General features: G+C 71.0%; 59 protein-coding genes (2 of these 59 running past the window's edge). 30 read left to right on the top strand and 29 right to left on the bottom strand.

Translation table 11 applies throughout. From position 1 onward, the window contains the following. The 16 genes from cobU to ACG04Q_RS15765 form a co-directional block, all read left to right on the top strand. On the top strand, positions 1–179 hold the 3' portion of the coding sequence (gene cobU / locus ACG04Q_RS15840) for a bifunctional adenosylcobinamide kinase/adenosylcobinamide-phosphate guanylyltransferase (protein WP_394511918.1). It extends 382 nt beyond the left edge of the window; the window shows 179 of its 561 coding nt (coding positions 383–561); its start codon lies beyond the left edge, outside the window; its stop codon occupies positions 177–179. Continuing rightward, positions 176–1,096 (top strand): ABC transporter substrate-binding protein, encoded by a 921-nt coding sequence (locus tag ACG04Q_RS15835; protein WP_394511917.1) that lies wholly within the window; start codon positions 176–178, stop codon positions 1,094–1,096. The genes cobU and ACG04Q_RS15835 overlap by 4 nt, the downstream gene beginning before the upstream one ends. Positions 1,097–1,265: 169 nt before the next feature. Further along, positions 1,266–2,258: a FecCD family ABC transporter permease gene (locus ACG04Q_RS15830; protein ID WP_394511916.1), complete on the top strand. Its 993-nt coding sequence runs from the start codon at positions 1,266–1,268 to the stop codon at positions 2,256–2,258. After that, on the top strand, positions 2,255–3,022 hold the full coding sequence (locus tag ACG04Q_RS15825; protein ID WP_394511915.1) for an ABC transporter ATP-binding protein: 768 nt from the start codon (positions 2,255–2,257) through the stop codon (positions 3,020–3,022). The genes ACG04Q_RS15830 and ACG04Q_RS15825 overlap by 4 nt, the downstream gene beginning before the upstream one ends. Beyond that, complete coding sequence (locus ACG04Q_RS15820; RefSeq protein WP_394511914.1) at positions 3,019–4,326, top strand: cobyrinic acid a,c-diamide synthase CobB; 1,308 nt, start codon at positions 3,019–3,021, stop codon at positions 4,324–4,326. Before ACG04Q_RS15825 ends, ACG04Q_RS15820 begins: the two co-directional genes overlap by 4 nt. Positions 4,327–4,331: 5 nt before the next feature. Further along, positions 4,332–4,790 (top strand): hypothetical protein, encoded by a 459-nt coding sequence (locus ACG04Q_RS15815; RefSeq protein ID WP_394511913.1) that lies wholly within the window; start codon positions 4,332–4,334, stop codon positions 4,788–4,790. Positions 4,791–4,869: 79 nt separating this feature from the next. Next, on the top strand, positions 4,870–5,205 hold the full coding sequence (locus ACG04Q_RS15810; protein WP_394511912.1) for a DUF2149 domain-containing protein: 336 nt from the start codon (positions 4,870–4,872) through the stop codon (positions 5,203–5,205). Beyond that, positions 5,202–9,152: a cobaltochelatase subunit CobN gene (gene cobN, locus ACG04Q_RS15805; RefSeq protein WP_394511911.1), complete on the top strand. Its 3,951-nt coding sequence runs from the start codon at positions 5,202–5,204 to the stop codon at positions 9,150–9,152. Before ACG04Q_RS15810 ends, cobN begins: the two co-directional genes overlap by 4 nt. Further along, positions 9,149–9,811 (top strand): 5,6-dimethylbenzimidazole synthase, encoded by a 663-nt coding sequence (gene bluB / locus ACG04Q_RS15800; protein WP_394511910.1) that lies wholly within the window; start codon positions 9,149–9,151, stop codon positions 9,809–9,811. Before cobN ends, bluB begins: the two co-directional genes overlap by 4 nt. A 6-nt stretch (positions 9,812–9,817) precedes the next feature. Further along, entirely contained in the window at positions 9,818–10,387 is a 570-nt protein-coding gene (cobO, locus tag ACG04Q_RS15795) for a cob(I)yrinic acid a,c-diamide adenosyltransferase (protein ID WP_394511909.1), read from the top strand. 2 nt (positions 10,388–10,389) lie between these two features. Further along, positions 10,390–10,716 carry a DUF1636 family protein gene (locus tag ACG04Q_RS15790; RefSeq protein WP_394511908.1) on the top strand — a complete coding sequence of 109 codons (327 nt, stop codon included), beginning with the start codon at positions 10,390–10,392 and terminating at the stop codon, positions 10,714–10,716. Between the two features lie 2 nt (positions 10,717–10,718). Beyond that, positions 10,719–11,627 carry an adenosylcobinamide-phosphate synthase CbiB gene (cbiB, locus tag ACG04Q_RS15785; RefSeq protein WP_394511907.1) on the top strand — a complete coding sequence of 303 codons (909 nt, stop codon included), beginning with the start codon at positions 10,719–10,721 and terminating at the stop codon, positions 11,625–11,627. After that, positions 11,624–12,601, top strand: a complete 978-nt coding sequence (locus ACG04Q_RS15780; RefSeq protein WP_394511906.1) for an aminotransferase class I/II-fold pyridoxal phosphate-dependent enzyme — start codon at positions 11,624–11,626, stop codon at positions 12,599–12,601. Before cbiB ends, ACG04Q_RS15780 begins: the two co-directional genes overlap by 4 nt. A 73-nt stretch (positions 12,602–12,674) precedes the next feature. Further along, positions 12,675–14,123, top strand: coding sequence for a cobyric acid synthase (locus ACG04Q_RS15775; RefSeq protein WP_394511905.1), 1,449 nt, complete (start codon positions 12,675–12,677; stop codon positions 14,121–14,123). 11 nt (positions 14,124–14,134) lie between these two features. Next, positions 14,135–15,214 carry a S1/P1 nuclease gene (locus ACG04Q_RS15770; protein WP_394511904.1) on the top strand — a complete coding sequence of 360 codons (1,080 nt, stop codon included), beginning with the start codon at positions 14,135–14,137 and terminating at the stop codon, positions 15,212–15,214. 79 nt (positions 15,215–15,293) lie between these two features. Then, positions 15,294–16,337: a hypothetical protein gene (locus ACG04Q_RS15765; RefSeq protein ID WP_394511902.1), complete on the top strand. Its 1,044-nt coding sequence runs from the start codon at positions 15,294–15,296 to the stop codon at positions 16,335–16,337. Positions 16,338–16,347: 10 nt separating this feature from the next. Here the strand turns inward: ACG04Q_RS15765 and ACG04Q_RS15760 are convergent, their stop codons facing one another. The 3 genes from ACG04Q_RS15760 to ACG04Q_RS15750 form a co-directional block, all read right to left on the bottom strand. Next, entirely contained in the window at positions 16,348–17,673 is a 1,326-nt protein-coding gene (locus tag ACG04Q_RS15760) for a DUF1501 domain-containing protein (RefSeq protein ID WP_394511900.1), read from the bottom strand. Beyond that, complete coding sequence (locus tag ACG04Q_RS15755) at positions 17,670–19,415, bottom strand: DUF1800 domain-containing protein (protein ID WP_394511898.1); 1,746 nt, start codon at positions 19,413–19,415, stop codon at positions 17,670–17,672. The genes ACG04Q_RS15760 and ACG04Q_RS15755 overlap by 4 nt, the downstream gene beginning before the upstream one ends. Before the next feature lie 84 nt (positions 19,416–19,499). Then, a complete protein-coding gene (locus ACG04Q_RS15750; protein WP_394511897.1) occupies positions 19,500–19,907 on the bottom strand; it encodes a RidA family protein in 408 nt (135 codons plus the stop codon). 120 nt (positions 19,908–20,027) lie between these two features. On the opposite strand from ACG04Q_RS15750, the gene ACG04Q_RS15745 reads away from it, so the two are divergent. After that, positions 20,028–20,945 (top strand): LysR family transcriptional regulator, encoded by a 918-nt coding sequence (locus tag ACG04Q_RS15745; RefSeq protein ID WP_394511895.1) that lies wholly within the window; start codon positions 20,028–20,030, stop codon positions 20,943–20,945. A gap of 24 nt (positions 20,946–20,969) precedes the next feature. Here the strand turns inward: ACG04Q_RS15745 and ACG04Q_RS15740 are convergent, their stop codons facing one another. The 12 genes from ACG04Q_RS15740 to ACG04Q_RS15685 form a co-directional block, all read right to left on the bottom strand. Next, positions 20,970–21,221, bottom strand: coding sequence for a YfhL family 4Fe-4S dicluster ferredoxin (locus ACG04Q_RS15740; protein ID WP_394511894.1), 252 nt, complete (start codon positions 21,219–21,221; stop codon positions 20,970–20,972). Positions 21,222–21,223: 2 nt separating this feature from the next. Then, on the bottom strand, positions 21,224–21,721 hold the full coding sequence (gene coaD / locus ACG04Q_RS15735) for a pantetheine-phosphate adenylyltransferase (protein WP_394511892.1): 498 nt from the start codon (positions 21,719–21,721) through the stop codon (positions 21,224–21,226). Next, entirely contained in the window at positions 21,718–22,269 is a 552-nt protein-coding gene (gene rsmD, locus ACG04Q_RS15730; RefSeq protein ID WP_394511890.1) for a 16S rRNA (guanine(966)-N(2))-methyltransferase RsmD, read from the bottom strand. Before rsmD ends, coaD begins: the two co-directional genes overlap by 4 nt. A 27-nt stretch (positions 22,270–22,296) precedes the next feature. Beyond that, the gene (hisF, locus tag ACG04Q_RS15725; RefSeq protein ID WP_268168776.1) at positions 22,297–23,076 is read right to left on the bottom strand and encodes an imidazole glycerol phosphate synthase subunit HisF; all 780 of its coding nucleotides are present in this window, start codon (positions 23,074–23,076) and stop codon (positions 22,297–22,299) included. Between the two features lie 80 nt (positions 23,077–23,156). Then, the gene (hisA, locus tag ACG04Q_RS15720; protein WP_394511888.1) at positions 23,157–23,906 is read right to left on the bottom strand and encodes a 1-(5-phosphoribosyl)-5-[(5-phosphoribosylamino)methylideneamino]imidazole-4-carboxamide isomerase; all 750 of its coding nucleotides are present in this window, start codon (positions 23,904–23,906) and stop codon (positions 23,157–23,159) included. Positions 23,907–24,110: 204 nt separating this feature from the next. After that, positions 24,111–24,758 (bottom strand): imidazole glycerol phosphate synthase subunit HisH, encoded by a 648-nt coding sequence (gene hisH / locus ACG04Q_RS15715; RefSeq protein ID WP_394511886.1) that lies wholly within the window; start codon positions 24,756–24,758, stop codon positions 24,111–24,113. Beyond that, complete coding sequence (locus tag ACG04Q_RS15710) at positions 24,755–25,357, bottom strand: hypothetical protein (RefSeq protein WP_394511884.1); 603 nt, start codon at positions 25,355–25,357, stop codon at positions 24,755–24,757. Before ACG04Q_RS15710 ends, hisH begins: the two co-directional genes overlap by 4 nt. After that, positions 25,354–25,950, bottom strand: coding sequence for an imidazoleglycerol-phosphate dehydratase HisB (gene hisB / locus ACG04Q_RS15705; RefSeq protein WP_394511882.1), 597 nt, complete (start codon positions 25,948–25,950; stop codon positions 25,354–25,356). The genes ACG04Q_RS15710 and hisB overlap by 4 nt, the downstream gene beginning before the upstream one ends. Further along, the gene (gene hisC, locus ACG04Q_RS15700) at positions 25,947–27,029 is read right to left on the bottom strand and encodes a histidinol-phosphate transaminase (RefSeq protein WP_394511880.1); all 1,083 of its coding nucleotides are present in this window, start codon (positions 27,027–27,029) and stop codon (positions 25,947–25,949) included. Before hisC ends, hisB begins: the two co-directional genes overlap by 4 nt. After that, positions 27,026–27,460, bottom strand: coding sequence for a PIN domain-containing protein (locus ACG04Q_RS15695; RefSeq protein ID WP_394511878.1), 435 nt, complete (start codon positions 27,458–27,460; stop codon positions 27,026–27,028). Before ACG04Q_RS15695 ends, hisC begins: the two co-directional genes overlap by 4 nt. A gap of 133 nt (positions 27,461–27,593) precedes the next feature. Continuing rightward, a complete protein-coding gene (locus ACG04Q_RS15690) occupies positions 27,594–27,806 on the bottom strand; it encodes a CopG family transcriptional regulator (protein ID WP_394511877.1) in 213 nt (70 codons plus the stop codon). 47 nt (positions 27,807–27,853) lie between these two features. Further along, positions 27,854–28,699, bottom strand: coding sequence for a substrate-binding periplasmic protein (locus tag ACG04Q_RS15685; RefSeq protein ID WP_394511876.1), 846 nt, complete (start codon positions 28,697–28,699; stop codon positions 27,854–27,856). 74 nt (positions 28,700–28,773) lie between these two features. On the opposite strand from ACG04Q_RS15685, the gene ACG04Q_RS15680 reads away from it, so the two are divergent. After that, positions 28,774–30,084 (top strand): GNAT family N-acetyltransferase, encoded by a 1,311-nt coding sequence (locus ACG04Q_RS15680; RefSeq protein ID WP_394511874.1) that lies wholly within the window; start codon positions 28,774–28,776, stop codon positions 30,082–30,084. A 3-nt stretch (positions 30,085–30,087) separates the two neighbouring features. Here the strand turns inward: ACG04Q_RS15680 and hisD are convergent, their stop codons facing one another. The 5 genes from hisD to ACG04Q_RS15655 are packed head-to-tail and all read right to left on the bottom strand — an operon-like array spanning position 30,088 to position 33,991. Continuing rightward, positions 30,088–31,395 (bottom strand): histidinol dehydrogenase, encoded by a 1,308-nt coding sequence (gene hisD / locus ACG04Q_RS15675; RefSeq protein ID WP_394511872.1) that lies wholly within the window; start codon positions 31,393–31,395, stop codon positions 30,088–30,090. Continuing rightward, positions 31,392–32,051 (bottom strand): ATP phosphoribosyltransferase, encoded by a 660-nt coding sequence (gene hisG, locus ACG04Q_RS15670; RefSeq protein ID WP_394511871.1) that lies wholly within the window; start codon positions 32,049–32,051, stop codon positions 31,392–31,394. Before hisG ends, hisD begins: the two co-directional genes overlap by 4 nt. After that, positions 32,048–32,287 (bottom strand): BolA family protein, encoded by a 240-nt coding sequence (locus ACG04Q_RS15665; protein WP_394511869.1) that lies wholly within the window; start codon positions 32,285–32,287, stop codon positions 32,048–32,050. The genes hisG and ACG04Q_RS15665 overlap by 4 nt, the downstream gene beginning before the upstream one ends. A 28-nt stretch (positions 32,288–32,315) precedes the next feature. Continuing rightward, complete coding sequence (locus ACG04Q_RS15660) at positions 32,316–33,071, bottom strand: ABC transporter permease (RefSeq protein ID WP_394511868.1); 756 nt, start codon at positions 33,069–33,071, stop codon at positions 32,316–32,318. Beyond that, the gene (locus ACG04Q_RS15655) at positions 33,068–33,991 is read right to left on the bottom strand and encodes an ABC transporter ATP-binding protein (RefSeq protein ID WP_394511867.1); all 924 of its coding nucleotides are present in this window, start codon (positions 33,989–33,991) and stop codon (positions 33,068–33,070) included. The genes ACG04Q_RS15660 and ACG04Q_RS15655 overlap by 4 nt, the downstream gene beginning before the upstream one ends. Before the next feature lie 144 nt (positions 33,992–34,135). On the opposite strand from ACG04Q_RS15655, the gene ACG04Q_RS15650 reads away from it, so the two are divergent. The 5 genes from ACG04Q_RS15650 to ACG04Q_RS15630 all read left to right on the top strand — a co-directional run bounded on the left by ACG04Q_RS15650 (position 34,136) and on the right by ACG04Q_RS15630 (position 37,017). Then, positions 34,136–34,798, top strand: a complete 663-nt coding sequence (locus tag ACG04Q_RS15650; RefSeq protein ID WP_394511866.1) for a TetR/AcrR family transcriptional regulator — start codon at positions 34,136–34,138, stop codon at positions 34,796–34,798. A 13-nt stretch (positions 34,799–34,811) separates the two neighbouring features. Continuing rightward, complete coding sequence (locus tag ACG04Q_RS15645) at positions 34,812–35,585, top strand: tetratricopeptide repeat protein (protein ID WP_394511864.1); 774 nt, start codon at positions 34,812–34,814, stop codon at positions 35,583–35,585. Between the two features lie 176 nt (positions 35,586–35,761). After that, the gene (locus tag ACG04Q_RS15640; protein ID WP_394511863.1) at positions 35,762–36,103 is read left to right on the top strand and encodes a hypothetical protein; all 342 of its coding nucleotides are present in this window, start codon (positions 35,762–35,764) and stop codon (positions 36,101–36,103) included. A 107-nt stretch (positions 36,104–36,210) separates the two neighbouring features. Beyond that, a complete protein-coding gene (locus tag ACG04Q_RS15635) occupies positions 36,211–36,549 on the top strand; it encodes a hypothetical protein (protein ID WP_394511861.1) in 339 nt (112 codons plus the stop codon). Positions 36,550–36,666: 117 nt separating this feature from the next. Further along, a complete protein-coding gene (locus ACG04Q_RS15630) occupies positions 36,667–37,017 on the top strand; it encodes a hypothetical protein (RefSeq protein WP_394511860.1) in 351 nt (116 codons plus the stop codon). 18 nt (positions 37,018–37,035) lie between these two features. On the opposite strand, the gene ACG04Q_RS15625 is transcribed toward ACG04Q_RS15630, so the two are convergent. Then, on the bottom strand, positions 37,036–38,454 hold the full coding sequence (locus ACG04Q_RS15625) for a wax ester/triacylglycerol synthase family O-acyltransferase (RefSeq protein WP_394511858.1): 1,419 nt from the start codon (positions 38,452–38,454) through the stop codon (positions 37,036–37,038). Between the two features lie 117 nt (positions 38,455–38,571). On the opposite strand from ACG04Q_RS15625, the gene ACG04Q_RS15620 reads away from it, so the two are divergent. After that, positions 38,572–38,823 (top strand): acyl-CoA-binding protein, encoded by a 252-nt coding sequence (locus ACG04Q_RS15620; RefSeq protein WP_394511856.1) that lies wholly within the window; start codon positions 38,572–38,574, stop codon positions 38,821–38,823. Between the two features lie 31 nt (positions 38,824–38,854). On the opposite strand, the gene ACG04Q_RS15615 is transcribed toward ACG04Q_RS15620, so the two are convergent. Continuing rightward, positions 38,855–39,181, bottom strand: a complete 327-nt coding sequence (locus ACG04Q_RS15615) for a polyhydroxyalkanoic acid system family protein (protein ID WP_394511852.1) — start codon at positions 39,179–39,181, stop codon at positions 38,855–38,857. Between the two features lie 156 nt (positions 39,182–39,337). Here ACG04Q_RS15615 and ACG04Q_RS15610 point away from each other — a divergent pair, with 156 nt between their 5' ends. From ACG04Q_RS15610 to ACG04Q_RS15600, 3 genes are read left to right on the top strand one after another with little or no spacing between them, the layout of a single operon-like run. Next, positions 39,338–40,117, top strand: coding sequence for a tetratricopeptide repeat protein (locus tag ACG04Q_RS15610; protein ID WP_394511850.1), 780 nt, complete (start codon positions 39,338–39,340; stop codon positions 40,115–40,117). A gap of 2 nt (positions 40,118–40,119) precedes the next feature. Next, a complete protein-coding gene (locus tag ACG04Q_RS15605; RefSeq protein WP_394511849.1) occupies positions 40,120–41,079 on the top strand; it encodes an aldo/keto reductase in 960 nt (319 codons plus the stop codon). A 53-nt stretch (positions 41,080–41,132) separates the two neighbouring features. After that, on the top strand, positions 41,133–41,696 hold the full coding sequence (locus ACG04Q_RS15600; RefSeq protein WP_394511847.1) for a hypothetical protein: 564 nt from the start codon (positions 41,133–41,135) through the stop codon (positions 41,694–41,696). 18 nt (positions 41,697–41,714) lie between these two features. Here ACG04Q_RS15600 and ACG04Q_RS15595 read toward each other — a convergent pair whose 3' ends face one another. From ACG04Q_RS15595 to ACG04Q_RS15580, 4 genes are read right to left on the bottom strand one after another with little or no spacing between them, the layout of a single operon-like run. Further along, positions 41,715–42,254 carry a GNAT family N-acetyltransferase gene (locus ACG04Q_RS15595; protein WP_394511846.1) on the bottom strand — a complete coding sequence of 180 codons (540 nt, stop codon included), beginning with the start codon at positions 42,252–42,254 and terminating at the stop codon, positions 41,715–41,717. Further along, positions 42,220–43,263 (bottom strand): aminopeptidase, encoded by a 1,044-nt coding sequence (locus ACG04Q_RS15590; protein WP_394511845.1) that lies wholly within the window; start codon positions 43,261–43,263, stop codon positions 42,220–42,222. The genes ACG04Q_RS15595 and ACG04Q_RS15590 overlap by 35 nt, the downstream gene beginning before the upstream one ends. Next, positions 43,260–45,257: a molybdopterin-containing oxidoreductase family protein gene (locus tag ACG04Q_RS15585; RefSeq protein WP_394511844.1), complete on the bottom strand. Its 1,998-nt coding sequence runs from the start codon at positions 45,255–45,257 to the stop codon at positions 43,260–43,262. Before ACG04Q_RS15585 ends, ACG04Q_RS15590 begins: the two co-directional genes overlap by 4 nt. A 54-nt stretch (positions 45,258–45,311) precedes the next feature. Beyond that, positions 45,312–46,046 (bottom strand): SDR family oxidoreductase, encoded by a 735-nt coding sequence (locus ACG04Q_RS15580; RefSeq protein ID WP_394511843.1) that lies wholly within the window; start codon positions 46,044–46,046, stop codon positions 45,312–45,314. Positions 46,047–46,162: 116 nt separating this feature from the next. On the opposite strand from ACG04Q_RS15580, the gene ACG04Q_RS15575 reads away from it, so the two are divergent. Further along, entirely contained in the window at positions 46,163–47,092 is a 930-nt protein-coding gene (locus tag ACG04Q_RS15575) for a LysR family transcriptional regulator (RefSeq protein WP_394511841.1), read from the top strand. Here the strand turns inward: ACG04Q_RS15575 and ACG04Q_RS15570 are convergent. From ACG04Q_RS15570 to ACG04Q_RS15560, 3 genes are all read right to left on the bottom strand, one after another. Further along, on the bottom strand, positions 47,070–49,109 hold the full coding sequence (locus tag ACG04Q_RS15570) for a methyl-accepting chemotaxis protein (protein ID WP_394511839.1): 2,040 nt from the start codon (positions 49,107–49,109) through the stop codon (positions 47,070–47,072). The two genes, ACG04Q_RS15575 and ACG04Q_RS15570, sit on opposite strands and share 23 nt — an antisense overlap. 161 nt (positions 49,110–49,270) lie before the next feature. Beyond that, the gene (locus ACG04Q_RS15565; protein ID WP_394511837.1) at positions 49,271–50,668 is read right to left on the bottom strand and encodes a sensor histidine kinase; all 1,398 of its coding nucleotides are present in this window, start codon (positions 50,666–50,668) and stop codon (positions 49,271–49,273) included. Then, entirely contained in the window at positions 50,665–51,333 is a 669-nt protein-coding gene (locus ACG04Q_RS15560; RefSeq protein ID WP_394511835.1) for a response regulator transcription factor, read from the bottom strand. Before ACG04Q_RS15560 ends, ACG04Q_RS15565 begins: the two co-directional genes overlap by 4 nt. A 78-nt stretch (positions 51,334–51,411) precedes the next feature. On the opposite strand from ACG04Q_RS15560, the gene ACG04Q_RS15555 reads away from it, so the two are divergent. Then, a complete protein-coding gene (locus ACG04Q_RS15555; RefSeq protein WP_394511833.1) occupies positions 51,412–52,641 on the top strand; it encodes an ABC transporter substrate-binding protein in 1,230 nt (409 codons plus the stop codon). Then, positions 52,638–53,224: the 5' portion of an ABC transporter ATP-binding protein gene (locus tag ACG04Q_RS15550; protein WP_394511832.1), read on the top strand. Its footprint extends 475 nt past the window's final position; 587 of the gene's 1,062 nt are visible here — the first part of the coding sequence; its start codon is at positions 52,638–52,640; its stop codon lies off the right edge, out of view. The genes ACG04Q_RS15555 and ACG04Q_RS15550 overlap by 4 nt, the downstream gene beginning before the upstream one ends.

The following is a 53,224-nucleotide window of genomic DNA, read 5'->3' as shown; positions in this document are numbered from 1 at the left end:
CGGTGCTGTTCGTGTCCAACGAGGTCGGCTGGGGCGTGAGCCCGATGTCGCGCGAAGCGCGCTTCTATGTCGACGAGCTGGGACGGCTCAACCAGGCCGTGGCGCAGCGCTGCGGCCAGCTGACGTTGATGGTGGCCGGCCAGCCCTGGACCCGTGCCGTGCAGAAGGAAGACGAATGACCCTGCCCCAGCTCCTCGCCACCGGCCTGCTCGCACTGGCCGGCCTGGCCTCGGCCGCGCCGATCACGATCAAGGACGACCGCGGTGCCAGCGTCACGCTGCCCGACACCCCCCGGCGCATCGTCAGCCTGCTGCCGTCGCTGACCGAGACCGTCTGCGAGCTCGGCGACTGCGCCAAGCTGGTGGGCGTGGACCGCTTCTCCGACTTCCCCGCCAGCGTGCGCGCGCTGCCCAAGCTGGGCGGGCTGGACGACACCGGCGTCGAGGCCCTCGTCGCGCTGAAGCCCGACGTCGTGCTGCTGGGCGTGTCGGCGCGCGTCATCGACCGGCTGGAGGCGCTGGGCGTCAAGGTCATCGCGCTGGAGCCCAGGAGCATGGCCGACGTGCAGCGCGTGTTGGGCAAGGTGGCGCAGGTGCTGGGCAAGCCGGACGACGCGCGCCGCATCTGGAACCGCATCGACGGCGCCATCTCGTTCAGCGCCCAGCAGCTGCCGCCGGCGGCACGCACGCTGAGCGTGTACTACGAAGTGGACGCCGCGCCCTACGCGGCCGGCCGGGCCAGCTTCATCGGCGAGATCCTGGACCGGCTGGGCGCGAAGAACATCGTGCCGCCCGAGCTGGGCCCGTTCCCCAAGCTGAATCCCGAGTTCGTCGTGCGCGCCGACCCGCAGCTCATCATGGTGGGCCAGCGCAGCGCCGGCGGCCTGCCGCAGCGCCCCGGCTGGGCCGGCATCCGCGCGGTCAAGGACAAGAAGATCTGCGTCTGGGTGCCCGCCGAGTCGGACGTGCTGGTGCGCCCCGGCCCGCGCATGGGCGAGGCCGCCGCGCTGATGGCGCGCTGCCTGCGCCAGGCCGCTGCGGGACCGGTGCCCTTACCGACAACGCCGTTCAACGCGCCTGCCGGAGGCATGCGCTGATGACTGTCAGCCCCTCGCCCGGTCTCGCCCCGCTGAACGCGGGCCAGCCCAGTCGGTCCCCCGTGGGGACGGCGATGCTGGCCGGATCGACCGGCCAGCACATCGCCCGACGGGCCGGCTTGGGGCGGCCCGGCGCTCGGCCCGCAACCCGCATCCACGGCGCAAGACCATGAGTGCACGGCATCGCCTCTGGCTGGTCGCGCTGCTGCTCGGCAGCCTCGCGCTGCTGGCGCTGGGGCTGGCCATCGGCAGCACCGGCTGGAGCCCCTGGCTGAACAGCGACCCGACGATGTCGCTGATCCTGTGGGACATCCGCGCGCCGCGCTCGGCGGGCGCGTGGCTGGCCGGCGCGCTGCTGGCGCTGGCCGGTGCGGTGGCGCAGGGCCTGTTCCGCAACCCGCTGGCCGACCCCTACCTGCTGGGCTGTTCGGCCGGCGCGTCGCTGGGCGTCGCGACGCTGCTGTTCGCGATGGGCCTGTCGCCCGCCGTCACGGCACTGGCGCTGCGCGTGGGCATGACCGGTGCCGCCTTTGCCGGCGCACTCGGTGCCGTGCTGCTGACGCTGCTGCTGGCGCGCGGCGTGGAGCAGACGCTGCGGCTGCTGCTGGCCGGCATCATCGTCGGCGTGGTGCTGGGCTCGGGCTCGGCGCTGCTGACGCTGATGAACCCCGACATCCTGCGCGCGATGCAGGCCTTCATGCTGGGCAGCACCGGCTACGTGGGCTGGAGCGCCGTGCAGATCATGGCCGCGACGCTGGGGCTGTGCCTCCTCGTCGCACTGGGCTGCAGCCGCACGCTGGACGCCTTGAGCCTGGGCGAAGCGACGGCACGCTCGCTGGGCGTGCGGCTGGCGACGGTGCGGCTGCTGCTGATCGGCACGCTGGCACTGGCCACGGGTGCAGCCGTGGCGCAATGCGGGCTGGTGGCCTTCGTCGGCCTCGTCGCGCCCCACCTGGTGCGCAGCTGGGGCGCCATCACGCACCGCGGCCTGCTGCTGCTCAGCCCGCTGGCCGGCGGCCTGCTGCTGCTGGCGTCGGACATCGGCGCGCGCTGGGTCATCGCGCCGCAGGAGCTGCCGGTGGGCATCGTCACGGCGCTGCTGGGCGGCAGCTATCTGCTGTATCTGATGCACCGGCGCCAGGCCCGCGGAGGTGCCCGATGAGCGCCGCGCTGCTGACGCTGGATCTGCAGGCGCTGCGCCTGGGCGGCACGCCCATCCTGCAGCCGCTGCAACTCACGCCGCCGGTGCGCGCGTGGACGGCCGTCGTCGGCCCCAACGGCGCCGGCAAGTCGACGATGCTGCGCGCGCTGTCGGGGCTGCTGCCGTTCGACGGCACGCTGACGCTGCAAGGCCGCGCGTGGGCCCAGTGGCCGGCCCGCGAACGCGCGCGGCTGGTCGCCTGGCTGGGGCAGAACGAGGCCGGCGCGGACGACCTCTCGGCGCTGGACGTCGTGCTGCTGGGCCGGCTGCCGCACCAGGCCTGGCTGGCGCCGGCCAGCGCTGCCGACGACGCCGCCGTGGAACGCGCGATGCGCCAGACGCAGAGCTGGGACTGGCGCGCGCGGCCGCTGGCTCAGCTGTCCGGCGGCGAGCGACAGCGCGTGCTGCTGGCCCGCGCGCTGGCCGTCGAGTCGCTGCTGCTGCTGATGGACGAGCCGCTGGCCCACCTGGACCCGCCGCACCAGAGCGACTGGGTGAAGATCGTGCGCAGCCGCATCGCCGACGACGGCGGCACCGTCGTGTCGGTGCTGCACGAGCTCAACATCGCGCTGCAGGCCGACCACCTCGTCGTCATGGATGCCGGCCGCATCGTCCACCAGGGCGCGCCGCACGAGGCGGCCACGCACGCCGCCCTGCAGCAGGTGTTCCAGCACCGCCTCGACATCCTGCAAGTCCAGAACCGCTGGATCGCCTTGAACGCATGACCTCTGTGGCACGTTGCCCCGCCCTCTTCATCAGCGCGCCGTCGTCGGGCTCCGGCAAGACCAGCGTGACCGCCGCCATCGCGCGCTCGCATGCGCGCCGCGGCCAGCATGTGCGCGTCTTCAAGACCGGGCCGGACTTCCTCGACCCCGGCATCCTGGCCCTTGCCAGCGGCCGCCCGGCCTATCAGCTGGACCTGTTCATGGGCGGGGTCGCCCACTGCCAGGCACTGCTGGCCGAGGCGGCGCGCGAGGCCGACCTCATCCTCGTCGAGGGCGTCATGGGCCTGTTCGACGGCAACCCCAGCAGCGCCGACCTGGCCGCCTCGTTCGGCCTGCCGGTGGTGTGCGTCATCGACGCGTCGGCCATGGCGCAGACCTTCGCGGCGCTGGCCACGGGGCTGCAGCGCTTCCGCGCCGACGTGCGGCATGGCGGCGTCATCGCCAACCGCGTGGGCAGCCCGGCCCACGGCCGCATGCTGCTGGAAGGCCTGCCGGCCGACCTGCCGTTGATCGCCGCACTGCCGCGCGACGGCGGCCTGAGCCTGCCCGAGCGGCACCTGGGGCTGGTGCAGGCGCTGGAACAGCCCGGCATGGACGCGCAGCTGGACGCCTGGGCCGACGCCTGGGAGGCCGCGCTGCGGCCCGGCCTGGTGTTCAGCGACGTGGCCTTCCACACCGAGCCCGAGCCGCCGCTGCCAGCGCTGCTGCGCGGCCGGCGCATCGCCATCGCACGCGACGCCGCGTTCGGCTTCATCTACCCCGCCAACGTGGACGTGCTGCGTGCGCTGGGCGCCGAGCTGTGCTTCTTCTCGCCGCTGGCGCACGAGGCGCTGCCGGACTGCGACGCGCTGTGGCTGCCGGGCGGCTACCCCGAGCTGCATGCCGCCGCGCTGGGCGCGCACCCGACCTGGGCCAGCGCGCTGGCCGCCCACGTGGCCGCGGGCAAGCCGCTGCTGGCCGAATGCGGCGGCATGCTGGCGCTGCTGGACACGCTGACCGACGCTGCCGGCGACACCCACCGCATGGCCGGGGTCATGCCGGGCCGCGCCCATGTGCAGCAGCGCCTGGCCGCGCTGGGCCTGCAAGCCATCGACTGGCCGGAAGGCCCGCTGCGCGGCCACACCTTCCACTACTCCACGCTGGACACGCAGCTGCAGCCCCAGGTACACGCCACCAACCCCAATGCCGGCCGCGCCGCCGAGGCGCTGTACCAGCAGGGCTCGCTGCGCGCGAGCTACGTGCACCACTACTTCCCGTCCAACCCGCAGGCCGTCGCGGCCTTCTTCCTGAACGCCAAGGCCTGACCGTCATGCTCGAACAAGGATTCGCCCAGATCGCCCAGGCCCTGCTGTGGCCCGTGCTCATCCTCGTGGCCTGCAGCTTCGTCTACGCGCTGTGGGTGGCCGGCGGCACGCTGATGGAGAGCCTGCAGCGTCGCAGCCCCGGCTACCGCGCGCTGGCACGGCACGCCGACAAGCCGGTGGAGGAGATCGAGCTGGCGGTGCTGCACCAGCTGGAGCCGCTGCGCCTGCTGGGCCGCGTGAGCCCGCTGCTGGGGCTGATCGCAACGATGGTGCCGCTGGGCCCCGCGCTGCAAAGCGTGGCCGCCGGTCAGGGGCAGCAGGCGCTGGCGGTGTTCAGCAGCGCGTTCGCGGGTGTCGTGCTGGCGCTGGCCGCAGCGGCCATCGGGCTGGTGGCGTACTCGGTCAAGCGCCGCTGGCTGATGGCCGAGCTCGTGTCCATCCGCAGTACCAGAGGCGCCGTATGAAGACCCCCACGCTCACTTCGTTCGCTGCCCCCCGAGGGGGCGCAGACCTCCCTTGGGGCGGCCCGGCGGGAGGTCTGGCATGAAGCACCTCACCATCCTCGCCGAGGAAGACGACGACCCGATGCTGTCGGCCGTCAACCTGGTGGACGTGTTCCTCGTGCTGGTGGTCGCGCTGCTGACCGCCGTGGCGCTGCAGCAGCAGGCGGCGGCGGACGAGAACGTCACCATCATCAAGCGCCCCGGCGAGCCCGACATGGAAGTCATCGTGCGCGAGAAGGGCCAGGAGATCCGCTACAAGGGCAACGGCGGCAGCAGCGAGGGCCAGGGCGTGCGCGCCGGCGTGGCCTACAAGCTGAAGGACGGCAACATCATCTACGTGCCTGAAGCCGGGGCCTCAGGCGCCGGCAAGCCGTGAAGCGTTTCCTGCTGGGCGCCGCCCTCGCGCTGGCGGCAGCCACCGCACAGGCCGCGACGAACCTGCTGTGGATCACGCTGGACATCACGCCGCAGACGCGCCATGCGCTGATCGAACGCGAGGCCGCAGCGGCGGGCGTGACGGTCCAGTCGCTGGACTACCCGCTGCGCACCACGGCGCTGGACGACGCCCAAACCCGCGAGCTGCAGCGCGCGCTGAAGGCCGCGAACGTGGTGTGGATAGACGCCCCACACGCCAGCGTGGCGGCCAAGCTGCAGGCGCTGGTAGGCGACGCCGTCACGCGCGCCGGCAAGCCCGCCACCTGGGTGCCGGCCGGCGAGCCCGCAGCCGGCGACCGCAGCCTGCGTGCCTACCTGCAGGCCGGCGGCGTGGCCAACACGCGCGCCGCCTTCGCCTTGCTGAAGGGTGCCGCACCCGGCGACCTGCCCGCACCGGCGCTGCTGCCGCAACGCGGCCTCTACCACCCCGACCTGCCCGGCCCGCAGCACCTGGCCGCCAGCACTGCGGCGCTGACCCGGCTGGCAGGCGACCGCCCCGCCGTCGCGCTGCTGCTGCACCGCTACCACTTCGTGCAGGGTGCCACCGGCTGGGTGGACGACTGGCTGCGCCGCTTCGAGCGCCAGGGCCTGTTCGCCTACGCGGTGTTCTCGTCCCATCTCGCGGGCGACGCGCTCGCGCCGCTCATCGAGCAGCCCGGCGGCGAGCCGCTGGCGCGCGTCATCGTCAACCATGCGCTGCTGCCGCAGGCCGGCGCGCTGCAGCCGCTGTTCGAGCGCTGGGGCGTGCCCGTGCTGCAGACGCTGCCTTACCGCGCCGGCCCGGCCGCCGACTGGGAGGCCAGCGAGACGGGCCTCGGCATGAGCGACCTGCCCTTCTACTTCGCGCAGCCCGAGGGCGCCGGCGCCATCGACCCGTTGCTCGTCGTGGCCCACGGCGAACGCGGCCGCGAGCCGCGGCTCATCACGCGGCAAGCCGACGCCGTCATCGGCAAGGCTCGCCACCTCATCGCGCTGCAGCGCAAGCCCGTGGCCGACAAGCGGCTGGTGGCCTTCGTCTACAACTACCCGCCCGGCGGCGACCACTTCGGCGCCAGCTTCATGAACGTGCCGCGCAGCCTGGAGAACGTGTCGCAGGGGCTGCTGACCGCCGGCTACCGCGTGCAGCCGCTGGCTGAAAGCGAATGGATCAACGGGCTGAAGCCGCTGATCGCCGCCTACTACCCCGGCGCCGACCTGCGCGCGCTGCTGGCCGCTGACCAGGCCGCCGCACTCCCGGTGGCCGAGTACGAGGCCTGGTTCGCCACGCTGCCCGCTCAGCTCCGCCAGCGCATCCAGGCCCAGTGGGGCGCGCCGGGCAGCAGCCGCTACGTCATCGAACAGAACGGCCGCCAGGTCTTCGTCATCCCGCGCCTGCAGCGCGGCAACTTGAGCGTGCTGCCGCAGCCGCCGCGCGAGGAGACGCTCAAGCGCGGGCAGGACCCGTTCATGCACAAGAGCAGGACGCCGCTGTCGCACCACTACCTGGCCGTCTACCTGTGGGCCCGCCAGGCCGACGCGCTGATCCACTTCGGCACGCACGGCACGCAGGAATGGGCGCCCGGCAAGCTGCGCGCGCTGGACGTGATGGACGAGGCGCTGCTGCCGCTGGGCGACGTGCCGGTCATCTACCCCTACATCGTCGACAACCTCGGCGAAGGCCTCACCGCCAAGCGCCGCGGCCGCGCGCTCATGGTGAGCCACCGCACGCCCAGCTTCGCGCCGGCCGGCTTCAACGCGCGCATGGCCCACATGCACGAGCTGATGCACGAATGGGAGACGGTGGACGCCGGCCCCACGCGCCAGGCGCTGGAGCGGCAGATGGTGGCGCAGTTCGTCGAGCACCAGCTGCACCGCGACCTGGGCTGGACGGCCGAGCAGATCGCCGCCAACTTCGCCGGCTTCCTGGAGCTGCTGCACCCCTGGCTGGACCGTTTGGCGCAAAGCTCGCAGCCCAAGGGGCTGGCGGTGTTCGGCCAGGTGCCCGACGTGGCCGCGCGCCGCACGACGATCTTGCAGATGCTGCGCCAGCCGCTCATCGACGCGCTGGGCGAGGACATCGACGAGGCCTTCCTCATCGATCACGAACGCGTGGCCGGCTCACGGCCCGGCCGCTGGCTGGAGGTCGCATTGAAGGACGCCCAGGCCGCCAGCGTGCTGGACCTGCGCCCGCCCGAGCCCGACGGCTACGTGCCCAACCGCGCCGCGCGCAAGCCGATCGACAGCCCCGCCCTCTTCAAGCTCGCCGAGCGCGCGCAGGAGCTGGAGCGGCGCCTGGCCACCGAGGGCGAGCTGCCAGGCCTGCTGACGGCGCTGGACGGGCGCTTCCTGCCCGCGGCCTACGGCGGCGACCCGCTGCGCAACCCCGACAGCCTGCCCACCGGCCGCAACCTCGCCGGGCTGGACCCGAACCGGCTGCCGACGAAGCAGGCCTACGAGGTGGCGAAGTCGCTGTTCGAGGCCTGGTATGCCGAGCAGGCAAGCCAAGGCCACGCCCCCAACCGCCTCGCGTTGAGCCTGTGGGCCGGCGAGACGCTGCGCCACCAGGGGCTGATGGAGGCACAGGCCTTCGTCGCTTTAGGCGTGGCGCCAGTGTGGGACGACAGCGGCCGGCCGACCGGCGTGAAGCTGCTGCCCGCCGCGGAGCTGAAGGGCGGCCGCCCGCGCGTGGACGTGTTGCTCAGCATCACCGGCTCCTACCGCGACCAGTTCCCCGCGCTGATGGCCCTGCTGGACCAGGCCGTTGCAGCCGTGGCCACCGCCGAGCCCGATGGCAGCGTCGCCAGGCACAGCGCCGCCGTCGCGGCCGAGTTGCGCAAGCAAGGCGTACCGGCCGCCGACGCGCAGGCGCTGGGCCGCGCCCGCGTGTTCGGCAACGCCACGGGCGACTACGGCACCGGCATCGCCGAGGCCGCGCAGGCCGACGGCCTGAAGGCCGGCGACGCACGGCTGGGCCAGCTGTTCCTGCAGCGCATGAGCCAGCCTTATGTGAACGGCGAACCGCTGAAGCTGAGCCGCCCCGCCGCGGCCGCGCAGGCGCTGGGCGCGCACCTGAAGCGCAGCGACGCCGCGCTGATGTCACGCAGCTCGCACCTGTATTCCATGCTCAGCTCGGACGACCCCTTCCAGTACCTCGGCGGCCTGTCCGCCGCGGCGCGCGCGGCCGGCCGCAAGGAGGGCCTGTCGCTGCACGTCAGCCAGCTGCAGGACGCCAGCGACACGCACACCGAGAGCGCGTCCCGCGGCATCGCGCTGGAGATGCAGACGCGCTACCTGCACCCCGGCTGGCTGAAGGCCCAGCAGGCCGAAGGCTGGGCCGGCACGCTGCAGGTGCTGAAGGCCGTGCAGTACACCTTCGGCTGGCAGGCCATCGCGCCGGAGACGGTGCGGCCCGACCACTGGCAGAGCCTGTTCGACAACCTCGTGCGCGACAAGCAGCACCTCGGCCTGCCGCAGTGGCTGCAGCAGAACAAGCAGGCTTACGCCCAGGCGCTGGAACGCCTGATCCAGGCCCAGCGGCTGGGCTACTGGAAGCCCGATCAGGTCACGCGAGAGCAGCTCGCCGCCACCTACCGCACGCTGACGAAGGACGCACCGCTGCACCAGGAACTGCACAGCGTGCGCCAGTGGGCCGCCGACCAGACGCTGGCGCCCGTGATCGAACCCGCCCGCGCGACGCGCGAAGTCCCGCAGGCCAAGCCCCAAGCCCCCACCGAGCCGCCGCCCCCGCGCGGCCTGCTGCTGGAGCGCCAGGCGCCACCGCCCCCCGGCACGCCGATTGCCGGCCACCTGTCGCAGGCGCTGGCCTGGGTGGCGATGGCCCTGCTGATGAGCCTGGGCGCCGCCTGGCAACACCGCCGCACCTCGCACACCGCCCCCGCCACGGCATGACCACCTTCGACGCGCAGCACCACTTCGACGACGCCGAGCGCGACGCGGTCTACCGCGCCATCGCGCTGCGCCGCGACACGCGCCACTTCCAGCCCGGCCAGACCGTGCCCGAGGCGCAACTGCAGCGGCTGCTGCAGGCGCTGCACCAGGGCCCGTCGGTGGGGCTGATGCAGCCTTGGCGCGTCATCCGCGTCACCAACGGCGCGCTGCGCGAGCAGATCGCCGCATTGGTGGAGGCGGAGCGCCAGGCCACTGCGGCCGCATTGGGCAAGCGCAGCGCCGAGTTCCTGCGCCTGAAGGTCGAGGGCCTGCGCGACTGCGCCGAACTGCTGGCGCTGGTGCTGCCGCCGGACGACGGCACCGTGTTCGGCCGCCGTACGCTGCCGCGCGAGATGGCGCTGTGCTCGGCCGGCTGCGCGGTGCAGAACCTGTGGCTGGCCGCGCGTGCCGAGCATCTGGGCCTGGGCTGGGTCTCGATGGTCGAGCCCGCACCGCTGGCCGACCTGCTGCACCTGCCGGCAGGCGCGCAGCCCCTGGGCCTGCTGTGCCTGGGGCCGGTCGAACGCTTCTACGACGCACCGATGCTGGAGCAGCAGGGCTGGCGCCAGCGCCGGCCGCTGTCCGAGCTGCTGATGGACAACCACTGGAACGAAGGCTGAGCCGCCATGGAGATCGAACAACCACCCGTCAACCGCGAACGCATCATCCCCACCGGCGAACGCCGCGGCCTGGTGCTGGTGCACACCGGCGACGGCAAGGGCAAGAGCACGGCTGCCTTCGGCCTCGCGCTGCGCGCGCACGGCCGTGGCAAGCCGGTGCTGATCTACCAGTTCATGAAGGTGCCCAGCGCTCGCTTCGGCGAGCACCGCATCTTCGAGAAGCTGGGCGTGCCCATCATCGGCCTGGGCGACGGCTTCTCGTGGAAGAGCAAGGACCTGGAGCACAGCGCCGAGCTGGCCCGCGAGGGCTGGGCCCGCGCCGAGGCCACCATCCGCAGCGGCGACCACTTCCTCGTCGTGCTGGACGAGATCATGTACCCGCTGCGCTACGGCTGGGTGCCGCTGGATGGCGTGCTGGCCTGCCTGCGCGAGCGCCCGGCCCACGTGCACGTGGTGCTGACCGGACGCGGCGCACCGGCCGAGCTCATCGAGCTGGCCGACACGGTGACCGAGATGACGCTGGTGAAGCACCACTACAAGGCCGGCGTGCCGGCGCAGCGGGGGATAGAGGATTGAGCGTGCTGACGATTTGCACCACCTGCAACGAGGGCCAGGGGCAAATGCTGCTGGAGGCGGTCGAGAACGAAGCGCTGGCGCGCGACTGCACGGTGCCCATCCGCGGCCAGGCTTGCATGGCGGCCTGCAAGCAGAGCTGCACCGCGGCGCTGCAGGGCATCGGCAAGCACAGCTACCTTTTCGGACAGCTGGCGCCGGACGCCGTCAGCGTCGACGCGCTGCTGGACGTGGCCGTCCAGCATGCCGATTCCGCTGACGGCTTGCTCGCCTGGAGCCGCCGACCGGCCTGCCTGAAGACCGGCCTGCTCGCGCGGCTGCCGCCGTTGTGACGATGCCCCTGCTGCTGCCACTGGCCATCGTCGTCGCCCTGCTGGTGGACCGCCTCGGCGAACCCCCGACCTGGATGCACCCCGTCGTCGGCATGGGTCGCTACCTGGGCTGGTTCAAGCTGACGCGGCTGCCGCCGCCGCTGGCCTTCATTGCCGGCGCGCTGGCCTGGCTGGCGGGCGCCGCGCTGACGGGCTTCATCGCCTTGTGGCTGGAAGGCTGGGTGCTGCTGGGGTTGCAGCCCTGGTTCTCGCCATTGCGCCTCGCCGGTGCCGCGCTGCTGATCGGCCTGCTGCTCAAGCCCTTGCTCGCCTGGCGCATGCTGGCCGACGAGGCGATGGCCGTCGAAACAGCGCTCCAGACATCGCTCGATGCCGGCCGCGCGCGGCTGTCGCGCCTCGTCAGCCGCGACACGTCGGCGCTGACCGCCACCGAGGTGCGCGAGGCGGCCATCGAGACGCTGGCCGAGAACCTCAACGACTCGGTCATCGCGCCGCTGTTCTGGTTCGCCGTGCTGGGCCTGCCGGGCGCAGCGATCTACCGCTTCGCGAACACGGCGGACGCGATGTGGGGCTACCGCGACGAGCGCGAGTGGAGCGGCAAGTGGGCGGCGCGCGCGGACGATGTGCTGTCGTGGATCCCCGCGCGGCTCACCGCGCTGGTCATCACGCCGCCCTCGCTGCGGCTGCTGCGCGAGGCGCGCCGCACGCCGTCGCCCAACAGCGGCTGGCCCATGGCCGCGATGGCGCTGCGGCTGGGCCTGCGGCTGGGCAAGCCGGGCGTCTACACGCTGAACGCCGACGGCCGGCAGCCCGCGCCCGATGACCTGCACGCTGCACGCACGGCGGCGTGGCACGCTGTGGCCCTGGGCGCCGCATTGATCGCCCTGCTCGCCTGGACGTTGCGGTCATGAACCCTCTGCTGCTGCCCGAACACGGCGGCCCCGACGACGGGCCGGCGGCGACCTTCGACTTCTCCACCAACGCCAGCCCGCTGGGCCCGCCGCCCGCGCTGCTGGCCGCCGTGCAGGCCGCCGATCGGCGCGCCTACCCCGACCCGGCCTATCGCGCGCTGCGGCGGCTGCTCGGCGATGAAGACCTCGTGTTGCCCACGGCCGGCGGCGCCGAGGGCATACGCCGGCTGACACTGGCCGCCATGCTCGCCGGCCGACGCGAGGTGTGGGTGCCGCAACCGGGCTTCGGCGACTACGCGCAGGCCGCGCAGGCGCTGGGCCTGGCCGTGAAGCCCTACGCGCAGCCCGCGGACATCGCACCCACGGCACCTGCGCTCGTGTGGATCTGCGAGCCCTGCAACCCGACCGGCGCCAGCGTGGCCGCGTGGCCCGACCTGGGCGGGCACCTCGTCATCGTCGACCGCGCCTACGAGCCGCTGCGACTGCAGGGCGACACGCCCGCACTGCCGCCCGGCGCGTGGCAGCTGCACTGCCCCAACAAGGCGCTGGGGCTGACCGGCATCCGCGCCGGCTACGCGGTGGCGCCGGCGGCCGACGACATGTGGCGCCACGCGCTGTCGCTGGCGCCCAGCTGGGTGCTGTCGGCCGAAGGCGTCGCGATGCTGACGCACTGGCTGGACGACGACACGCAGGCCTGGCTGGCCCAGGCCCGCGCCACGCTGCGCGACTGGACCGCCGCGCAGCGCGCGCTGCTGGCCGAGCTGGACTGGCAGCAACGGCCCAGCCGCACCCACTTCTGGCTGGCCCGCCCGCCGCGGCCCGACTACGCGCTGCGGCTGCGCGAGCGGGCATTGCGCCTGCGCGACGCCACCAGCTTCGGCCTGCCGGGCTGGGTGCGCGTGTCGGCCCAGCCACCAGCCGCGCAGCAGGCGCTGCAGCAGGCCGTGCTTGAAATCGAGGGAGAAGACGCATGAGCGCAGCGCCGGGCCGTCCCAAGCAAGCTCACTCCCCCTTGGGGGGACAGGCCGCAGGCCGAAGGGGGTATCAATGAGCCGAGGCAAAGCGGTGATGGTGCTGGGCACCACCAGCGGCGCGGGCAAGAGCTGGCTGGCCACGGCGCTGTGCCGCTGGTACGCGCGGCAAGGCCTGAAGGTGGCGCCGTTCAAGGCGCAGAACATGAGCAACAACGCGCGTGTCGTCCCTGGGCTGAACGGCCTGATGGGCGAGATCGGCAGCGCGCAGTACTTCCAGGCACTGGCCGCCAAGCGTGTGCCCGAGGTGCGCATGAACCCCGTGCTGCTCAAGCCCGAGGCCGACACGCAGAGCCAGGTGGTGGTGCTGGGCGAGGTGGATGCGCAGCTCTCCCGCATGCCGTGGCGCGAGCGCAGCGCGCTGCTGAAGCCGCGCGCCCGCGCCGCGCTGCACGAGCTGATGAGCGAGAACGACGTCGTCGTCATCGAGGGCGCGGGCTCGCCGGCCGAGATCAACCTGGCGCCCAGCGACTACGTGAACCTGGGCACCGCGCGCGACGCCCGCGCCGCCTGCCTGCTGGTGACGGACATCGACCGCGGCGGCGCCTTCGCCCACCTGTACGGCACGCACCAGCTGATGCCCGAGGACGTGCGCGCGCAGGTCAAGGGCTTCGTGCTGAACCGCTTCCGCGGCGACGCCGGCCTGCTGGCGCCGGGCCCCGAGCAGCTGGAGCGGCTGACCGGCGTGCCCACCATCGCCACGCTGCCGATGTGGCGCGGCCACGGGCTGCCCGAGGAAGACGGCGTGTTCGACGACGCCAGCACCGGCAGCGGCGGCGGGCTGCACATCGCCGTCATCGCCTACCCGCGGCTGTCCAACCTCGATGAATTCCAGCCACTGCGCCAGCTGCCCGGCGTGCGGCTGAGCTGGGCGCGCGAGCCGCGCGACCTGGCCGGCGCCGACTGGGTCATCCTGCCCGGCAGCAAGGCCACCGCGGCCGACCTGGCCTGGCTGCGCGCGCAGAAGCTGGACCTGGCCATCAGCGCCCACCGCGGCCGCGTGCTGGGCATCTGCGGCGGGCTGCAGATGCTGGGCGAGGCGTTGATCGACACGCACGGCGTGGACGGCAACGCGCCGGGCCTGGGCCTGCTGCCGCTGGTCACCGTGTTCGAGCCCGAGAAGCTGCTCAGCAACACGGCGCTGCGTTTCGACACCGTCGACGGCCCGTGGGCCGCGCTGGCCGGCGTGCGCACCGAGGGCTACGAGATCCGCCACGGCCGCACGCAGCCGCACCCGGGCCTGCCCGCGCCGCAGGTGGCGCTGCGCAACGCCGCGGGTGACGCCATCGGCTGGCAGGCCGGCCGCGTGCTGGGCGTGTACGCCCACGGCCTGTTCGAGCAGCCGGCCGTGCTGCAGGCGCTGTTCGGCGAGAAAGGCTGGCCGCTGGACGCGGTGTTCGACGGCCTGGCCGACTTCATTGACCTGCATTTCCAACCGGGCAAGATCGCAGGCTTGATCGACTGAAGGAGCCGCCCATGCGCCGACTGCTCATCGCCACGTTGACCGCGCTGCCCGTGGCCGCCCACGCCTGGGGCGCCGACGGCCACCAGACCGTCGCCACGATTGCCGCCGGCCTCATCAAGGGCACGCCCGCCGAGGCCCGCGTGGCCGCGCTGCTGGGTGACATGACGCTGGCGCAGGCCGCGCTGTGGGCCGACTGCGCCAAGGGCATCGTGCCGAGCAACGGCTACACCTACCCGTCGCCCGGCAAGTACGCCGAATGCGCGCCGCTGGAAACGCCCGCGCGCATCGCCGAGATGGCCGACTACGTGAAGCGCAACGACCGCCAGTGCGAGATCGGCGAGGACGAGGACAGCTGCCACCGCCAGACGCACTACGCCGACATCGCGCCGCAGCGCAGCCGCTACCTGCGTGGCTTCGTCGGCACGCGCGACGACGATGTCGTCGGCGCGCTGCGCACCGCCATCCTGGTGCTGCAGGGCAAGCCCGCCGACGGGCCGCCGCACTTCAAGAGCCCGCGCGAGGCGCTCATCGTGCTGACGCACCTGGTGGGCGACATCCACCAGCCGCTGCACGTCGCCGCGCCCTATCTCGACGCGCAGGGCCAGCGCGTGGACCCCGACAAGAAGGGCTTCGACCCCGCCACCTTCACCGTCGGCGGCAACAGCCTGTGGGTGGTGGGCGCGCCCAAGCCGCCAGCGCCCGCACCGGCGCCAGCCCCCGCGCCCGCCGGCGGCACGGGCGAGCCGGTGACGGCCGGCTTCGGCCCCGTGAAGCTGCACACCGTCTGGGACGGCGTGCCCGACAAGTTCAAGCCCGAGCGCGTCAACGCCGCCTGGCTGGCCGAGGCGCGCAAGGTGCACAGCAACCAGGGCGATCCGCTCGACTGGCCGGCCCGCTGGGCCACGCAGTCGCTGGAGCTGGCACGCGGCCCCGTGTTCGACGGCCTGAAGTTCGGGCCCAAGCAGGGCAGCCACTGGACCGTCGTGCTGCCCGGCGGCTACAGCGCCAGGGCCGATGCCATCAAGCGCCAGCAGCTCACGCAGGCCGGCGCGCGGCTGGCCTTCGTGCTGAAGGCGGTGTTCCCGAACTAGGGCTTGCCGCGGCGCCGTCGCGGCGATTCACTGGCGGCCTTGTTGCGAACGATGCCGCCCGACGATGCGCCCCTGGCTGATGGCCCTGCCCACCCTGCTGCTGCCGCTGGCCGCGGCCGCCGATGACACGCCGAACACGCTGATCCAGGCGGCCGTCATCCTCAACGTCTTCGACCGGCTGGACGCCGGCTGCGCCGGTCGCTACAGCGGCGAGCAGCGCGAGCAGCTCCAGCGCTGGCAGGCCGCCAACGATGTCGACGCGCTGCGGGCCCGGCTGCCCGAGCTGCGCGCCGATGCGGCACTGACCGCCAAGCTGGACCGCTCGGCGCAGCAGATCGTGCAGGTCGCCCGCAGCAAGGGCGCCAGCGACTGCGCGGCGGCGGCCTCGCTGACGAAGCTGCCGGACGCCCAGTTCGGCCGGCTGGCGCTGGACAGCCCCAGGCAGCCGGCGCCGCCGCTGCCACGCGAGCCCGCCGCGGCAGCGCCCGCGCCGCTGCCGGCGGCGACGCTGCAGCAGATCGACAGCTTCGCGTTCGCGACGCGGCCGAAGATGGGCCTGGGCGGCTTCATCGCGCTGGACATCTATCCGGTCGTGCTGTTCAGGAACGGCGAGCTGCTGACCGACGTGCGCGGCCTGCGCTTTGCCGGCGGGCTGGACGCGCACCGGGCTGCGCAGGCCGATGCCTGGACGCGCTGGCGCCGCGAAGGCGGCCAGCTGCAGTGGCTGAAGGCCGGGCAATGGGCCAACCTGCCGTTCAACAAGACCTACGCCCGCCTGCCCGCGGACCTGCGCCTGGCCGGGCGCTTTCGCAGCGTCGGCGGCACCGGCAACGTCGCCGTGGGCGGTGCGCAGTCGGTGACCGTGGTGGACGAATACCGCTTCGGCGCCGATGGCCGCGTGGTGCGCAGCGGTGCCGTGGGCAGCACGGCCGCGGCCGGCGACACCGCGGTCGCCACGCGCGGCGGGCCCGGCGAGCGCGCGGGCCGCTACCGCGTGGACGGGCTGCTGCTGCGCATCGACTACGACGATGGCTCGCGCGAGCAACGCGTGCTGATCACCGACCCGGACAAGCCGGGCGGCGCGCTGTGGCTGGATGGGGAAAGCTACGTCGAGCGGCGCTGAGCGAACGCCGTCAGGCCCAGCCCGCGATCCGGTTGAAGCCGCCCCCATGCGGCCACACCGCTGCCAGCGTCGTCGCATCCGCGCCGAACCAGCGTGCCAGCTCGGTGCCGAGCTGGTCGGTGGCCGTCGTTGGCAGCCACACGCCCTGCCCGATGTCGTCGGCGCCGTTGAGGGTCAGGTCGGGCATGCGGCCCAGCAGCTTGCCGCCATTGGTGCCACGCGCCGCGCCACCCACGGCGAAATGGTGGCTGCCCCAGCCATGGTCGGTGCCGGCGCCGTTGCTGGTGAGGTTGCGGCCGAAGTCGCTGGCGCTGAACAGCGTCACGCTGTCGGCCAGTCCCATGGCCGCCATGGCCGTGTTGAACGCGGTGACGGCGCCGTCGATCTCGGCGAAAAGCTCGGCCTGGCGCTGCAGCTGGTCGTCGCCATGCGTGTCGAAGCCGCCCAGGGACGTGAAGAAGCATTGGCGCGACAGGCCCAGCGCCCCGCGCGCGGCAATGAGCTTGGCCGCCATGCCGAGCTGGCGGCCCAGGCCTGTGTCGGGGAACACGGTGCTGACGCTGCTGCTCGCGAGCGCGCCGGCCAGCACGCGCTGCACCTCGATGCTGCGGCCCATCATGTTGAGCCAGGTCTGCTCGAACGGGTGGCTGCGCGTCTCGGCCAGCGTGGCGGCGACGGCGGCGGAGAGCGGGTCCGCGCCGTTCGGGTTGTAGAAGTCGAAGCCGAAGCGTCCCGAAGCCGACACACGATAGGGCGTGAGGCTCTTGTCGCCCGCCTCCCAGATGTTGCCGCCCGACAGGCTTATGGCCGCATAGCCGCGGTTGGCTTGCCCCTCGGCGACGGCACGCTCCAGCAGCCGGCCGCCCCAGCCATGGCGGGCCGGTGCCTCGGCAACACCGCTCTGCCAGGCGCCCTGCTGGTCGCTATGGGAGAACAGGTTCGCGGGCAGCGGCACGCTGCGCGCGTCGTACTGCGCCTTCGTGGTGGGCTGCAGCAGCGGGCCGATGTTGGCGATGACGCTGGCCTGGCCGCCGTTGACCAGACCCTGCAGGCCCGTGAACGCCGGGTGCAGCGCCAGGCCCGTCGCATTGGCGAGTGTGAGCGGCAGCAGCGTGTTGCTGGCCAGCGCCAGGTTGGGCCGTGCGCGCTGGTAGGCGGCGTAGCGCGCATCGGTGGGCACCAGCAGGTTGTTGCCGTCGTTGCCGCCGAACATGAACACGCAGACCAGCGCGCGGTAGTCGCTGGCGGCGGGCGCCGTCTGCGCGAGCGCGCGCATCTGGGCCCAGGGGTTGAGCGCCGCGGCGGCACCCAGTTGGAGCAGGTGGCGGCGTTTCATCGCTGGATGACGTGGTCGGGGCTGAGGGCGGTCACGATCAAGGCAGCCTTGACCGATTCGGTCTTGCTGTCGATCGCACCGATGAGCTTCGTCAGGCGTTCGCGCGTGGTCGCGCTCATGCCCAGGTTGAAGAACAGCAGGTCCAGGCGAGCGATGAGCGCGGTGGCGTCCAGCGCCGCCAGGCTCGCCAGGTCGAGGTTCAGGCGGTGCTGCTCCGGCCAGCCATAGCCGCCGCCGTTGACCAGCTCGGCGAAGAAGTTCAGCGAGCCCGCCACGGCCGTCTCGCCGCTGATCTGGAACTCCGGCGCCACCCATCCCTGCGCGGCGATGGGGCCGGCCGGGCGGTAGCCGGGCGCATAGAAGTTGAAGACCGACGGCGCCAGCAGCGGGCTCTGGCCCAGCGCGTCGTCGCTGCTGTCCAGGTACTGGATGCGGTTTAGGCCGCTGGCGCTCTTGGCCCCCAGGCCGCGCAGGAAGTTGGCGAAGCGGATGACCGGCTCGCGCTGCTTGGCGACGTTCGCGGCCGGGCTGTCGCCGCGCGCCTCGGCGTCCATCAGCACGGCGCGCACGACGGCCTTCAGGTTGCCGCGCACGCCGGCGCCGTCGTTGGCGAACACGGCCGCCACGCGGGCGACGAACGCCGGGCTGGGGTTGCTCGTCACCAGCCGCTGGATGAGCTGCTTGGCAAAGAACGGCGGCACGTTGGGATGCTGGAAGATGGTGTCCAGCGCATCGGCCATGTCCTTCTCGGGCGTCTGGCCGGCGGGCAGCGTCTTGCCATCCAGCAGCAGCTTCTCGCCGGGCGAGTGATAGCCGGCCCAGGCTTTCATCGGCACCACCCACAGCGACTCGTCGTTCTCGTCGTGGTCGTGGAATTGCGATGACTTCGTGTTGTCCAGCGCGCCGTAGCTCCAGCCGCTGAACGCCTTCGCAAAGCCCTTCACGACGGCCTCGTCGTAGGTGGGCTGGGTCTTGCCGGCGGCATCGAGCTTCGGCGTGCCGTCGGCATTGAGCTGGATGAGGCCGATGGAGAACAGCTGCAGCACCTCGCGCGCGAAGTTCTCGTTGGGATGGGTGCCTTTGCTGGGGTTCTCCTTCTCGCTCTCCAGCATGTTCAGGTAGTAGCCCATGGCCGGGTGCAGCGCCACATCCTGCAGCAGCGTGCGCCAGTTGCCGAAGGCATTGCGGTTGAGCATGTCCAGGTAGCTGCTCATGGCCACCGGCCGGATGTCGGGCGCGATGTTGCTGATGACGAAGATCTGCAGCAGCGCCCAGCTGACGCGGGCGCGCAGCTGGTCCTCGCCGGTCAGCCACTGCTGCCACAACGCCTCGTAGCTGGTCTCTTCGGCCAGGTAGGGCTTTTCGCCGGCCTTCTGGTCGCGGCCGCGCTGGCTGTTCAGGTAGTCCAGGTGCAGCGCCGCGGGCCGGGCGAACTGCGCGGCCAGCCAGCCGTCGAAGCCCTGCGCCACGAGCGCATCGACCTGGGCCGGGCCGGTGGCGCCGAAGGTCGCCTGGCTGAGGAAGCGGGCCGCGTCGCGGCGCGAGGGCGGCGGTGCGGCGGGCGTGCCTGGCGTCGGGGCGCTGCCGGTCGGCGTGGCCGTGCCGCCCGCGTCAGCGCCACCGCCGCCACCACCGCAAGCGGCCAGCAGCGCAGCAGCGGCCAGCGCGGCCGCAGCGGTTTCCGTGCTCAGGGCTGGCGGCGCGGCCTGCCCTGGCGCCAGCGTGTCGATGTCGTCATCCATGCCGCCTCCAGCGTCGCGGCGCGACTGTAGGCAGGCATGCCGCTTGCCGGCGTGAGCAATGGTGACGAATGTTGCCGCGGGCGCTCAGGCGGCTGCGGCCTGCGGCAGCTTGGCGATGACCTTGATCTCGAACTGGAAGCCATAGAGCCAGGTCACGCCGACGCCCGTCAGCGTCGGGTGGGGCGCCTCGCCCCAATGCGCCATGACGACGGGCCAGACGCGCTCGAAGTGCTGCTGCGGGTCCACCATGAACACCGTCACGTCCACGACGTCACGGAAGCTGCAGCCGGCAGCCGCGAGCACGGCGTCCAGGTTCTCGAAGGCCAGGTGCACCTGCGCGAGCAGATCAGGTTCAGGCGAGCCATCGGGCCGGCTGCCCACCTGGCCGGAGACGAACAGGAAGCCGTTGGAGCGGATGGCCGGTGAGTAGCGGTTGCGCTCGTACAGCGCCTGGCGGCCGGCGGGGAAGACGGCGTCGCGTGCGGAAGACATCGGGGACTTTCTCGGTTGGACAAACACCCAGCCACTCTAGGCAGCGCCCGCGCGCCGATAAACCGGCACGCCCCACAATCAGTTTTTGCCGTCGCCAAACAATCGGGAGCCCGACACCCCATGGACCGTTTCGATGCGCTGCAGGCCTTTGCCCGTGTCGTGGAGACCGGCAGCTTCACCAAGGCTGCCCGCGCGCTGGATGTGAGCAACACCACCATCACGCAGCTGGTGCAGCAGCTGGAGGCTCGCCTGCGCGTGAAGCTGCTGCACCGCACGACGCGGCAGGTGCGCGTCACCGAAGACGGCGCGGCCTACTACGACCGCGTGGTACGCGTGCTGGCCGACCTGGAGGACGCCGACACCGGGCTGTCCAGCGCCGCCGCCGCGCCGCGCGGCCGACTGCGCGTGGACGTGCCCAGCCCGCTCGCGCGGCTGGTGCTGGTGCCGGCGCTGCCGGAATTCCAGGCGCGCTACCCCGACATCGAGCTGCACCTCGGCGTCAGCGACCGCATGGTCGACGTCATCGGCGATCACGTCGACTGCGTGATCCGGGGCGGCGAACTGGAGGACTCCTCGCTGATGGCCCGGCGCGTCGGCTCGCTGGCCCTGGGCCTGTACGCGGCGCCCGCCTACCTGCAGCGCGCCGGCCGGCCGGCGCATCCGCGCGAGCTGGCCGGCGAGGAGCACCGCCTCGTGGGCTATCTGCGCTGGCGCAGCGGCCGCATCGCGCCCGTCACGCTGCATCGCGATGGCGAAGCCGTGGCCGTGCTGGGCCGCCATGCGCTGGCGGTGGACGACGGCAACGCCTACCTGGCGGCCGGCGTGGCCGGGCTGGGCGTGCTGTGCACGCCGCGCTACATGGCCGCGCCGCACGTCGCGCGGGGCGAGCTGGTGCCGCTGCTGGAGGACTGGCGGGCGGCGCCGATGCCGCTGTACATCGCCTTCCCGCCGCACCGGCACGTGAGCGCCAAGCTGCGCTGCTTCATCGACTGGGTGGCCGAGCTGCTCGCCGGCCAGCCCGACATCGCGCCGCCCTGAGCCAGGCGCGCAGCGCGAGGCTCGTCAGGTCGCGGCGGTCAGGCGCTGGTACTTCTGCAGCAGCGTCTCGCGGCTCTCCACATGCGCCGGGTTGACGGGAATGCAGGCCACGGGGCAAAGCATCACGCACTGCGGCTCGTCGAAATGGCCCACGCATTCGGTGCACTTGCTGGGCTCGATCTTGTAGAACTCCTCGCCCATTGAGATCGCGTTGTTCGGGCACGCGGGTTCGCAGACATCGCAGTTGATGCACTCATCGGTAATCATCAACGCCATGGTCAGCTCCCCTTGAACTTGTCGTTCAGGCGCGCCAGCACGCCGGGCGACACGAACTCGGCCACCTCGCCGCCCAGCGTCGCGATCTCGCGCACGAAGGTGCTGGAGGTGTACTGGTGGCGCTCGCCGGGGGTCAGGAAGATGGTCTCGACCTCGGGCATCAGCTTGCGGTTCATGCCGGCCATCTGGAACTCGTACTCGAAGTCGCCGCCGGTGCGCAGGCCGCGCACGACGACGCGGCCGGCATGCGCCCGCACGAAGTCTCGCAACAGCCCGTCGAAGGCGATGACCTCGACGTTGCCCAGCTCGGCCGCCACGTCCCGTGCCATGGCCAGCCGCTCGTCCAGCGTGAACAGGGTCTTCTTGTGGTGGCCCACAGCCACGGCCAGCACCAGGCGCTCGAACATGCCGGCGGCGCGGCGCATCAGGTCTTCGTGGCCCAGGGTGATGGGGTCGAAGGTGCCGGGGTAGACGGCGGTGATCGTCGTGCGGGAGGTCATGGGGTCGGATTGTCCTCGCGGCGCAGCAGGTGGTAGTGCACCGCGCCCGCACGCCCCTGGCGCCACACGGTAAAACCGGCCGGCGGCGTGATCTCGTGCGGGGCTTCCACGTAGATCAGCCCGCCCTCGGTCAGCAGCGGCAGCGCGGCGGTCAGGGCCGCGTCGAATAGGTCGGCGGCGAAGGGCGGGTCCAGCAGCACGAGGTCGAAGCCGCCGCGCGGTGCGGCGCGCATCCAGGCCAGCGCGTCGGCGGCATGCACCTTCATCGTCGTGGCCTTCAGGCGCTGCACGCTGGCGCGCAGGCCGGCAGCCAGCTTGACATCGCGCTCCACCAGCACCACCTCGGCGGCGTCGCGCGAAGCGGCCTCAAAGCCCAAGGCGCCGCTGCCCGCGAAGGCGTCCAGCACGCGCCAGCCGGTCAGCGTCTGGCCCAGCCAGTTGAAGAGCGTCTCGCGCACGCGGTCCGACGTGGGCCGCAGGCCCGGTGCGTCGGGCACGGGCAGCTTGGAACGCTTCCACTGCCCGCCAATGATTCGAATCTCACCCATGGCCGCATTGTCCGCGGCGGCGGACGATCACTGGCGGACGGGAATGCCGCGTGCGGCCATCAAGGCCTTGGCTTCGCCCACCGTGTGCTGGCCGAAGTGGAAGATGCTGGCGGCCAGCACTGCGTCGGCACCGCCCTTGGTGATGCCGTCGGCCAGGTCGTCCAGCGAACCGACACCGCCCGAGGCGATGACCGGCACGGGCACCGCGTCGCTCACGGCGCGGGTGAGTTCCAGGTCGAAGCCACTCTTGGTGCCGTCACGGTCCATGCTGGTCAGCAGGATCTCGCCGGCGCCGAATTCGGCCATCTGCTTCGCCCACGCCACCGCGTCCAGGCCCACGTTCTTGCGGCCGCCGTGGGTGTAGACGTCCCAGCCCGGGCCGCGGGCCGCGAGGTCGTCGCCCTGGCGGCGCTTGGCGTCGATGGCCACCACGATGCACTGCGCGCCGTAGCGGTCGCTGGCGGCGCGGATGAGTTCGGGGTCGGCCACCGCCGCAGAGTTGAAGGACACCTTGTCGGCACCTGCATTCAGCAGCCGGCGCACATCGGCCACGGCGCGCACGCCGCCGCCCACGGTCAGCGGGATGAAGACCTTGGAGGCCACGTCTTCGATGATGTGCAGGATCAGGTCCCGGCCATCGCTGGTGGCGGTGATGTCGAGGAAGGTGAGCTCGTCGGCGCCCTGCTCGTTGTAGCGGGCGGCGATGTCCACCGGGTCGCCCGCGTCACGCAGGCCGACGAAGTTGACGCCTTTGACGACACGGCCAGCCGTGACGTCGAGACAGGGGATGATGCGTTTGGCCAGCATGTCAGCGGCGCGTGGCCGTCCAGAGCCGCTGACGCGCCCCCTCGGGGGGCAGCGAGCGAAGTGAGCGTGGGGGCAGCATGTCAGCCCAATGCAGCCATCAGCTCATCTGCCCGCGCCTGGCCGGCCGCGAAGTCGAGGTCGCCCGTGTAGATGGAGCGGCCGCAGATGACACCTTCGACGCCGTCGCCGAACACCGCGCACAGGCGCTCGATGTCGGCGATGTTGGAAAGTCCGCCCGACGCGATGACGGGGATGGTCAGCGATTGCGCCAGCTTGACGGTGGCCTCGATGTTGATGCCGGACAGCATGCCGTCGCGGCCGATGTCGGTGTAGATGACGCCTTCGACGCCGTAATCCTCGAACTTCTTCGCCAGGTCGACGACCTCGTGGCCGGTCAGCTTGCTCCAGCCGTCGGTGGCGACCTTGCCGTCCTTGGCGTCCAGGCCCACGATGATGTGGCCGCCGAAGGCGCTGCAGGCGTCCTTCAGGAAGCCGGGGTTCTTGACCGCGGCCGTGCCGATGATGACGTAGCTCAGGCCGTCGTCCAGGTAGCGCTCGATGGTGTCGAGGTCACGGATGCCACCGCCGAGCTGGATGGGGATCTCGTCACCGACCTCCTTGATGATGGCCTTGATGGCCGGCTCGTTCACCGGCTTGCCCGCGAAGGCGCCGTTCAGGTCCACCAGGTGCAGGCGGCGCGCACCGGCGTCCACCCAGCGGCGCGCCATCGCGGCGGGGTCTTCGCCGAAGGTGGTGGAGTCGTTCATGTCGCCTTGCTTGAGGCGGACGCAGCGACCGTCTTTCAGGTCGATGGCAGGGATCAGCAGCATGGCCGGTGGCTAGAGAGCTGTGGAATGGTTGTGAGGCGAGGCGCAGAGGCTGTGAGCCGTGCGCTCGTGCCCGAGCGGGTCGCCCAGGTGGCGCCAATCAAGGCGCAAAGCGGAGCCGTAGTGCGTGCTACGGCGAGCATTTGCAACGACGAGTGGCGGCGCTTGGGCGGCACGAGCGGGCATGAGGGCATGGCTCGCAGCCTCTTAGGGCTTCCAGTGCAGGAAGTTGCGATACAGGGCGAGGCCCAGCGCGGCACTTTTCTCGGGGTGGAATTGGGTGGCAAAAATATTATCCCGGGCCACTGCACAGGTAAAGCGCAGGCCGTAGTCCGTCTCGCCGGCGCTGTGCTCGGGCTGGGCGGTGGTGGCGTAGAAGCTGTGAACGAAGTAGAACCAGCTGTCGTTCGGGATGCCATCCCACACCGCGTGCGCACGCGGCTGGTGCACGCGGTTCCAACCCATCTGCGGCACCTTGAAGCGGCTGCCGTCGTCCTGCAGACGGCCCTCCAGGCGAAAGCGCTGCACGCGGCCCGGAATGAGCCCCAGGCCCGGCGTGTCCTGCTCCTCGCTGTGGTCCAGCAGCATCTGCATGCCCACGCACACGCCCAGCAGCGGCTTGGTGGCGGCGGCTTCCAGCACGGCTTCCTTGGCGCCCGACGCGGCCAGCTCGGCCATGCAGTCGCGCATGGCGCCCTGGCCCGGCAGCACGACGCGCTCGGCGGCGCGGATCACTTCCGGGTCGCAGGTGATGGCCACCTCGAAGCCCTGCCCCTCGGCGGCATGGATGACCGCCTGCGACACCGAGCGCAGGTTGCCCATGCCGTAGTCGACGACAGCGACGGTGCGGCTCACAGCGATCCCTCCTCACGCGACAGATCGACGAGCGCCTCGGCCAGCGCGCGCACTGCGTCGTCGGACACGGCGAGATCCTTCGCCGGGAAGGTGGCGCGCAGCTTCCAGATCGCGCCACCACCGCTCCACAGCTGCACATGGGTGCGCAGGGCGTCGCGACCGGTCATTTCCAGGAAGGCGGAGCCCACCATGACCTCGACCCCGTGGCGGCCGCGCTTCTCGTAGTTCGCCTGCAGATCCCGCACGCTCGCGCCCGGCTGCTGCTTCCACTTTTGCTCCACGGCAATCATCGTGCCCTGGAACTGGTCCATCAGCCGGGGGTCGCGCTCGACATCGTCGATGACGCCCAGGCCGGCGCGATAGATGTAGACATCGGCCCACATGCCGCTGGGGTGCTCGTAGCGCACGCTGCAGCCAAAGCCCGGCGCCTGCGCCTCAAAGCCGTGCGTGCGGCCACGCGTGAAGGCAGGCCCGAGGATCTGCGGCAACGCCTGCTGGGTCCTGGGATGCAGGCACGGCAAACCGTCCTGCGCCCGGACGGCCGCCGGCGCGAGCCAGGCCGCCATCGCCAGCGCGGCCGCGCCCCAGACGCGGCTCACAGCGAGCCCTTCGTCGACGGGATGACGCCGGCCGAGCGCGGGTCCAACGTCGTCGCCATGCGCAGCGCGCGGCCGAAGGCCTTGAACATGGTTTCGGCCTGGTGGTGGGCGTTGTGGCCCTTCAGGTTGTCGATGTGCACGGTGGCCAGCGCCGCGTTGGCGAAGCCCTGGAAGAACTCGAACGTCAGCTGCGTGTCGAAGGCGCCGATGCTGCCGGCCGTGAACTTGACGTCCATGTGCAGGCCGGGGCGACCGGACAGGTCGATGACGACGCGCGACAGCGCCTCGTCCAGCGGCACGTAGCTGTGGCCGTAGCGCGTCAGGCCGGCCTTGTCGCCCACGGCCTTGGCGATGGCCAGGCCCAGCGTGATGCCGACGTCTTCCACCGTGTGGTGGCCGTCGATGTGCAGATCGCCCTCGCAGTGGATGTCCAGGTCGATCAGGCCGTGGCGGGCGATCTGGTCCAGCATGTGGTCGAAGAAGCCGATGCCGGTCTGCAGCTTGGACTGGCCGGTACCGTCGAGATTGATGCGCACCGTGATGCGCGTCTCGCGGGTGTTGCGGGTGACTTCGGCGGTGCGGGGGGTGCTCATGACAGGCAGCTCGTGAGTTCGGCGAGGAGGCGGGTGTTTTCGTCGGGCGTCCCGACCGTGAAGCGCAGGCAGTTCGCGAGCAGCGGATGCATGGCCGAGACGTTCTTGATCAGCACGCCGCGCGCCTTCAGCGCCGCGAAGGTGGCTGCCGCGTCCTGCACCCTCGCGAGAATCATATTGCCCTCACTGGGCCAGGGGCGCACGCCAGGCAGCGCCTGCAAGGCTTCGAGGAGCCGCTCGCGCTGCTGGCGCAGCTCGGCGGCCTGTGCGGCGTAGACGTCGGCATGCTCCAGCGCGAAGAAGGCGGCCTCGGCATTCAGCACGCTGATGTTGTACGGCGGGCGCAGCTTCTCGATCTGCGCCACCAGTTCAGCGTTGCCCAGCAGATAGCCGATGCGCACGCCGGCCAGGCCGAACTTGCTCATCGTGCGCATGACCAGCACGTTCTTCTGGCGCGCCATCAGCGCGAGGCTGTCGGCGCTCGCGAACGGCTGGTAGGCCTCGTCCATGACGACCAGCCCCGGCGCCGCCTGCGCGATGCGCGCGATGACGGCCGCGTCCCACAGCGTGGCGGTGGGGTTGTTGGGGTAGGCCAGGTAGATGAGCGCCGGCTGGTGCTGGTCGATGGCGGCCAGCATCGCGGCCTCGTCGAGCTGGAAGTCATCGGCGCGCAGCGGCACGCCGATGAAGTCCAGCCGCTGCTGCTTCGCGAAGGCCTCGTACATGACGAACCCCGGCACGGGCGCCAGCACCGAGGCGCCGGGCTTGGCGACGGCGATGCTGAGCAGGCCGATCAGTTCGTCCGAGCCGTTGCCCAGCGTGACGCCCACGTCGTCGCCCACGCCGGCGTGGCGCGCCAGCGCGCGGGCCAGCTCGGCGGTGCGCTCGGCCGGGTAGCGGTTCAGCGCCACGGCGCCCAGGCGTGCGCCCAGCGCCTGCTGCAGCGCGGGCGGCAAGCGGTAGGGGTTCTCCATCGCGTCCATCTTCAGCACGCCGTGGCTGGGTTGCACGACATAGGCATGCGCCGCGCGCACGTCGGGGCGGATGCAATCCAGGGCTTGTTGGAGCGGGTCGGTCATGGCGCTGCGACGATGGGGTTGAGGACTTGCACGCTGTCGTAGACGGCCTCGTGCGGCAGGGCCAGGCTGAGCAGCCTTGTGCAGCCCTGGGCCTTGGCGCTGGCGACGACCAGCGCATCGGCGAACGGCAGACCGAAGCGGCTCTCCAGCGACCAGGCGGATTCGACCGTGGCCTGGTCCGCCTGCCACGGGCGCCAGTGCTGGTAGCGGCGCACCTCGGCGCGCACGTCGCCCTGCGGCATGGGCGGCTTCACGCGCTGCGTGGCCAGCAGATAGAAGTCGTTCAGCACCTGCACCGACACGCGGCCGCTGCGCGTGGACCACAGCACGCGCAGCCAGGCCAGCACCTGCTCGCGCTCGGCCGGGCGGGCGCCGTCCTCGCTGAACAGCAGCACGGAGGTGTCGACGAACACGGGGGCGGTGAAATTCATGTCAATGCATTCACGGGTCGAGCGCCGGGCCGCACCCAAGCCGGCCCGTCATGGCGATGTGCTTGCGGCTCAACGCCGCATGCATCGCCGTCCCCTCGGGGGACCGGCCAACGTACCCGTTGGACGAGGGGCTTCATGTTCTGCCGGGGTAGGGCTGACCGTCGGACGACCACGAGCGCTCCCGGTGCAGCCAGTCCTGCAGCGCGCGCTCGTAAGCATCGTCATGCTGCATCTTCTCGGCCAGCAGTTCACCGAGCAGCCGAGAGACGCTGGTGTTGCACCGCGCCGCCTCCAGCCGCGCCCATTCGGCCACGGCGTCGTCCATCGAGACGGTCACGTTCTTCATGGGGCGAAGATTACACGAAGTTCGTGTTGCACGAACTTCGTGTCACGTTAACCCGGGGATTTGCTGCCCAGGTCCAGCTCGTCGAGCGGCGGCAGCAGCGGGTTGCGCAGCTCGATGACCTTGCGCGCACCGAACTGGGCACGGGCGACGTCTTCGCCGTGATGCCGCTCGAACAGGCGCTCCCAGGCACCGTTGGCACGCAGCCGCAGCAGGCCGGTCTCGATGGCCTGGGCCAACTGGGGCTCGTCCCGGGCGACGAAGTAGTAGACGGCGGCCGGGTAGTGCAGGCACAGGTTGGGCACCACCACCAGCCCCTGACCGTAGCGCTCCAGCTCCCACCACACCTCTTCGACCGAGCGCGGGAAGGCGTCAGCGCGGCCCAGGCGCAACTGCTTGAACATGGCGTCGTAGCTGGGCGAGACCACCACGTCGAGCCCATTGGCCCGCAGGACGCCGGTGTCCGGCCATTCATGCCCGGACACCATCGAGAACCGACGCAGCTCCGACAGCGTCTGCACGGCCGACATGCGCTGCGCCACCTCCGGGGTGGCCAACAGCAGCCGCCAGCCGAACAGCCCACGGAAGATGGACAGGCGCACCGGCAGCGCCTGCTGCTCGCGCTCGACGGAGGTCATGGTCCACAGCACGTCCAGCCGGCGGCGGCGCCCCAACTCCTGCAGCGCGCGGTTCTGCGGGATGAGTTCCGTGGTGGGCTCCAGCGTGGCGGGCACGCCTGCGGCCGCCAGCGCCTGCTCCAGCAACAGGGCGGGATAGCTGCGCTGCACATCGGCCTTGGCCGACACATGCGGAATGCGCAACCGGCGAGGCTGCGCCCGGGCGAGCAGTGGGACGGCGCCCGAGGACAGCAGGAGTTCGCGACGACGCAAGGACATCACCGCAGCCTAGCCGAAACAACGGACGCCGGCCCTTGAGTTAGCCTGCGGCCCCGACACTCCACGCGCCGCCGATGCCCTTGCCGCCCCTCGCCAAGAAACCCCTGCTCGCCACCGTCGCCAAGCTCAAGCGCACCGGGCGGGCACTGGGCCGGCTCAAGCCCCAGCCGGTCAGCCCGGCGCAGGCGCTGCAGGACATCAAGGCCCGGCGCGTTGCGCGCCGCACCGCGTCGGGGCTGCAGCTGGTGCTGGCGGACCGCATCGACTTCGTCAATCCGGCGCACTGGGACGCACTGGCCGCGCAGACCGTCTTCCTGTCGCGCGACTACCTGCGCGTGCTGGAGCAGCACGCGCCCGACAACCTGGAGCCACGCTACGCGATGGCCTATGCCGACGGCAAGCCGGTCGCGGCGCTGCTGCTGCAGCGCGTCAGCGTGGGCGCCGCGCAGCTGCGCAAGCCGGGCAGCAAGAAGCTCGTCGACCCGGTGGCCGGCCTGCGCGAGCACCTGCTGGTGTGCGGCAACCTGCTCGTCTGGGGTACCCGCGCAATGGCGCTGGCGCCGCATGCCGACGAGGCGCAGCTGTGGCATGCCGTCTGCGAAGCCATCTACCGCGTGCGCCGGGCGGACAAGCTCAGCGGCCAGTCCGACCTGGCCCTCATCAAGGACCTCGGCATGGCCGGGGAGCAGGTGCCGCCGGCGCTGCGCCTGCTGGGCTACCGCAGCGTGGAGACCGAGCCCGACATGGTGCTGACGCTGCGCCCCGAATGGCGCAGCTGGGACGACTACCTCGCCAGCATGACCTCGGGCTACCGCAGCGCGGCCAGGAAGCTGCTGAAGGACTGCGCCGCCGCCGGCCTGACGCTGCGCGACGCGAGCGCCGACGAGATGGCCGCTCGGGCGGACGAGCTGCATGCGCTGTACGGCCAGGTGCATCAGGCGCAAGGCCTGCGGCTGGCGACGCTGACGCCGGGCTACCTGCCCGCCATGGCGGCGGCTTTAGGCGAGCGCTTCCGCTGCCGCGTGGCCGAACACGCCGACGGCCGCTGGCTGGGCTTCGTCACCAGCGTGCACGACGGCGATACGACGCTGGGCTACTACATCGGCTATGACCGCGCGGCCAACGCCGACGCGCCCATCTACCTGACGCTGCTGCAGTCCACCGTGCAGGACGCCATCGCCTTTGGCTCCGCGCGGCTGAGCCTGGGCCGCACGGCGCTCGAGCCCAAAGCCAAGATGGGCTGCAAGCCCGAGCCGCTGAGCTGCGCGGTGCGGCACCGCGTGTCGGCGCTGAACTGGATCACGACGGCGCTGACGCGCACCGCCGAGCACGACGAGCCGCCGGAGCGCAGCCCGTTCAAGGCCACGCCGGTGGACGCGGCCTGAGCGTCACTTCAAGCGCAGCTCGGCCGCACGCGCGTGGGCCTGCAGGCCCTCCCCATGCGCCAGCACGGAGGCGATGCCGCCCAGCACCTGCGCGCCCTGCTCGCTGACCTCGATGAGGCTGCTGCGCTTCTGGAAGTCGTACACGCCCAGCGGCGAAGAGAAGCGCGCCGTGCTGGCCGTGGGCAGCACGTGGTTGGGGCCCGCGCAGTAGTCGCCCAGGCTTTCGCTGGTGTACGCGCCCATGAAGATGGCGCCGGCGTGGCGCAGCAGCGGCTCCCAGCGGGCCGGCTCAGCGGCGCTGATTTCCAGGTGCTCGGGCGCGATGCTGTTGCTGATCTCGCAGGCCTCTTCCATCGAGCGCGTGTGGATCAGCGCGCCGCGACCCTTGAGCGAGGCGCGCACGATGTCGGCGCGCGGCAGCTCGGGCAGCAGCCGCTCCATGCTGGCGCGCACGGCGTCCAGGAAGGTGGCGTCCGGGCTCAGCAGGATGCTCTGCGCCAGCTCGTCGTGCTCTGCCTGGCTGAACAGGTCCATCGCCACCCAGTCCGGCGGCGTCGTGCCGTCGGCGATGACGAGGATCTCGCTGGGGCCGGCGATCATGTCAATGCCGACCTGGCCGAACACATGCTTCTTGGCCGAGGCCACGTAGGCATTGCCCGGGCCGGTGATCTTGTCGACGCGCGGGATGGTGGCCGTGCCGTAGGCCAGCGCGGCCACAGCCTGCGCACCGCCGATGGTGAACACGCGGTGCACGCCGGCCACGGCCGCGGCCGCCAGCACCAGCGGGTTGCGCACGCCGTCCGGCGTGGGCACAACCATGATGATGTCCTGCACGCCGGCCACGTGGGCGGGGATGGCGTTCATCAGCACGCTGCTCGGGTAGGCGGCCTTGCCGCCCGGCACGTAGATGCCCACGCGGTCCAGCGGCGTGACCTTCTGGCCCAGCAGCGTGCCGTCCTCGTCGCGGTAGCTCCAGCTGCGGCCGGAGGCCTCCAGCTGGAGCTCGTGGTAGGCCCGCACGCGCTTCGCGGCGGCCTGCAATGCGTCGCGCTGCACGGCAGGAATGGCGGCCAGCGCCGCCTGCAGCTCGGCCTGCGTGATCTCCAGCGCGGCCATGTCGGCGGCCTGCACACGGTCGAAACGGGCGGTGTACTCCAACACGGCGGCATCGCCGCGCTGCTGCACATCGGCCAGGATCTCGGCCACGCGGACCTCGATGGCCGCATCCGTCTCGGCCGACCAATGGCGCAGGCGTTCGAACTCGGTGGTGAAGTCGGCGGCGGCGGTCGAGAGCTGGCGGATGAGGGTCATGCGGAGATGGCGGCGGCGAAGGCGTCGATGAGGGGGCGCAGCGTGTCGCGCTTGAGCTTCAGTGCGGCCTGGTTGACGACCAGCCGCGACGAGATGTCCATGATCTGCTCGACCTCGACCAACTTGTTCGCACGCAGCGTGCCGCCGGTGGAGACGAGGTCGACGATGGCCTCGGCCAGGCCCGTCAGCGGGGCGAGTTCCATCGAGCCGTAGAGCTTGATCAGGTCCACGTGCACGCCCTTCTCGGCGAAGTGCTGGCGGGCGATCTCGGTGTACTTGGTGGCCACGCGGATGCGCGAGCCCTGCTTGACAGCGGCGGCGTAGTCGAAGTCGGCGCGCGTGGCCACGCTCATGCGGCAGCGGGCGATCTTCAGGTCCAGCGGCTGGTAGAGGCCGTGCGAGCCGCCCTGGGCCAGGGCCTGCTCGTGCAGCACATCGCGGCCGGCCACGCCGAGGTCGGCGCCGCCGTATTGCACATAGGTCGGCACGTCGCTGGCCCGCACCAGCACCACGCGCACGCCGTCGCGGTTGGTCGGCAGGATGAGCTTGCGCGAGGTCTCGGGGTCTTCCAGCACCTCGATGCCGGCGGCGCGCAGCAGCGGCAGCGTCTCCTCGAAGATGCGACCCTTGGAGAGCGCGAGGGTCAATCCGCTCATTGCGTCCACTCCTCGGGCGCCAGCGTCTTCATCGACAGCGCGTGGATCTGCTCCTTCATGCGCTCGCCCAAAGCGGCGTAGACGCGCTGGTGACGCTTGATGCGGGTCAGGCCCGTGAACTCCGCGGACACGATGGTGGCGAAGAAATGGCGGCCGTCGCCCTCGACTTCCAGATGCGCGCAGGGCAGGCCTGCGGCAATGAAATCGCGCACTTCTTGCGGGGTCGGGTCGGCCATCTCGGGTCCTTGTGGGAAACCCGTCATTTTAGGAACGTATCTTGTAACCCCGCTTCAGCAGCGACAAAGCCAGCCCGGCCGTCACCGCGAAGCTGATGCCCACCACGCCCAGGCTCAGCCACGGCGACACGTCGCTGACGCCGAAGAAGCCGCGGCGGAAGCCGTCGATCATGTAGAAGAACGGGTTGAAGTGGCTGATGCCCTGCCAGAACCCGGGCAGCGAATGCACCGAGTAGAAGACGCCCGACAGGAACGTCATCGGCATGATGATGAAGTTCTGGAAGGCGGCGAGCTGGTCGAACTTCTCGGCCCACAGGCCGGCGATCAGGCCCAGCGTGCCCATCAGGCCGGCGCCCAGAACGGTGAAGGTCAGCACCCACAACAGGTTGTCCAGCCCCGGCGGCGCGAACCAGGCCGTGACCAGCAGCACGCCCGTGCCCACCGCCAGCCCGCGCACGACGGCCGCGCCCACGTAGGCCACGAACCACGCCAGCGGTGACAGCGGCGTCAGCAGCAGGAACACGAGGTTGCCGGTGATCTTGCTCTGGATGAGGCTGGACGAGCTGTTGGCGAAGGCGTTCTGCAGCACGCTCATCATCACGAGGCCCGGGATCAGGAACTGCGTGTAGCCGACGGTCTCGTAGACCTTCACGTGGTCTTCCAGCGTGTGGCCGAACACGAGCAGGTACATGCACGCGGTGAGCACCGGCGCGGCCACGGTCTGGAAGCTGACCTTCCAGAAGCGCAGCACTTCTTTCTTGAAGAGGGTCGAAGCACCGTTCATGCGGCTTCTCCCTGCATGATGTTGAGGAACACGTCTTCGAGGTCGGCGCGGCCGATCTCCAGGTCTTCGACGGGCACGCCCGCGGCGCGCAGCGCGGCCAGCGTCGTCTCCACCTCGGCGGCGTCATGCGCCGTGACCTGCACGATGCGCCCGGTCACGCGGGCCCGCGCCGCCACCTCGGCCGGCAGCGCGGCGTCGGTCTTGAAGCGCAGCATCGTGTGCGCCGTGCCGGCCAGCAGCTGCGAGGTGCGGTCCAGCGCCACGAGCCGCCCACCCTTGAGCATGCCGATCCGCTGGCACAGCGCCTCGGCTTCTTCGAGGTAGTGCGTGGTCAGCAGCACCGTGTGGCCTTCCTTGTTGAGCCGCGCGATGAACTGCCACAGCGTCTGGCGCAGCTCCACGTCCACACCGGCAGTGGGCTCGTCCAGCACGATGACGGGCGGGCGGTGCACCAGCGCCTGCGCCACCAGCACGCGGCGCTTCATGCCGCCCGACAGCTGGCGCATGTTGGCGTTGGCCTTGTCCGTCAGGCCCAGGTTGTGCAGCAGTTCGTCGATCCAGGCGTCGTTGTGCTTGACGCCGAAGTAGCCGCTCTGGATGCGCAGCGACTCGCGCACGCTGAAGAACGGGTCGAACACCAGCTCCTGCGGCACCACGCCCAGGGCCTTGCGGGCGGCGGCGTAGTCGTCCACGACGTCGTGGCCCATCACGCGCACGCGGCCCTCGGTGGCTTTGGCCAGGCCGGCCAGCACGCTGATCAGCGTCGTCTTGCCGGCGCCGTTGGGCCCCAGCAGGCCGAAGAATTCGCCGCAGGGGATGTCGAAGGACACGCCATCCAGCGCCCTGACCTGCCCTCCCCGGTATGTTTTCTTGACGTTCTCGAACGAGATGGCGGGGGGCGATGAGGTCGGGCTCGGCATAAGCGCGCAATTCTAGAAGTCGCCCCTTTTCGCGCGCAGATCGCTGCCAGAATGACCCGATGACTTGTGCGCCCCCACGCTCCCTGCACTGGCTGCGCCCCGCCGGGGTGCGCCAGTCGCTCCGGGCGGCCGCGCGCTGCTGAGATGCCCACGCCCAAACGTCCCCGCCGCACCGCCGAGCGCATCCTGGAGGTCACGCTGGACCTCTTCAACCGCTTCGGCGAGCCCAACGTGTCGACGACGCTGATCTCGGCGGAGCTGAAGATCAGCCCGGGCAACCTGTACTACCACTACCCGGCCAAGGACGAGCTGGTCAACGCGCTGTTCGGCCGCTACGAGGCCGAGCTCAGCGAGCTGCTGGCCGCGGCCGACAACGTGCGCCACGTGGAAGACGCCTGGCTGTTCTTCCACATGCTGTTCGAGCTGATCTGGAAGCACCGCTTCCTGTACCGCGACCTGAACGACCTGCTGTTCAAGAACCGCAAGCTGGAGACGCATTTCCAGTCGCTGCTGGCCGCCAAGGAGCAGGCGATGCGCCATGTGCTGTCGGGCCTGCACCTGGGCGGCGCGCTGAAGATGGAGCTGCGCGACGCCGCGCCCACGGCCAACGCGATGGTCGTGGTGGTGAGCTACTGGCTGAGCTACGAATACGTGCGCGACCCGCGCCACGCGCTGGAGCCCGACCGTGCCGGCGCGGCGCTGCTGCGCGGCGCCTTCCATGCGCTGAGCCTGCTGCTGCCCTACCTGGAACCGACTTCCCGCGAGCATCTCTTCAAGCTCGCCGGCCAATACCAATCAAACCCCTGAAGGAGACAACGCGATGGCCAAGTGGACCGCCTTTCCGTATGACAACACCGCCTTCGTCTACACGCCGGCGACGCTGAAGAAGCACTGGGCCCGGCTGCATGCCGGCGATGCCGAGCCCTTCCCCAAGGACGCCGACGTCGTGCAGGCCTGGATCCATTTCCATGCCGGTGAGTTCCAGGCCGCCTATGACGCCGGCCTCGCCGCCGGTGGTGCCGGCCTGACGGTGGCCAACAAGGCCCAGGGCATCTACGCCAACTATCTCGAGAAGAAGGAGAAGGTGAAGCTGGAGATGTTCCTGGAGATCGCCGAGCGCGCCGAGGCGCAGCAGGGCGACGAGCCCAAGAACGCTAACGCCTACTACTGGCAGGCCTACGCGCTGGGCCGCTACGGCCAGGGCATCAGCGTGGCCAAGGCACTGGCGCAGGGCCTGGGCACCAAGGTCAAGGGCGCGCTGGAGACGACCATCAGCCTGGCCCCCAAGCACGCCGATGCGCACATCGCGCTGGGCGCCTTCCACGCCGAAGTCATCGACAAGGTCGGCAAGCTGCTGGGCAAGACGCAGGGCGCCGACACGGCCACCGGGCTGAAGATGTTCGAGCAGGCGTTGAAGCTCAACCCCACCAGCGCCATCGCGATGATCGAACGCGCCAACGGCCTCGTCATGCTGGAGGGCGACAAGCGCCTGAAGGAAGCCGAGAAGCTCTACGCCGACGCGGCTGCCTGCGAGGCGATGGACGCGATGGAGCTGCTGGACATCGAGCTGGCCAAGGAAGAGCTGGAGGACTAAGGGGCAACCCTGATCCAACGTGCGGCGCCTGCGTGCAAACCGGTCGTATTTCACGGCCCCGCAAGCCAGTCGTGACGCAGTTCACGGCCGGCACACCCGTGGTTCCGGGGATGCGCCTGCAGGCACCGGCACGTAAGCTTCCGTCCATACCCAACCCCTCACCCGAGACAAGCGCCATGAAGTTCCTGATCCCCGCCCTCGCCGCCGTTGCCGCCTTCTCCGCCCAAGCCGCCGACAAGCAGACGCCCGAGCAGGCCGAGCTGCGCGCCGAGTGCGCCAACAGCTACAGCGAGACCAGCAGCATCTCGACGCCCGTCGCCGCCAACGAATACCAGTTCGTCTACGCCAACGGCAAGTACAAGGGTGAGGCCAAGCCCGGCAAGCTGCTGCCCTGCACGTCGCAGCAGTACGCCGCCTACCTGGACAACAAGGCTGACCCGGCCAAGGTGATGGCCGCGTACCCGACGGCCGCCGGCCGCCCCACCACCAAGAAGAAGGCCGAGCCCTTCCGCCTCTGATCGGCCGCTCTCCTTCAAACTACGCAAGGCGCTCCTCGGAGCGCCTTTGTTTTTCTGGCGCGCCCTCCTAATCTCCAGAGTCACCGCACTCACGAAGGAGATCCGCCATGCGCCCATTTCTTGCTGCGACATTCGCGCTGGCCTGCACCGGCGCGCTCGCCGCCGACGACGCCGACATCGCCAAGGCCCGCAGCGAATTGCGCGCCGGCTGCGCGCAGAGCTACGCCAGCTTCCTCGCCAACCACCCCGCAGGCAACACGCCCGAGTTCCGCGGCGAGCGCTACCCCGGGGACAACCAGCTCTACAGCGACGTGCAGCCCTGCACCGACGAACAGCTGGCCGCCTATCTCGACAAGGCCGACCCGGCGCTCGTCATGCGCGCCTACCCCAGCGCCGCCGGGCGTCCCAAGGCCAAGAAACCGGCCGCCAAGACGGCCAAGGCCTGAGGCCGGCTGCCGTTCACGGGAGCGGCGCCCGGTCGACCTTCGCTTGTGCACCGCGGCGTGCAATTCCGGCGCCGGCGGCCTAATCTAGTGAAGCTCCACGCAGCACGGAGGCCAGCCATGAGAACCCTCGCCGCATCCCTCGCCGCCCTGGTGTTCGCCCTCCCCGCCGCTGCCGCCAACACGCCTGCCGACCATGCGCAGGCCACGTTGCGCGACGGTTGCGCTCAGAGCTACGCCAGCTACAGCGCGTTCTACCCGCCCGGCGGCCCGGCACCCGCCTTCAACGGCGAGCGCGCCAAGGGCGACAACCGCTACTACAGCGACGCCAAGCCCTGCGACGACACGCAGTACTCGGCCTACCTCGCCAAGGCGGACCCGGCCATCGTCGCCATCGCCCACCCCAGCGCCGCCGGCAAGCCCAAGGACAAGGTCAAGAAGACCGACGGCAGCGCCGCCCGGCCCAAGTGAGCCCGCGCGGCGCGGCGCTCAGGCAGCGTCGGGGCCCCAGGGCAGCATCAGCGCCAGCATCAGCAGCTTCTCGAACTCGGGCGCGAAGTTGGCGATGATGGCCTCGGGGTCGGGGCACAGGCCGGCATCGGTGATGAGGCCGAACTGCACGCGGCCGGCATAGGTCAGGATGCTGACGCCCATGCCGATGTCGCCGGACTGCGGCACCCAGAACATCACCTTCTCCACCGTCGAGCCGCAGAACTTCAGCGCCTCGGCCGGGCCAGGCACGTTGGTCATCACGGCCGTGGCCTTCTTGGCGAACAGGTTCAGCATCGCGTGCTGCACCGGCTTGATGAGCAGGCCGGCGACCGACAGCAGCCCGAAGGCCATCACCGGCTGGAAGCTGCCCTTGAGCTCGCTCATGCGCGCCCGCACGGCGAACAACCGCTCCACCGGGTTGGCAATACCGATGGGCAGCACCAGCGGCACCAGGCCGAAGCGGTTGCCCAGCTGCCAGGCCTGCTCCAGCGGGCGCAGGTTGACGGGCACCATCGCGCGGATCTCCTTGCCCGCCGGGTCCTCGCCGCGCTCGGCCAGGTAGCGGCCGATGGCGCCGGCCGCGCAGGCCAGCAGCACGTCGTTGATGGACGCGCCCAGCGCGCGGCCCACGGCCTTCACCTCGTCCAGCGCCAGGCTGTCGTCCCATGCGACGGTCTTCTTCGCACCGGGCTTGCCCTTGAGCCGCGTGTGCGAGTCGTCCGGCATCAGCGCGAAGGCCGCCACGTCCGACACCGCCTGGTAGCCCATGCGCGCCATCTCCAGCGACGAGTCCATCGGCGTCACGCCGTGCATCGCCAGGTCCACCCCCTTGGCCACGCCCTTGCCGGTCAGGCCGATGGCCTTGACGGTCATGTTGGTCATGGGGCGCAGGAAGGCGTCGAGCAGCCAATCCGTCTCGTGGTGCTCCTGCGGCTCGCGCGCCGGGCGTTGCGGCGGCGCCTTGCCGCCGTCGGTGATGGACAGCATCACCGCGATCAGCGCGATGCCGTCGGCGATGCAGTGGTGGATGCGGCAGATCAGCGCGCTGCTGCCGTCACCCATGTCCTCGATGAGCTGCATCTGCCACAGCGGGCGGGCCGGGTCCAGCGGCTGGCTGCACAGCTCGGCCACGCGCTCTCGCAGCACCTCGTCGCGGCTCTGGCCGGGCAGCGGCAGCGGCACCTCGGCGACAACGTGGCGAGCGATGTCGAAATCCTTGTCGGCCACCCAGTGGGCGCCCATCAGTGAATCCTCGACAACCTTCTGCCGGAAGCGCGGGTACTTCAGCAGCCGCTCGGCCACGCGCTCGCGCAGCGCGCCCAGCGTGATGCCGGGGCGGATGGACCAGACCCCGACGATCATCATCAGGTTGGCCTCGGTGTCCATGCGCAACCAGGCCGTATCCACTTTGGACATGCGTTCACTGCTGGGGCCCATGCGTCTCCTCGAAATCGTTTTGCGCGGGCCTAAACTCGGCGGCCCGTCGAGCGATTGTCACGAGAATCGCATCCCGAATTCAGCCTGGAGAACCCCGTGAGCCTCAAAGACCAATTCGAAGCTGCCGTCGCCGATTCGAAGAACCTGCCCGAGCGTCCCGACAACATGACGCTGCTGAAGATCTACGCGCTCTACAAGCAGGGCAGCGCCGGCGACGTCGATGGCAAGCGCCCCGGCTTCACCGACATGGTGGGCCGCGCGAAGTGGGACGCCTGGAACGAACTGAAGGGCACGTCTCAGGATGACGCGATGCAGCAGTACGTCGACCTGATTGAATCCCTGAAGTAAGGCGCCCTCGGCGATCCGAAAGAACCGGCCCTCAGGCCGGTTTTTTCTTGGCCGGCGCCTTCTTCTTGCTGCCGGCCAGCAGCGTGTCCAGCTCCTTCTGGATCTCGCCCTCGATGGTGGCCTTGAACGCCCCCAGCAGGAAGCCCAGCTGCGCCACCAGCTCGAAGCGGGTGGCCGTCACGGTCAGCTCGCCCTTCACGCCCGAGCGGGTGAAGGTCACCGTGTCCTCGTCGTCGCCTTCGAGCACGGTGCATTCCATGTCGAACTTCTCCTCCACCTGCTCGGCCCATTGCCAGGCGATTTCTCTGGCCTTCTTCAGGCCCAGGTCGTGGTCTCGGTGAATGCGGATCTCGGCCAAGGCGGCTCTCCTCGATGTCGTTCGCCGCACTCTAAGCGAGACACGGCTGGTTGCCGTCTCGCAGGCCGCTGACGTGTCTGCCGCGAGGTTTGCGCGGATACTCCGCCGCCACAAAAGCCGGGCAGCGAGCCCGCCAGCGCCGTCCAGGGAGGATCCATGCACCTTGCCGACCCCGACCCGCCCACGCAAGACCCGCTCGCCGAGGGGCTGCTGCATTTCCGCGCGCCCGAGCCCGACCATGAACAGGCCGTTCACTGGTTTCGCGTGGCCGCCGACCGCGGCGACACCGAGGGCCTGGCGCTGCTGGGCTTCTGTCAGCTCGAGGGCCTGGGCCTGCCGCGCGACCCGCACGAGGCCCGCGGGCTGCTGGAGCGCGCCTCGGCCGCCGGCAGCCTGACGGCCAAGTTCAACCTCGCGCGAGCGCTGGTGGCCGGCTGGGGCGGCGCAGCCGATGCTGCCCGCGGCGTGGCCCTCTACACCGCCGCGGCCGCGCAAGGCCATGCCGACGCCACCTTCAACCTCGCCAGCTGCCTGGACGGCGGCTGGGGCTGCCAGCCCGACCGCCTGGCCGCCAAGGCCTTGTTCATGCGCGCCCGCGCGCTGGGCAGCCCGCTGCGGGCGCCGGGGCTGCTGATCCGCCAGCGCGAGCTCGACGCCGTGCGCGACCTTGCACGCCGCTTCGACAACGGTGACGAACTGGCCCGCGTCATCGGCGAGCGCCAGCACGAGATCGCGCTGGTGCAGGACCTCGTGCGCCGCCAGCGCCACAAGCCACGCCTCACACCGCGCCTGAGCAGCGGCCAGCGCCGCCAGCTGCTGCGGCTGGCCGGCCTGGGCGCCGTGCTTGCCGGCGTGGCGGCCGCGCTGGCGGGCCTGCTGGGCTGGCGCAACCACCGCTCGCTGGCGCATGATGCCGGCCCCACGTCCATCCGATAGCCATGTTCCCCCTGCCCCTGCACACCCATTTCCGCGACGCCAGCCCCCTCGTCTACGGCTGCATGGCCCTGGGCGGCGACTGGAACGGCGGCCCGCTGACCGAGGCCGACATCGCCCAGGCCCACGCCGCCGTCGAAACCGCGCTGGCCATCGGCGTGACGCTGTTCGACCATGCCGACATCTACCGCCGCGGCAAGGCCGAGGCCGTGTTCGGCGAACTGCTCAAGCGCGACGCCAGCCTGCGCGCCAAGCTGCGGCTGCAGAGCAAGTGCGGCATCCGCTTCGGCGACGACACCGCGCCCGGCCGCTTCGACTTCAGCGCCGAGCACATCGAGCGCAGCGTCAACGGCATCCTGCAGCGGCTGGGCGTGGAGCACATCGAGATCCTGCTGCTGCACCGCCCCGACCCGCTGATGCAGCCCGCCGAGGTGGCCCGCGCCTTCGGCCGCTTGAAGGCGGCCGGCAAGGTGGGGCACCTGGGCGTGTCCAACATGCACGCCGGGCAGATGCGCTGGCTGCAGTCCGCACTACCCGAACCGCTGGTGGTCAACCAGCTGGAGATGAGCCTGGCCAAGCTGGACTTCATCGACGCCGGCACCACCTTCAACGACCCGCAGGCCGCCACCCGCCCCGGCGCCATGGCCTGGGCCGGCACGCTGGAATACGCGCAGCAGCACGGCGTGCAGCTGCAAGCCTGGGGGTCGCTGGCGCAGGGGCGGTTCAACGACCCGGCAGCGTCGGCCGCGGCCAAGGTCGTGCAGGAGATTGCCGAGGCGCACGCCACGACGGCGAACGCCGTGCTGCTGGCCTGGCTGCTGCGGCATCCGGCCGGCATCCAGCCGGTCATCGGCAGCGGGAATGCGCAGCGCATTCGGGCATGCGGCGACGCGGTGAAGATTCAGCTGAGCCGGGAGGAGTGGTATCGGCTTTATGTGGCGGCACGGGCGCAGGTGTTGCCTTGAGCGAGCCTCTCTCTAGCGATCACGTGAAAGCGGCCCGTTCAAGGAAAGGGCCCATGACCTCTGAAAACGCACCCGTTGTATTCTGTCCAACGGCCGGCTCCGCGCCTGATGGTTTCGTCATAAGCCATCTACCCCACGGTCTAGTCGAAGTGCGTTTCCTGAATGAAACACTGACCCAGGTAGTTCGCAGACGACGCTCAGGACACATTCACGAAGAAGTGCTCTACCTTGGCCTCCTCACCCTTCAAAGCGGGAGTTCCGGTGAACCAGGAATAACGTACAAGCCCCTGAGCGACTTGACTTCTATGTTTCCTCTGACGGTTGGCGACAGTCACGAGCTCTCAATGGAAGTTGCCTTCGCTGGCCGAGTTCAAAGAATCGAGACGTCGGCTATTTCTGTCAGAAGCAAGAAGCAACTCAAGATCGGGCTCTGCCGCTACGACGTGTTCACGATTGCAGTGACATTTGATCCCCCCGGCCAAGCGAGCGTCTTCTACGACTACTCGCCAGAACTCCGGTGCATCCTCAACACGGCAGTTGGAGGCCGCTCTCTCAACAAAGGTGTCATCAGGCCGTTGTCGGAGCTACCTGCATTGATCAGTGCTATGGCTGAGTAGATATTGACAGGCGAGGCGCTAAGTAGCGGAGCCCCTCACCATCGGCTGCCTCGGATGCAGCCTCGCCATCATCAGCACGTCCTCATACACCCCGTTGCGCAGCGCATCGGCCCTGAGCCGGCCTTCATGCTCGAAGCCGTTGCGCTCGTACAGGCGGATGGCGCGCGCGTTGTCGTGATAGACGGTCAGCTCGATGCGCAGGATCTGCGCCCAGTTGTCGGCGTAGTCCAGCAGCGCCGTCATCAGCGCCTGGCCCACGCCCTGCCCCTGCGCGGCCTTGGCGACGGTGATGCCCAGGCCCATCACGTGGCGGCGGCGCACCGACGGGCCCACCGGGTGCAGCCCGGCCAGGCCCACCGGCTTGTCGTCGAGGCAGGCGGTCAGCACGATCTCGTTGGAGCCCGGCGCCGGCGGGTTCATGCCGGCGATGCGCTGGGTCCACATCTCCTCGCTGGCGAACGGCAGCTGCAGCGTGCCGCCGAAGACGTCCGGGTCGGAAAACTGTTCGGCGATGGCGGCGGCGTCAGCGGGTTTGACGCGTCGCAGGGTCAAGGTCATCGGAGCCTCCTTCTGGGCTCCGCAAGTTAGCACGGCGCTGCTCGCGCGACAGGGCCGCCAGCCGCTCCACCGCAGCGTGGAACTTCACCCAGTCCCGCCCCTCGCGCTCGAACAGCCGCTCGAAGGCGGGCACCAGGTCGCTGTAGGCCGACAGGATGGCGAAGCTCGCGTTGTTGGCGCGCTGGAACCAGCCCTCGTACCCCGGCACCTCGCGCAGCTCGGCCATGACGGCGGCCTTGCCCGCGGCACGCGCGTCGGCCGGGCCGTCGTAGACGCGCTGCAGCCGCTCCCGCCCCTCGCGGGCCAGCGCCAGGAAGGCCGCGCGGCGCGCCCGGCCCGCCTCGAAGGCGGCCAGCGCCTCGGGCCTGGCCGCCAGCCACTGGCGCGCGCCGATCAGCTCGACGGCGCTGGCATAGGCCTCGTTGAAGCCGGTGTCGTCGCTGACGTAGACGCGCTGGTGGGCCAGCTCGTGGAAGATCATCGCGGCCAGTTCGCCCTCGGGGTAGCGGATGAAGGTGTTCAGCAACGGGTCGCCGCCCAGCAGCCGGCTCCAGCCCAGCGTGGAGTAGGCGGGAATCGCCTGCACCTGCACCTCCCAGCCCTCGGCCTTCAGCGCGTCGGCGCGCGCCCTCGCCGTGTCGAGATCGAACCAGCCCTGGTAGCCGGCGCAGCCCATGATGGGATAGCACCAGGTCTTCAGCGTGAAGCCGAACTCGGGCGCGGCGACGACGTTCCACACCGCCGCGGCGCGGCCCAGGTCGGCGTAGCGGCGGTAGCTGTTGTTGTCGGGCAGGGCCAGCCGCGCGGTGGCGAAATCGCGCATCTGCTGCGACAGCCGCAGGCGCTCGGCGAGGTCGGCCGGCGTCTTCGCGTCGGCCAGCCACTCGTCCACCGGCCGCGCCGCGCGCGTGATGCCCAGATGCCCACCGGCGGCTTGGCGCCAGTGGCCGACGGCGCTGCAGCCGGTCAACGCCAGCAGCGTGGCCGCCAGCAACAGACGGCGGATCAAGCCGCCTCGACCTGCACCAGGCAGTCGTAGAACGCCGGCGCCTCGCCCAGGTCGGTCAGGCGCTGGTGGGTGACCTCGTTGACGTTCGTGCCGTCCAGGCCCAGCTTGCGCCACCACACGCCCAGGCCGTTGACGACGCCGGGCCGCGCGCGCGCGCTGACCTTCAGCGTGGCGACGTAGCGGCCGCGGTCGTTGAAGGCCGCCACGCGGGCGCCATCGGTCAGGCCGCGCGCGGCGGCATCGTCGGCATGCATCTCGATCAGCGGCTCGCGCTCGATGTCGCGCAGGCTCTTCACGTTGACGAAGCTGCTGTTCAGGAAGTTGCGCGCCGGCGGCGAGATCATGGCCAGCGGGTAGCGCGCGGCCAGCTCGGGCGCGCTGGCGGCGCTTTCGTAGTTGGGCACGTAGTCGGCGCCCACGGCGCTGGCGCGGCCGTTGGCGGTGCGAAAGCCACCGTTCGCGAACGGCGCTTCGGGGATGGGCAGCGGCTGCCAGCCCTGCGTGCGCAGCGTTCCCAAGTCGATGTCGGCCGTGAAGGCCTGGGCGGCCAGCTGCTCGTCGGTGTCGGCAAAGCAGGGGTCGGTCAGGCCCATCGCGGCGGCGAGCTCGCGGAAGATCTGCGTGTTGGGCTTGGCCTCGCCCAGCGGTGCAATGGCCGGCTGGTTCATCAGCACGTCGGTGTGGCCGTAGCTGGTGTGCACGTCCAGGTGCTCCAGCTGCGTGGTGGCGGGCAGCACGTAGTCGGCCAGGTCGGCCGTGTCGGTCATGAAGTGCTCCAGCACCACCGTGAACAGGTCCTCGCGCTGGAAGCCGGCCACGACCTTGGGTGACTCGGGCGCCACCGCGACCGGGTTGCTGTTGTAGACGACGAGGGCCTCGATGGGCGGGTCGGCCTGCAGCAGCGCGTCGCCGATGGTGCTCATGTTGACCATGCGCGGCGTGCGTCCTGCCAGCAGGTCCGGCCGCTCCAGCGCCGGGTTCTTGTAGGGCGCGAACCAGCCCGAGGCCGACAGCAGCAGGCCGCCGCTCTCGTGCCGCCACGCACCGGTCAGGCAGGGCAGCATCGCCACCAGCCGCACCGCGTTGCCGCCACCGCGCACGCGCTGCATGCCGTAGTTCAGGCGGATGGCGGCGGGGGTGGTGGTGCCGTAGTCGCGCGCCAGGCCGCGCACCTCGGAGGCAGCAATGCCGCAGACGGCGGCAGTGCGCTCCGGCGGCCAGGCCAGCGCCTTCGCGCGCAGCTCGTCCCAGCCGTCGACATGGGCGTCGATGTAGGCCTGGTCCAGCCAGCCGTGGGCGATCAGCTCGTGCATCACGCCCAGCGCCAGCGCGCCGTCGGTGCCGGGCAGCACGGCGATGTGCTGGTGGCACTTGTCGGCCGTCTCGGTCTTGCGCGGGTCGATGCAGATGAGCTTGGCGCCGTCGCGCTTGGCCTGGTTGGCGTAGGTCCAGAAATGCAGGTTGGACGCAATGGAGTTGCTGCCCCAGATGACGATCAGCTTGGCGCCCGCGAAGTGCCGCGTGTGCATGCCCAGCTTGTGGCCGTAGGTGGCGGCCAGGCCGGCGCCGCCGGCACTGGCGCAGATGGTGCGGTCCAGCCGCGCCGCGCCCAGCGCGTTCCACAGGCGCCCGGCCATCGCCTCACCCTGCAGCAGGCCCATGGTGCCGGCGTAGCTGTAGGGCTGGATGCACTGCGGGTCCTGCACCGCCTTCAGCCGGGCGGCGATGTCGGCCAGCGCCTCGGCCCACGTGACCTGCACGAAGGCCGGCGCCTCGGTCTTCTTACTGACGCGCTTGAGCGGGTGCAGCACGCGCTCGGCGTGGTACGTGCGTTCGGCGTAGCGCGACACCTTGGTGCACAGCGCGCCATGCGTGTTGGCATGCTCGGCGCGGCCCTGCACCTTGATGACGCGTTCGTTCTCGACGGTGACCTGCAGCGCGCAGGTGTCGGGGCAGTCGTGGGGGCAGGCGCCGAAGACGGTACGGGTGGTCATGGCAATCACGGTTCAGGCAGAACCGCGATTGTCGCCACCCGTGCCGTGGCGTGCTTAAAGTTGGCTCATACCCCCGTCGACGATGACCTCGGTGCCGACGATGAAAGCCGACTCCGGGGCGGACAGGTGCAGCACCGTTGACGCCACCTCCTCCGGCGTGCCGAACCGGCCCAGCGGGATCTGGCTCTGAATCTGCGCGGCGACCTGCTTCAGCGTCTCGTCGTCGAAACCCAGCTTGCCGTACAGCGGCGTGCTGACGGGGCCCGGGCTGACGACGTTGACGCGCGCGCCCTGCGGCAGCAGCTCGGCCGACAGCGTCTTGGCCAGCGAGATCAGTGCGGCCTTGCTGGCGGCGTAGATGGCCGAGTTGGGCATGCCGATGCGGGCGTTGATGGAGCCGTTCAGCACGATGGACGCACCGCGCGCCAGCACCGGGCGCAGCGCCTGGATCAGGAAGAACGCACCCTTGGCGTTGGTGTCGAAGGTACGGTCCCACAGGTCTTCGCTGGCATCGGCCAGCGACGCGAACTCGGCCATGCCGGCGTTGACGAACACGGCGTCCAGCGTGCGGCCGGCGGCGGCGAGGTGGGCACCCAGCGCGCGGGCGCCGAGCACGTCGGAAGCGTCCAGCGGCACCAGCTCGAAGCCGTCGGCCTCGTGAGCCTTGCCCGGGCGGGCGGTGACGATGACGTGGGCGCCCTCGGCCTTGAAGGCGCGGGCGGCGGCCAGGCCGATGCCGGAAGTGCCGCCGGTGACGAGGACGGTCTTGTGGGTGAAGCGGGTGGACATGATGGTTTCCTTTGAGTCGGGGTTTGAGCGGCCTGCTTGCCGTGGACTCGATACTCGACTTCGGACCCTCTTTTGACGTCCGGCCGCGCTGGCCGACTCGTGCAAGGCTTTCGAACATGCTCAGTGACGACGAGATCCAGCTGATGGAGGCCATCCGCGAGAGCGGCAGCCTCACGCGCGCCGCGGCCCATCTCGGCAAGGCGCCATCCAGCGTGTCGTACACGCTGCGCCAGATCGAGGGCCGCTTCGACGCGCTGCTGTTCGACCGGCGCCGCTACCGGCTGCAGCTCACGCCCGCCGGCAGCCTGCTGGTGCGCGAGGCCACGCGGCTGCGCGACGACATGCAGCGCCTCTCGCGCCGCGTCGCGCAGGTGGCCAAGGGCTGGGAGGACCGGCTGTGGATCGTCACCGACGAGGTCATCGAGTTCGACACGCTGCTGCCCGTCATCCAGGACTTCGACGAGCTGGGCTCGGGCGTCGGGCTGCGCGTCACGCACGAGGTGCTGGGCGGGACCTGGGAGGCGCTGGCCGACGGCCGGGCCGACCTCGTCATCGGCGCCACCAACGAGCCGCCCGCGGGCCTGGGCGTGCAGTGGCGCGAGCTGGGGCGCATGGACTGGGTCTACGCCGTGTCGCCCCACCACCCGCTGGCCAAGGCCAAGGGCGCGCTGACCGCCGAGCAGATGGGCGCCCACCGCGCCGTCGTCGTCGCGGACTCGTCGCGCCGCGGCGACGGCCGCGCCTACGGCCACGGCGCCGGCCAGCCCACGCTGGCCGTGCCCAGCATGGCGGCCAAGATCGCCGCGCAGCGCGCCGGCCTGGGCGTGGGCTGGCTGCCACGGGCGCGCGTGGCCTCGCTGCTGGCGCGCGGCGAACTGGTGGAGAAGGCCGTGGCCGTGCCGCGCGAGCCGAACACGCTGTACGTCGGCTGGCGGGCCGGTGACGGCCGCGCGCTGGCCTGGTGGCTGCAGGCGCTGGACGAGCCGCGGCTGCGCCAGCGGCTGGTCGACGGCGTGGACCGCTTCAGCTCAGCCGGAAGAAGCTGACCTCCGCGCTCAGCCGCTCGGCCTGTGACGCCAGCCCGCTCGCCGCGGCCGAGGTCTGCTCCACGAGCGCAGCGTTCTGCTGGGTGGTCTCGTCCAGCGCCTGCACGGCCTGCCCCACCTCGCCAACGCCCTGACGCTGCTGCTGCGTGGACTGCGTGATCTCGCTCATCATCGTCGCCATGTGCTCGGCGTTGGTGACGATGCCGGCCATCAACTCGCGCGCCTGGCCCACCACGGCATGGCCGGACGCCACCTGATCGATGCTGGTGCCAATCAGTGTCTTGATCTCCTTGGCCGCCTGGGCCGAGCGCTGGGCCAGGGCCCGCACCTCGGAAGCCACCACCGCGAAGCCGCGGCCCTGCTCGCCGGCGCGCGCCGCCTCCACCGCCGCGTTCAGCGCCAGGATGTTGGTCTGGAAGGCGATGCCGTCGATGGTGCCAATGATCTCGCCGATGCGGCTGGAGGACTGGCGGATGTCCTCCATCGTCTGCACCACGTCGGCGATGACGCGGCCGCACTGGCCGGCCGCGCCGGCGTTGTCCTGCACGATGCGGGCCGCCCCGTCGATGGTGGTGCTGGTCTGTCGTACCTGCTCGGCGATGTGCTCCATGGTCGCGGCCGTCTGCTCCAGGTTGGCGGCCGACTGCTCGGTGCGCCCCGACAGGTCCAGCGCCGCGCTGGCGATCTCGCTGCTGGAGTTGCGCACCTGGGCCGAGCCGTCGAGCACCACACCGACGATGCGCCGCAGCGCGGTCTGCATCTCGCCCATGGTGAGCATCAGCTGGGCGGCCTCGTCACGCCCCCAGGGGCGTGGCGCCGTTGTCAGATTGCCCTTGGTGATCTCGCGCAGATGGCCGGCCACCTCCTGCAACCCGCCCATCATCACGCGGTAGAAGCTCAGCATCAGATAGGCCGCCACCGCGACGAAGAAGACGGCGATGGCCACCTTCTGCGCCAGGCCCGCATGCTGCTGCTCGATGCGCTCCTGCAGGCGCTCCGCGAGCCGCGCGCGGATGTCCGCCAGCAGCTTCATGTTCTTGGCAACCGCGGTATTGCCCAGCGCCACCAGTTCCTGGGAACTGCCTTGCAGCTCGGCGCCGAGCACCTGCTTGTGGACGGCGCTCAGAAAGGCCTCGCGGGCCACGTCCACGCCCGGCATGTCCAGCCGCTTGGCCACCTCGGGCACCGACTCGACACCCAGCCGGTAGGACCGTTCGATGTCTGCCTCCAGCACCGGCTCGACGCCGAGCAGCTCGTGCATGCGGTCCCGCGTCTGCGGCGTCAGGGTCTTGGCGTTCAGGGCCAGGCTGCCGAGGCCGCGCAGCCGGGCTTCGTTGTCCACCTGGTGCGGGCCGCGCAGGATGGACACGATCATCATGTGATACGTGTCCAGCTCCGGGTCCAGGCTGAGCTGGGAGCCATCGGCCACGTCGGCCACCAGGGCCAGCACCTTGCTCACCAGGTCCGAATGCTGGGCGAAGCCCGCCTCGGGGCTCTCAGCCTTGGGGCTGCGCTCCAGCGCCGTCTCGGCATCGCGCAGCGCCGCATAGGACTTGGCGGTGCCCAGCGAAGCCCCCAGCTCGGCCTCCACGGCGGCCAGTTTCTTGAAGGCGGCCTCGGCCTGCCGGCGGGTTTCCTCCTGGTCCGCCGCCTGCATCGTGACGGCGCGGCGGCGGTTCTGCGCCGCCTCCATCAAGTCGAACGCGGCATCGGCATAGCGCATGCCGGCCAGCTCGGAGCGTGTGCTGTCGATCAGATCCTGGGCACTGCCACGCAGGAAGGCCAGCATGATGAGCAGCGGAATGACGAAGGCGGCCGAGACCCACAAGGCCTTGCCGTGAAAGGAGATCCGGCGGAACAGCCGCACGCCGGGAGACAGCCAGCCGTGATAGCGGAAGAAGCTGCCGAAGCCTTCATCCACGGCCCGGGTCGCGGAACCTTCGATGAACTTGCCTGCCATGTCGTGAACTCCTGGGAAGGTCGGGGGCAGCATCAGCACATCGATGCCCTGGTTCATCCTAGGAGTCGCCCCCCCGCGGTCGCAAGCGGCGGCGCCCGCGACTGCAGTGAACTCCGTGCAGACGTCGCGGGCCGCGCCGGCGCCCTCAGCTTTCTGCAAGCATCAGGGGTGCAAACGATGCCACTGCACCACAAGCCAGGCACGCCCCCGCAGCGTCGTCATGGCGAGGCCAGCGGCAGCGCCAGGCGGGCGATGCAGCCCCGCGGCGCCGCGGGGAGCAGGCTGGCACTGCCGCCATGCCGCTCGGCGATCTCCCGCACGATGGCCAGGCCCAGGCCGCAGCCCTCGCCGGTGGTCGAGCCGCGCACGAAGCGTTCGAACACGCGCTCGCGCAGCTCGGGCGCAAGGCCGGGGCCGTTGTCCTCGACGTCGATCCAGACATCTGCATCGGCGCGACGCAGCCGCACGGTGAGGACGGCGCCCGGCCCGGCGTAGCGGATGGCGTTGTCCACCAGATTGACGAGGGCTTCGCGCAACAGCAGCGCCACGCCCGGCACCGTCACGGGCTCGTTGGGCAGGTCCACGCCCAGGTCGCAGCCGGCGGCCAGTGCGCGGGGCACCCATTCGGCTGCCACCTCGCGCACGAGCTCGCCACAGTCCACCACGGCCCAACCCTGGGCCGCCACGGCCTCGGGCTCGGCGCGGGCCAGCACCAGCAGCTGGGACACCAGCCGCGCGCCGCGCACGGCGCTCTCGTGCACGCGCTGCAGGCGCTGGCGCAGCGCGGGGTCGGCGGCGCCATCGACGGCGGCCAGCGCCAGCTCGGTCTGGCTTTTCAGGCCCGCCAGCGGCGTGCGCAGCTGGTGGGCGGCGTCACTGATGAAGCGGCGCTGCGTGGCCAGGCTGTGCTGCACCTGGCCCAGCAGCTCGTTGACGGCGCCGGCCAGCGCGCCCACCTCGGGCGGCGCGGCCTGCAGCTCCACCGGGTCCAGCGCATCGGCGCGGCGGCCTTCCATCTGCTGCTGCAGCTCGGCCAGCGGCCGCAGCCCGCGGCGGATGCCGGCCCACACGCCCATGCTCATCAGCGCGATCAGCAACGACAGCGGCAGCGCGGTGTCCAGCAGCATGCGCCGCGCCAGCAGCTCGCGCGGCTTGCTGGAGCGGGCCAGCTGTACGCGCAGCGCCTGCTCGGGCGCGCCGGCGGCGCTCAGGCGCAGGTCCAGCGAGACGACGCGCATGGGCTCGGGCACGGCGGTGTCGAAAAACACCGGCTCGCCCAGCGCCGGCGTGCCTGGCGGCGCCGGCATGCGCGCGTCGCCCAGCAGCAGCTGGCCCGGCGGCGAGCTGACCATGTACATCACGCGGTCCTCGGGGTCGGCGGCCAGGATGTCCTGCGCCGAGCGCGGCAGGTCCACGAACAGGCCGCTGGCGGTGGGGCGGATCTGCCGCGCCAGCGCGCGGGCGGCCTGCAGCAGGCTGGCGTCCACCAACTCGTCGGCATGCCGGCTGGCCACGCGGTAGGCGCCGAAGGCCGCCACCAGCCACAGCACGATCTGCGGCAGCAGCAGCCACAGCAGCAGCTGGCGGTGCAGCGACCGGCCGGTGGACGCGTTCACGGGGGAGACGCCGTGGCTTCCAGCAGATAGCCCAGCCCACGCACGGTGCGCACCGCCAGGCCCGAGCCTTCCAGCTTCTTGCGCAGGCGATGGATGTAGACCTCGATGGAGCCGCCCGCGCTGTCCTCGCTGCCCCAGGCGGCGACGATCTGCGCCTTGGTGACGACGCGATCGCGCTCGGTGACGAGCAGGTCCAGCAGCGTCCACTCGCGCGGGCTCAGCTCGACGGCCTCGCCGGCGACGCTGGCGCGGCGCGCGGTGCGGTCCAGCGTCAGGCCACGCAGCTGCTGTGCCGCGCCGGCGGGCCGGCCGCGGCGCATCAGCGCGTGCAGCCGGGCCTCCAGCTCGGGGAAGTCGAAGGGCTTGGTCAGGTAGTCGTCCGCGCCGGCCTGCAGCCCGGCGACGCGGTGCTCCAGCGCATCCAGCGCCGTCAGCACGAGGATGGGCAATGCGCGGCCCGCGTCGCGAACGCGCTTCAGCACGGTCAGGCCGTCCACCAGCGGCAGGCCCAGGTCCAGCACGGCCACGTCGAAGTCCTGCTTCTTCAGCAGGTACTCCGCCACCGCGCCGTTCTCGGCCCACTCGACCTTGAAGCCGGCGTTCAGCAACTGCTGCTGCAGCGCGTCGGCCAGCAGGGCATCGTCTTCGGCAAGCAGCAGGTTCATGGGGTGCAGACTGTAGCGGCGGCCGTCCTCATGGTTAATCCGATATTAAGTTTCTTAATGATCGGTAATCATGGCGCCATGCTCCGCACCTGCGCCCTGACGTTGGCCCTGCTGCCCGCCGCCGCCGTGGCCGGGCCGCAGGCGGACGTCGTGCATTGGTGGACGTCGCCCGGCGAGACGGCCGCCATGCACGCGCTGGCCGACGCCTACCGCGCCGCCGGCGGCCAGTGGCGGGACGTGGCCGTCGTCGCCTCCGAGCAGGCGCGCGCCGTGGTGCTGGAGCGCATCCAGGCCGGCAACCCGCCGACGGCAGCGCAGTTCAACGCCTCGCAGGCCTTCCGCGAGCTGGCCCGCCGGGGGCGGCTGACCCCGCTGGACGACCTGGCCCGCGAGGGCCGCTGGGCCGACACGCTGCCCGCGCTGCTGCTGGACGCCGTGCGCGTGGACGGCCACCTCTACGCGGTGCCGCTGAGCATCCACATGCCGGCCTGGCTGTGGAGTTCCAAGGCCGCGCTGGCCAAGGCCGGCATCAAGACCGAGCCCCGCAGCATGGACGAGCTGTTCGCGGCGCTCGACAAGCTGCAGGCCGCCGGCCTGATCCCACTGGCCCACGGCGGCCAGCCCTGGCAGGACCTGAACCTGTTCACCGCACTGCTGGCCAACCAGGGAGGCCGCGAGCTGTACCTGGCCGTGCTGCGCGACCGCGACCCGGCGGCGCTGCAGGGCGACGCGCTGCGGCAGGTGCTCGTCAGCTACAAGAAGCTGCGCCGCTACGTGGACGCCGGCTCGCCGGGCCGCAACTGGAACGACACCACGGCACTGCTGACCAGCGGCCGCGCCGGCTTCACGTTCATGGGCGACTGGGCCAAGGGCGAGTTCGCCCAGGCTGGCCAGCAGCCCGGCCGCGACTACGGCTGCACACCCGGCCTCACCACCAAGGCGCCCTACATCGTCGATGGCGATGTGCTCGTGTTCCCCAAGGGGCGCGACGGCGCCGCGCTGCCCGCGCAGCGCCTGCTGGCCCGCGTGGCCACCGCGGCGGCCACGCAGCTGGCCTTCAGTGCCCGCAAGGGATCGGTGCCGGTACGCACCGACCTCGATACCCGCACGCTCGACGCCTGCGCCCAGCTCGGCGCGGCCGCGCTGCGGGATGCCGGCCGGCTGGTGGGCAACACCGAGATGCTGCTGGCGCCCGAGCAGCTGACGGCGCTCGAACGTGCCGTCAGCGACTACTGGAACCGCGACATCGCCGCGCCGGCCGCACAACAGACGATCGCCAAGATCTTGCAGAACAGGAGACCCCTTTGACCCGCGTTCACATCCAGGACCTCAGCATCCGCTTCGGCAACCACGAGGTCATCAAGGGCCTGGACCTTGACGTCCACGGCGGCGAGTTCCTCGTGCTGCTGGGCCCGTCCGGCTGCGGCAAGAGCACGCTGCTGCACACCATCGCGGGCCTGAACCCGGTCAGCGGCGGCAGCATCCACATCGGCGAGCAGGACGCCACGCACGCCGAGCCCAGCCAGCGCGGCGTGGGCATGGTGTTCCAGAGCTATGCGCTGTACCCGACGATGACGGTGAAGGAGAACCTCGCCTTCCCGCTGAAGATGGCCAAGACGCCCAAGGCCGAGCTGGAGAAGCGCGTGGCCGCCGCGGCCGACATGCTGCAGCTGGGCCCCTTGCTGGAGCGCCGGCCGGGCCAGCTCTCCGGCGGCCAGCGCCAGCGCGTGGCGATCGGCCGCGCCGTCGTGCGCGAGGCCAAGGTGCTGCTGCTGGACGAGCCGCTGTCCAACCTCGACGCCAAGCTGCGCACCGACCTGCGCCGCGAGCTCAAGCAACTGCACCAGCGCCTGGGCAACACGATGATCTACGTGACGCACGACCAGGTGGA

It is taken from the genome of Pelomonas lactea, assembly GCF_043555885.1.
Taxonomy (GTDB): domain Bacteria; phylum Pseudomonadota; class Gammaproteobacteria; order Burkholderiales; family Burkholderiaceae_C; genus Pelomonas; species Pelomonas lactea.
This window is presented reverse-complemented; position numbering and strand designations above follow the sequence as displayed.

What these genes read in the sequence shown, in the direction of transcription:
- cbiB (WP_394511907.1), top strand. Translation starts at nt 10,719, where the DNA reads ATGCCCCTGCTGCTGCCACTGGCCATCGTCGTCGCCCTGCTGGTGGAC.
- bluB (WP_394511910.1), top strand. Translation starts at nt 9,149, where the DNA reads ATGACCACCTTCGACGCGCAGCACCACTTCGACGACGCCGAGCGCGAC.
- ACG04Q_RS15605 (WP_394511849.1), top strand. Translation starts at nt 40,120, where the DNA reads ATGTTCCCCCTGCCCCTGCACACCCATTTCCGCGACGCCAGCCCCCTC.
- ACG04Q_RS15645 (WP_394511864.1), top strand. Translation starts at nt 34,812, where the DNA reads ATGGCCAAGTGGACCGCCTTTCCGTATGACAACACCGCCTTCGTCTAC.
- cobO (WP_394511909.1), top strand. Translation starts at nt 9,818, where the DNA reads ATGGAGATCGAACAACCACCCGTCAACCGCGAACGCATCATCCCCACC.
- ACG04Q_RS15635 (WP_394511861.1), top strand. Translation starts at nt 36,211, where the DNA reads ATGCGCCCATTTCTTGCTGCGACATTCGCGCTGGCCTGCACCGGCGCG.
- ACG04Q_RS15660 (WP_394511868.1), bottom strand. Translation starts at nt 33,071, where the DNA reads ATGAACGGTGCTTCGACCCTCTTCAAGAAAGAAGTGCTGCGCTTCTGG.
- ACG04Q_RS15750 (WP_394511897.1), bottom strand. Translation starts at nt 19,907, where the DNA reads ATGTCTTCCGCACGCGACGCCGTCTTCCCCGCCGGCCGCCAGGCGCTG.
- ACG04Q_RS15665 (WP_394511869.1), bottom strand. Translation starts at nt 32,287, where the DNA reads ATGGCCGACCCGACCCCGCAAGAAGTGCGCGATTTCATTGCCGCAGGC.
- ACG04Q_RS15625 (WP_394511858.1), bottom strand. Translation starts at nt 38,454, where the DNA reads ATGTCCAAAGTGGATACGGCCTGGTTGCGCATGGACACCGAGGCCAAC.
- hisF (WP_268168776.1), bottom strand. Translation starts at nt 23,076, where the DNA reads ATGCTGGCCAAACGCATCATCCCCTGTCTCGACGTCACGGCTGGCCGT.
- ACG04Q_RS15570 (WP_394511839.1), bottom strand. Translation starts at nt 49,109, where the DNA reads ATGAACCAGGGCATCGATGTGCTGATGCTGCCCCCGACCTTCCCAGGA.
- coaD (WP_394511892.1), bottom strand. Translation starts at nt 21,721, where the DNA reads ATGACCTCCCGCACGACGATCACCGCCGTCTACCCCGGCACCTTCGAC.
- ACG04Q_RS15820 (WP_394511914.1), top strand. Translation starts at nt 3,019, where the DNA reads ATGACCTCTGTGGCACGTTGCCCCGCCCTCTTCATCAGCGCGCCGTCG.
- ACG04Q_RS15695 (WP_394511878.1), bottom strand. Translation starts at nt 27,460, where the DNA reads ATGAATTTCACCGCCCCCGTGTTCGTCGACACCTCCGTGCTGCTGTTC.
- ACG04Q_RS15575 (WP_394511841.1), top strand. Translation starts at nt 46,163, where the DNA reads ATGCTCAGTGACGACGAGATCCAGCTGATGGAGGCCATCCGCGAGAGC.
- rsmD (WP_394511890.1), bottom strand. Translation starts at nt 22,269, where the DNA reads ATGGGTGAGATTCGAATCATTGGCGGGCAGTGGAAGCGTTCCAAGCTG.
- ACG04Q_RS15560 (WP_394511835.1), bottom strand. Translation starts at nt 51,333, where the DNA reads ATGAACCTGCTGCTTGCCGAAGACGATGCCCTGCTGGCCGACGCGCTG.
- ACG04Q_RS15555 (WP_394511833.1), top strand. Translation starts at nt 51,412, where the DNA reads ATGCTCCGCACCTGCGCCCTGACGTTGGCCCTGCTGCCCGCCGCCGCC.
- ACG04Q_RS15580 (WP_394511843.1), bottom strand. Translation starts at nt 46,046, where the DNA reads ATGTCCACCCGCTTCACCCACAAGACCGTCCTCGTCACCGGCGGCACT.
- ACG04Q_RS15650 (WP_394511866.1), top strand. Translation starts at nt 34,136, where the DNA reads ATGCCCACGCCCAAACGTCCCCGCCGCACCGCCGAGCGCATCCTGGAG.
- hisG (WP_394511871.1), bottom strand. Translation starts at nt 32,051, where the DNA reads ATGAGCGGATTGACCCTCGCGCTCTCCAAGGGTCGCATCTTCGAGGAG.
- hisC (WP_394511880.1), bottom strand. Translation starts at nt 27,029, where the DNA reads ATGACCGACCCGCTCCAACAAGCCCTGGATTGCATCCGCCCCGACGTG.
- hisD (WP_394511872.1), bottom strand. Translation starts at nt 31,395, where the DNA reads ATGACCCTCATCCGCCAGCTCTCGACCGCCGCCGCCGACTTCACCACC.
- ACG04Q_RS15655 (WP_394511867.1), bottom strand. Translation starts at nt 33,991, where the DNA reads ATGCCGAGCCCGACCTCATCGCCCCCCGCCATCTCGTTCGAGAACGTC.
- ACG04Q_RS15830 (WP_394511916.1), top strand. Translation starts at nt 1,266, where the DNA reads ATGAGTGCACGGCATCGCCTCTGGCTGGTCGCGCTGCTGCTCGGCAGC.
- ACG04Q_RS15825 (WP_394511915.1), top strand. Translation starts at nt 2,255, where the DNA reads ATGAGCGCCGCGCTGCTGACGCTGGATCTGCAGGCGCTGCGCCTGGGC.
- ACG04Q_RS15595 (WP_394511846.1), bottom strand. Translation starts at nt 42,254, where the DNA reads ATGACCTTGACCCTGCGACGCGTCAAACCCGCTGACGCCGCCGCCATC.
- ACG04Q_RS15690 (WP_394511877.1), bottom strand. Translation starts at nt 27,806, where the DNA reads ATGAAGAACGTGACCGTCTCGATGGACGACGCCGTGGCCGAATGGGCG.
- ACG04Q_RS15740 (WP_394511894.1), bottom strand. Translation starts at nt 21,221, where the DNA reads ATGGCGTTGATGATTACCGATGAGTGCATCAACTGCGATGTCTGCGAA.
- ACG04Q_RS15765 (WP_394511902.1), top strand. Translation starts at nt 15,294, where the DNA reads ATGGCCCTGCCCACCCTGCTGCTGCCGCTGGCCGCGGCCGCCGATGAC.
- ACG04Q_RS15745 (WP_394511895.1), top strand. Translation starts at nt 20,028, where the DNA reads ATGGACCGTTTCGATGCGCTGCAGGCCTTTGCCCGTGTCGTGGAGACC.
- ACG04Q_RS15835 (WP_394511917.1), top strand. Translation starts at nt 176, where the DNA reads ATGACCCTGCCCCAGCTCCTCGCCACCGGCCTGCTCGCACTGGCCGGC.
- ACG04Q_RS15680 (WP_394511874.1), top strand. Translation starts at nt 28,774, where the DNA reads ATGCCCTTGCCGCCCCTCGCCAAGAAACCCCTGCTCGCCACCGTCGCC.
- ACG04Q_RS15755 (WP_394511898.1), bottom strand. Translation starts at nt 19,415, where the DNA reads ATGGATGACGACATCGACACGCTGGCGCCAGGGCAGGCCGCGCCGCCA.
- ACG04Q_RS15610 (WP_394511850.1), top strand. Translation starts at nt 39,338, where the DNA reads ATGCACCTTGCCGACCCCGACCCGCCCACGCAAGACCCGCTCGCCGAG.
- ACG04Q_RS15630 (WP_394511860.1), top strand. Translation starts at nt 36,667, where the DNA reads ATGAGAACCCTCGCCGCATCCCTCGCCGCCCTGGTGTTCGCCCTCCCC.
- ACG04Q_RS15810 (WP_394511912.1), top strand. Translation starts at nt 4,870, where the DNA reads ATGAAGCACCTCACCATCCTCGCCGAGGAAGACGACGACCCGATGCTG.
- ACG04Q_RS15815 (WP_394511913.1), top strand. Translation starts at nt 4,332, where the DNA reads ATGCTCGAACAAGGATTCGCCCAGATCGCCCAGGCCCTGCTGTGGCCC.
- ACG04Q_RS15780 (WP_394511906.1), top strand. Translation starts at nt 11,624, where the DNA reads ATGAACCCTCTGCTGCTGCCCGAACACGGCGGCCCCGACGACGGGCCG.
- hisA (WP_394511888.1), bottom strand. Translation starts at nt 23,906, where the DNA reads ATGCTGCTGATCCCTGCCATCGACCTGAAAGACGGTCGCTGCGTCCGC.
- hisB (WP_394511882.1), bottom strand. Translation starts at nt 25,950, where the DNA reads ATGAGCACCCCCCGCACCGCCGAAGTCACCCGCAACACCCGCGAGACG.
- ACG04Q_RS15685 (WP_394511876.1), bottom strand. Translation starts at nt 28,699, where the DNA reads ATGTCCTTGCGTCGTCGCGAACTCCTGCTGTCCTCGGGCGCCGTCCCA.
- ACG04Q_RS15770 (WP_394511904.1), top strand. Translation starts at nt 14,135, where the DNA reads ATGCGCCGACTGCTCATCGCCACGTTGACCGCGCTGCCCGTGGCCGCC.
- ACG04Q_RS15600 (WP_394511847.1), top strand. Translation starts at nt 41,133, where the DNA reads ATGACCTCTGAAAACGCACCCGTTGTATTCTGTCCAACGGCCGGCTCC.
- ACG04Q_RS15585 (WP_394511844.1), bottom strand. Translation starts at nt 45,257, where the DNA reads ATGACCACCCGTACCGTCTTCGGCGCCTGCCCCCACGACTGCCCCGAC.
- ACG04Q_RS15775 (WP_394511905.1), top strand. Translation starts at nt 12,675, where the DNA reads ATGAGCCGAGGCAAAGCGGTGATGGTGCTGGGCACCACCAGCGGCGCG.
- ACG04Q_RS15640 (WP_394511863.1), top strand. Translation starts at nt 35,762, where the DNA reads ATGAAGTTCCTGATCCCCGCCCTCGCCGCCGTTGCCGCCTTCTCCGCC.
- ACG04Q_RS15760 (WP_394511900.1), bottom strand. Translation starts at nt 17,673, where the DNA reads ATGAAACGCCGCCACCTGCTCCAACTGGGTGCCGCCGCGGCGCTCAAC.